Below are 57,671 nucleotides of genomic sequence, written 5' to 3' on the forward strand. Positions count from 1 at the left end.
ATATAGCCTTCAGCCTGCAACACGTCCAATACGCGTGCACGCAGCTTGGAAGCCGGGGTTGTAAGCTTGGTCTTTTTACGACCGATAGCATTACGGATGCGGGTCAGCATATCGCCGATAGGATCTGACATAGTCATATTATAACTCTCCTTACCAGCTCGATTTCACGATGCCTGGCACCTGGCCGAGCGAACCCAGCTGGCGCAACGCAATACGCGACATCTTAAGCTTGCGGTAGAAACCGCGTGGACGTCCGGACACTTCGCAACGGTTGCGAATGCGAACCTTGGAGGAGTTACGTGGCATCTCAGCCAGCTGAATGGTAGCGCGGAAGCGCTCATCCAGAGGCAGGGACTGATCCATAACAATTGCCTTCAAACGTGCACGCTTTTCAGCATGACGCTTAACCAACTTTTCGCGGCGCTTGTTTTTTTCGACTGCGCTAGTCTTGGCCATTTTTGATTACCTCGCTACGCTTGCCGTTACTGGCGGAACGGGAAGTTGAAGGCGCGCAGAAGAGCGCGGGCTTCATCATCCGTTGGTGCAGTCGTGCAAACGATGATGTCCATGCCCCAGATCTGATCAACTTTATCGTAGTTGATTTCTGGAAACACGATGTGTTCCTTGATACCCATGGCGAAGTTGCCACGACCGTCAAAGCTTTTAGGATTCAGACCGCGGAAGTCGCGAACGCGTGGAAGCGCGATCGTGATCAGACGATCCAAAAATTCGTACATACGCTCACCACGCAGGGTGACTTTCGTACCGATCGGCATATCTTCACGGAGTTTGAAGGTAGCGATCGAGTTGCGTGCACGGGTGACAACGGCTTTCTGACCGGCGATCTGAGACAGATCTTCGGCAGCACGCGCAGGCTTTTTGGAGTCTGCAGTGGCTTCGCCAACACCCATATTGATTACAACTTTCGAAACGCGTGGAATCTGCATTTCGTTGCTGTATTTGAACTCTTCAAGCATAGCTTTACGGATTGTATCCTTATAAAGCGTCTTGAAGCGTGGCTCATTCTTTGCTTCAGCCATCGATCGACTCTCCGGAACGTTTTGCTACGCGTACCTTCTTGCCGTCTTTTTCGACGAAACCAACGCGGGTTGGTTTACCGTCTTTAGGATCAGCAATCGCCAGGTTTGACAGATGGATTGCGGCTTCTTTCGAAATAATGCCGGCTTCCTGAGTCTGTGTCTGACGCTGATGGCGCTTAACAATATTGATACCGCTTACGAAAGCCTGATCTTCTTTCGGCAAGACCTTGATCACTTCACCGGTACGGCCCTTGTCCTTACCGGCAAGCACAACAACGCGGTCGCCTTTGCGAATCTTTTGCATCGTCGAACTTCCCTTACAGAACTTCTGGAGCCAGCGAGATGATCTTCATGTGGCTCTTAGCGCGAAGTTCACGCGGAACCGGTCCGAAGATACGTGTGCCGATAGGCTCTTTCTTGTTGTCAATCAAAACAGCAGCATTGTTATCAAAACGGATAACGCTACCATCTGGGCGACGAATGTCTTTGGCTGTGCGAACCACAACCGCTTTCATTACGTCACCTTTTTTAACGCGGCCACGAGGAATCGCTTCCTTGATGGACACCACAATGATGTCACCAACGGAAGCGTATTTCCGTTTCGAGCCGCCCAGCACCTTGATGCACATGACACGACGTGCGCCGGAGTTATCCGCCACGTCGAGGTTTGTTTGCATCTGAATCATGACTGGCCGCCTTCTTATCTCTCAGCTGGTTAAGGGCTCCTGCCCTACCTAAGCTGCGTGTTTAATGTTAGCCCGTTGCTTAGTTCGCGAGAACTACCCAACGTTTGTCTTTCGAAATTGGAGCAGATTCCTGAATGGAAACCTGATCACCAACCTTGAACTGGTTGTTTTCGTCATGCGCTTTGTACTTCTTCGATTGACGAATAATCTTCTGAAGCAGTGGATGCGCGAAACGGCGCTCCACTTTAACAACGACAGTTTTGTCGTTCTTGTCGCTGACGACAACGCCCTGCAGAATGCGTTTAGGCATTATTTAAATTCCTTATGCCTTGCTTTCGGCCGCCTTCTGGCGGGCAATAGTCTTAATACGTGCGATGTCGCGGCGAACCTGCTTCACACGTGCGGTTTTTTCTAACTGACCAGTGGCTTTCTGAAAGCGCAGGTTAAACTGCTCTTTCTTCAATCCACCCAACTGTTCAGTCAGCTGGTCGAGGCTTTTCGCCCGGATGTCTGCGGCTTTCATAGCTGTCTCTCTTATTCAGCGATGCGTTGAATAAAACGCGTCTTGATCGGCAGCTTCGCAGCTCCGAGTCGGAGAGCTTCACGTGCCACATCTTCAGGTACGCCGTCAAGCTCAAACATAACACGACCTGGTGCTACGCGGCATGCCCAGTAATCAACTGAACCCTTACCTTTACCCATACGGACTTCGGTAGGCTTGGAAGTTACTGGCAGATCCGGGAAGATCCGGATCCATACACGACCGGCACGTTTCATGTGACGGGTAATAGCGCGGCGAGCGGCTTCGATCTGACGTGCGGTAACGCGTTCAGGCTCGACTGCCTTCAGACCGAAAGCACCGAAGTTCAGATCCGTACCGCCCTTGGATTCACCGTGAATACGGCCCTTGAACTGCTTACGGAACTTTGTGCGCTTAGGCTGCAACATTGTTCTCTACTCCAATATTCTAACCGAAAACGCTTAAAATTAAGCGTTTTCGCGGCGGCGGTTCGACTGCGGACCCTGAGCGTCGGCTTCAATCGCACGACGTTCGGAAGCCATTGGGTCATGCTCAAGGATTTCGCCTTTGAATACCCAAACTTTCACGCCGCAGATACCGTAAGCGGTCTGTGCTTCAGCTGTACCGTAGTCAATATCAGCGCGCAGAGTGTGAAGAGGAACGCGACCTTCACGGTACCATTCCATACGAGCAATTTCTGCACCGCCAAGACGACCCGAACAATTAATACGGATGCCTTCTGCGCCGAGACGCATTGCGGACTGAACAGCACGCTTCATAGCGCGACGGAATGCCACGCGGCGTTCCAGCTGCTGAGTGATCGACTGAGCAATCAGGGTAGCGTCAACTTCTGGCTTGCGAACTTCAACAATGTTGAGAACCGCATCAGAGTTGGTCATATCGGAGAGCTTCTTACGGAGCTTTTCGATATCTGCACCCTTCTTACCGATAATGATGCCCGGACGAGCCGAGTGAATGGTCACACGGCACTTCTTGTGCGGACGTTCAATCACGATTTTGGAGATCGCAGCCTGCTTGAGTTCTTCAGTCAGGTATTTGCGGATCTTCAGATCTTCATGAAGGAGCTTACCGTATTCGCCGGTATTCGCGTACCAACGCGAATCCCAGGTACGGTTAATGCCCAGACGAAGACCGATCGGATTAATCTTCTGGCCCATTATGCGGCCTCCCCTTTTTCGGCGACTTCGCGGACAACGATGGTCAGGTGAGAGAACGGACGTTCAATCCGGCTCGCCTTACCACGGCCACGCACATGAAAGCGCTTCATGACGATCGACTTGCCAACAGAAGCTTCCGCGACGATCAAAGCATCAACATCGAGGTCGTGATTGTTTTCTGCGTTGGCGATTGCCGATTCAAGCGTCTTCTTAACTGTCTCTGCAATGCGCTTGCGCGAGAATGACAGATCAGCAAGTGCCGCGTTGACTTTCTTGCCGCGGATCAGAGCCGCGACAAGATTAAGTTTCTGCGGGCTAACGCGAATCGTGCGGGCGACGGCTTTCGCCTCGTTATCCTTAAGCTGGCGCGGAGCCTTGGCCTTGCCCATACTTACTTCCTCTTCGCTTTCTTGTCCGCACCGTGACCGTAATAGGTACGGGTTGGAGCGAATTCACCGAACTTGTGTCCGACCATTTCTTCGGAGATGGACACAGGAATGTGTTTATTACCGTTGTATACACCAAAGGTCAGGCCAACAAACTGCGGCAGGATCGTGGAGCGACGGCTCCAGATCTTGATGACCTCATTACGACCGCCGGAGCGTACCTTCTCAGCCTTCTTGAGAAGATAGCCGTCAATAAACGGTCCTTTCCAAACTGAACGAGCCACTTTAGACTACCTCTCTTATTTCTTACGCTGATGACGCGAACGCATGATGAATTTGTCCGTCGCCTTGTTCGAGCGTGTCTTCTTGCCCTTCGTAGGCTTGCCCCACGGAGTAACAGGATGACGACCACCCGAGGTACGACCTTCACCACCACCGTGTGGGTGATCAACCGGGTTCATGGCAACGCCGCGTACGTGTGGACGCTTACCGCGCCATACGGAACGACCGGCTTTACCGTCGTTGGTGTTGCCGTGATCCGGATTGGATACAGCGCCAACAGTTGCGAGACAACCGGAATGTACCAGACGCTGTTCACCGGAGTTCAGGCGAAGGATCGCCATGCCCTGGTCACGGCCAACGAGCTGTGCATAGGTACCGGCCGAGCGAGCGATCTGACCGCCCTTGCCTGGCTTCATTTCCACGTTGTGGATGATGGTACCAACCGGCATCGCACCGAGTGGCATCGCGTTACCTGGCTTAACGTCAACCTGTGCGCCGGAGATAACCTTGTCGCCGACAGCAAGACGCTGTGGTGCCAGGATGTAGCTCAGCTCACCGTCTTCGTAGCGGATCAGCGCGATGAATGCGGTACGGTTTGGATCGTATTCCAGACGCTCAACAGTAGCGGACACATCGTGTTTCGTACGCTTGAAATCAATAAAGCGATACGTACGCTTGTGACCACCGCCCTGATAGCGAACAGTGATACGACCGGTGTTGTTACGACCGCCCTTTTTAGTCAAACCTTCGGTCAATGCTTTGACCGGCTTGCCTTTGAAGAGCTCCGAACGATCCACGATGACCAGCTGACGCTGGCCAGGAGTGATCGGGTTAAAGTGCTTGAGTGCCATTGTCTTTACTCCACGGCCTCTCAGAGACCAGTCGAAACGTCGATGCTCTGGCCTTCAGCCAAAGTTACGATCGCTTTCTTGACATCGCTCTGGCGCCCAACAATACCGCGGAAACGCTTCACTTTGCCTTTACGCACAGTGGTGTTCACAGCTGTAACTTTCACGCCGAAAAGCGCTTCTACTGCAGCTTTGATCTCTGGTTTCGTGGCCTTGCGGGCTACGTTAAAGACGATCTGGTTAAATTCGGAAACCATGGTCGACTTTTCGGTAATGACCGGGCTAACGATCACATCATAGTGACGAAGATCTGTCATTTGAAACGCTCCTCGAGGGCTTCGACAGCTGCCTTGGAAAGGACGAGCTTGCCACGGCGAAGAATGTCGTAAACGTTGATGCCCTGTACCGGCAGCACATCAATATTCGGGATATTGGATGCAGCCAGCTTGAAGTTGGCGTCGATTTCCGAACCACCGATCAGCAGTGCGTTTTCCAGACCGAGATTAGCAAACTGGCTTACCAGCAGCTTGGTCTTGGCTTCTGCAGCTGCCAGATCATCAATGATGATCAGATCAGAGGCTTTAACCTTAGCCGAAAGGGCGTGACGCAGAGCCAGAGCACGAACCTTCTTAGGAAGATCATGTGCATGGCTGCGGGCTACAGGGCCATGAGCCTTACCACCGCCACGGAACTGTGGTGCACGAGCGGAATGGTGACGGGCGCGGCCGGTACCCTTCTGCTTGTACATTTTTGCACCGGTACGTGCAACTTCACCACGGGTCAGAGTCTGGTGGGTACCCTGCTGACGGCGAGCGAGCTGCCAAAGGACAACGCGCTGAAGGATGTCATCGCGCGGCTCAAGACCGAAGATTTCTTCGGACAGCTGCACTTTACCGGCATCCTTGCCTTCAAGTGTTGTAATTGTGAGATCCATTATTCGGCTCCCTCAGTCGCTGCAGGTTCTGCAACCGCAGCAGCTTCACCTTTAGCTTGGCGCAGGCCAGCTGGCTTAGGAGCATTTTCTGGCAGCGATACTTTTACAGCATCACGAACATAGATCCATGCACCCTTGGAACCAGGAACAGCACCGCGAACAAGGATCAGGCCGCGATCGAGGTCGGTAGAAACGACTTCGATATTCTGCGTGGTTACACGGGTCTGACCCATGTGACCGGCCATTTTCTTGCCTTTAAATACTTTACCTGGATCCTGACGCTGACCGGTCGAACCATGGGCACGGTGGGATACCGAGTTACCATGAGTTGCGCGGCCGCCGCCGAAGTTGTGACGCTTCATAACACCGGCAAAACCTTTACCGATTGTTGTACCTGTAACGTCAACTTTCTGACCGGCTACAAAATGCTCAGCAGTGATTTCTGCGCCTACATCCAGAAGATTGTCTTCTGAAACGCGGAATTCAGCTACTTTCGCTTTCGGTTCAACTTCAGCCTTCGCGAAGTGACCGCGCAGAGCCTTGGTCGTGTTCTTCACCTTGGCCAATCCTACGCCAAGCTGTACGGCTGTGTAGCCGTTTTTTTCTACTGTGCGCTGAGCTACAACGTGGCAGTTCTCCATGCGGAGTACTGTCACCGGTACATGCTCGCCAGCGTCTGTATAAACGCGGGTCATGCCCAGCTTTTGTGCAATAACACCTGAACGCATCGGTTCGTTCCTTCCGTCCTCAAGCCTTACAGCTTGATCTCGACATCAACACCAGCCGACAGATCCAGCTTCATCAGCGCATCTACAGTCTGTGGGGTTGGGTCAACGATATCGAGAAGACGCTTATGAGTGCGCATCTCGAACTGCTCGCGGCTCTTCTTATCGATGTGCGGCGACCGGTTAACTGTGAACTTTTCGATCCGTGTTGGCAGAGGGATCGGTCCGCGCACATTGGCACCGGTACGCTTGGCAGTCGACACGATTTCGCGGGTCGAAGCGTCAAGGATCCGATGGTCAAACGCCTTAAGGCGAATGCGGATATTTTGACCGTTCATTTGATTTGTTCCTTATTACGCGGGACGTTTGGCTTTGAAGATGATTTTAAACCACCAAACCAAACGCCCTGCACAAATCTATTATTCGATGATCGAAGCGACGATACCTGCACCAACGGTGCGGCCACCTTCACGGATCGCGAAACGGAGTTTTTCTTCCATAGCGATTGGCACGATCAGCGCAACATCAACAGTTACGTTGTCGCCCGGCATAACCATTTCCACGCCTTCTGGCAAGGTCACAATACCGGTTACGTCAGTTGTACGGAAGTAGAACTGCGGACGGTAGTTTGTGAAGAATGGTGTATGACGGCCACCTTCGTCTTTGGTCAGAATATAAGCTTCTGCCTTGAACTTGGTGTGTGGCTTAACCGAACCTGGCTTGCAGAGAACCTGACCACGTTCAACGTCATCACGACCTACACCGCGAACCAGTGCACCGATGTTGTCGCCGGCCTGGCCCTGATCGAGCAGCTTGCGGAACATTTCAACGCCGGTAACAGTTGTCTTGCCGGTAGCTTTGATACCAACGATTTCAACTTCTTCACCAACTTTAACGATACCGCGTTCTACACGACCGGTAACAACTGTACCACGGCCGGAGATCGAGAATACGTCTTCGATTGGCATCAGGAACGGCTGGTCAACAGGACGTTCCGGAGTTGGGATGTAAGCATCAACAGCGGCCATCAGTTCACGAACTGCATCTTCACCGATTGTCTTGTTGCTGTCTTCCAGAGCTGCCAGAGCCGAACCCTTAACAACTGGAATATCATCGCCTGGGAAGTCGTATTTCGACAGAAGTTCACGAACTTCCATTTCTACGAGTTCGAGCAGCTCAGCATCGTCAACCTGATCAACTTTGTTCAGGAACACAACGATTGCAGGCACACCAACCTGACGAGCGAGCAGGATGTGCTCACGGGTCTGTGGCATCGGGCCGTCAGCAGCGTTAACAACCAGGATCGCGCCATCCATCTGCGCAGCACCGGTGATCATGTTCTTAACATAGTCAGCGTGGCCTGGGCAGTCTACGTGTGCGTAGTGGCGGTTTTCTGTTTCATATTCAACGTGCGAGGTCGAAATGGTGATACCGCGGGCTTTTTCTTCCGGTGCGTTATCGATCTGGTCGTAAGCGCGGAAGTCACCAAAGAATTTGGTGATTGCAGCTGTCAACGAGGTCTTACCATGGTCAACGTGACCGATGGTGCCGATGTTGACGTGTGGTTTAGTACGTTCAAATTTGCTCTTTGCCATCTGAGCTCTCCATAAATTTAGCCTGCTCAGGCATTCTTATTTTAACGAGCGTAAGCCAAAAGGCTTACGCAAACTTCTTCTGGATTTCTGCGGCTACTGCTGCAGGAACCGGCTCATAATGGTCGAACTGCATGGTGTACTGGGCGCGGCCCTGTGACATCGAGCGCAGGTTGTTCACGTAACCAAACATGCTGGCCAGCGGAACATTTGCGTTAACTACAGTAGCAATACCACGGGCTTCAGTACCGGAAATCTGACCACGACGGGAATTCAGATCGCCAATAACGTCACCAACGTAATCCTCAGGAGTCACGACTTCGACCTTCATGATCGGTTCGAGCAACTGAGCGCCGGCTTTCTGTGCACCTTCACGGAATGCTGCACGGGCAGCGATTTCGAAGGCCAGAACAGACGAGTCAACATCGTGGTATGCACCATCGATAAGGGTCGCCTTAACACCGAGCATCGGGAAGCCTGCCAGAGGACCTGCACCCATAACGCTTTCGATACCCTTCTGAACGCCCGGGATGTATTCCTTAGGAACAGCACCACCAACGATCTTGGAATCGAAGATGAAGTCATCGCCTTCATGCGGCTCAAATACGATCTTAACACGAGCGAACTGACCGGAACCACCGGACTGTTTCTTATGTGTATAGTCGATTTCAGCTTTACGGGTGATGCTTTCACGATAGGCAACCTGCGGCTGACCAATGTTAGCTTCAACCTTGAACTCACGACGCATACGGTCAACCAGAATGTCGAGGTGAAGTTCACCCATACCGGCAATAATGGTCTGACCGGATTCTTCGTCCGACTTAACGCGGAATGAAGGATCTTCAGCAGCCAGACGGTTCAGGGCGATACCCATCTTTTCCTGGTCAGCTTTGGTCTTTGGTTCAATCGCGATTTCGATAACCGGATCAGGGAATTCCATACGCTCCAGAATAACAGGCTTCAGCGGATCGCAGAGCGTGTCACCGGTTGTGGTTTCCTTGAGGCCAGCCAGAGCAACGATGTCACCGGCAAATGCTTCTTCGATATCTTCACGGGAGTTCGAGTGCATCTGCAGCATACGGCCGATACGTTCGCGCTTGCCCTTAACAGTGTTTTCGAGAGAAACACCCTTGGTCAGCTTACCCGAGTAAATACGTGCGAAGGTCAGAGAGCCAACGAACGGATCGTTCATGATCTTGAATGCGAGCAGAGAAAGCGGAGCTTCATCTGAAGATTCACGGGTTGTTTCTGTTTCAGTCTTTACGTCGATACCTTTAATCGCAGGTACTTCGTTAGGAGCTGGCAGATAATCAACAACTGCATCCAGAACAGGCTGAATGCCCTTGTTCTTGAATGCGGTGCTGCAAAGTACCGGATGGAACTGAACAGCAATTGTACCCTTACGGATCAGTGCACGCAGCTCATCATTGGTTGGCAGAGTGCCTTCCAGATAAGCTTCCATTGCAGCTTCATCGATTTCAACAGCAGTTTCGATCAGCTTTTCGCGATATTCTTCTGCTTTTGCCTGAAGGTCAGCAGGAATTTCACCAACCTGCGTCGGAGCGCCGATTGAGCCATCCCATGTCAGGGCCTTCATCTCAACGAGATCGATCACACCGCCAAATTCGTTTTCAGCACCGATTGGCAGCTGAATAACGAGAGCAGTTGCACCCAGACGGGTTTTGATCATTTCTACGCAGCGATAGAAATCCGCACCGATCTTGTCCATTTTATTGACAAGAACCATACGTGGTACGTGGTATTTCTCAGCCTGACGCCATACGGTTTCAGTCTGCGGCTCTACACCGGCGTTAGCATCGAGAAGTGCGATCGCACCATCGAGAACGCGCAGGGAACGCTCAACTTCAATCGTGAAGTCAACGTGACCAGGAGTATCGATGATGTTGAAGCGACGCTTCTTGCCATCACGGCCTTCCCAGAATGTGGTGGTCGCAGCAGAAGTAATCGTGATACCACGTTCCTGCTCCTGCTCCATCCAGTCCATTGTGGAGGCGCCGTCGTGCGTTTCACCGATTTTATGGTTCTTACCTGTGTAGAACAGGATACGCTCAGTCGTTGTCGTTTTACCGGCATCGATGTGCGCCATAATACCGAAATTACGGTAGTCTTCGATTTTATATTCGCGGGCCATAATATTTGCTCTTTGAATAGAGTTCGACGATTACCAGCGGTAATGCGAGAATGCGCGGTTAGCTTCAGCCATACGGTGCGTATCTTCACGCTTCTTAACAGCCGAACCACGGTTGTTTGCAGCATCAAGCAATTCGCCGGACAGACGATCAATCATCGTTGTTTCGTTGCGGTTGCGAGCGGCATTGATCAGCCAGCGGATTGCCAGCGCCTGACGACGGTCAGGGCGAACATCAACAGGAACCTGATAAGTCGCACCACCAACACGGCGGGAGCGCACTTCCACATGCGGCGCAACATTGTCGAGCGCCTGATGGAACATCACCAGACCATCCTGCTTAGCTTTCGCCTCAACAGAATCCAGAGCACCGTAAACGATGGACTCTGCAACAGATTTCTTACCATGAAGCATGATTGCGTTCATGAATTTGGTCACAACCAGATCACCAAACTTTGGATCCGGATTGATTTCACGCTTTTCAGCACTGTGACGACGGGACATATTTGTCTCTTTAATTACATCGGGCTCAACTCACCTGAGGATCAGGTGGCCGGTATCCCCGGAAAATTATTATTTAGGACGCTTAGCACCATACAGCGAACGACGCTGCTTACGGTTTTTAACACCCTGGGTATCGAGCACACCACGGATGATGTGGTAACGCACACCCGGCAAATCCTTGACGCGGCCGCCGCGGATCATAACTACCGAGTGTTCCTGAAGGTTGTGACCTTCACCCGGAATATAACCAATAACTTCAAAGCCGTTGGTCAGACGAATCTTTGCTACTTTACGCAGCGCCGAGTTCGGCTTTTTCGGGGTTGTTGTATAAACGCGGGTACATACGCCGCGCTTCTGTGGGTTTGCCTGCAGAGCAGGAACCTTATTACGCTTAACCTGCGCCTGGCGAGGTTTGCGGATCAGCTGGTTTACGGTAGGCATTGAACCTTCCTCTACTAAATAAACTCGTATCTTTTGCCCAAATGGGCCGTTTCACCGTTATGCATATGCACAAAATCGGACATTGTGCCAACGCTAGCGCTGGCATGCCCGAACAAAAGCAGAGGAAGTTACCTTCATGCGAACGGCAATTTGCATTTTAGATCGTAAAACGAACCCTGTTTGAGACAAACTCCAGAGTATGTCACTCCGGAACAGCCAGCCTCACATCGGCTCAGATGGTGTGCTGATACGCTTAAAGGCGCGTTTCGTCAAGACCGGCAGCGGAGTTTTCTGATTTATGACAGACAAATCGGAATTTCAGCCCTCAAAAGCGGGTAATTTTGTCTGAAATTGCATCACTTGTTATGCAAATCACATAAAATACCGGCAGAATCCTTATCCGACTGTCCTTTTGGATGATTATCTTTTATGCAGACAGTCTGATTCAGCCGTTTCAGGCCCTGATACAGGGCAAGTTTAACCGGAAATTAAGGAATGCCCCGTGTCAGACACAAATCCCGATTCGAATGAAGTGTTTCTCATTATTGCAGATGCATGGAAGGACGGCGAGAGCGATCCCGTCAATGTCCACATCCTGTTGAAATCGGAACCGGAAGAAGATGTCATTCAGGCAACTTTGGAAATCCTTGCCAATGAAGGTTTTGCTGAAGCCGAAATTACCGAAATCGGTACATTGACCGAGCAGCCGGAAGAAGAACCATATTTGAGCGGTTACAATACCGCCCTCTCCGGTCAGGTTGCGATGATCGAGTTTGACGGTTCCCATGAAGATGATGAAGACGAAGAATAATCGTCCCTCACCTTAACGATGAAAAAGCGTCGCTTCATGCGGCGCTTTTTTTATGAACAGTTTCTCCTGCTCGCATACAAAAAAGGCCACCCGAAGGTGGCCTTTTCATTTCTTATAAGGTCGGATTATTCCGCTGCATTATTGGTCATGTCGACCAGCATTGCATTTGCAGCATCCGCACCGGAAGTTTTGCGGCGCTCGTCGATAATCAGATCATCGCGGGCTGTCGCAATACGACGGATCTGGCTCATCATACCGCCGGTACCGGCAGGGATCAGACGACCAACAATCACGTTTTCCTTCAGACCCTGCAGCGTATCCATCTTACCGGCAACTGCGGCTTCGGTCAGAACGCGGGTTGTTTCCTGGAAGGAAGCAGCCGAGATGAAGGAAGGTGTCTGCAACGATGCCTTCGTGATACCGAGCAGAACCGGCAGACCTTCAGCAGGCTTCTTGCCGTCTTCAACCAGACGATCATTGATTTCGTCAAGTTCAATACGGTCAACATGATCGCCCGGAATATAGGTGCTGTCACCGGACTCCGTGATCTCAACCTTCTGCAGCATCTGACGAACGATCACTTCGATATGCTTATCGTTGATCGTCACACCCTGCAGACGGTAGACTTCCTGAATTTCGTTCACGAGGTAAGAAGCAAGTGCTTCCACGCCCTTGATCGCCAGAATGTCATGCGGTGCAGGATTACCGTCGAGAATATAGTCACCCTTTTCGATCGCATCGCCATCCTGAAGATGGAAAGGCTTGCCTTTAGGGATCAGATATTCAACCGGCTCCAGATTATGGTCATTCGGTTCAATAATGATGCGGCGCTTGTTCTTGTAGTCGCGGCCGAAACGGATTGTACCATCAACTTCAGCGATGATCGCATGATCCTTCGGACGACGAGCTTCGAACAGTTCAGCCACGCGTGGCAGACCACCGGTAATATCCTTGGTCTTCGCGCTTTCCATAGGCAGACGGGCAATCACGTCACCGACGCGAACCGTTGCACCTGGCTCAACCGAGAGAATGGTCTCAACGGAGAGCTGGAAGCGGGCTTCACCACCCTTCGACAGTTTCGCAACTTTGCCGTTCTTGTCTTTAACAACGAGAGCAGGCTTCAGATCCGAACCGCGTGGGGTCGAACGCCAGTCAATAACAACGCGCTTGGTGATACCGGTGGATTCATCGGTGTTTTCAGCAACCGACAGACCGTCAACCATATCTTCAAACTCAATCACACCTTCAACTTCGGTGATGATCGGACGGGTATACGGATCCCACTCGGCCAGACGCTGACCGCGTTTCACTGCATCACCGTCATCGACGAACAGGCGCGAACCGTAAGTTACACGATGGCTTGCACGTTCCTTGCCGGATGCATCCATGATGAGAACAGCCATGTTACGGCCCATAACCACCAGATGACCGTCGGAATTGCGAACCACATTGCGGTTACGCAGTGCAACAGTACCTTCATAGGAAGCTTCCAGATAGGAGCTATCCACAACCTGCGCTGTACCACCAAGGTGGAACGTACGCATGGTCAGCTGGGTACCAGGCTCACCGATCGACTGCGCAGCGATAACACCGACAGCTTCACCTTTGTTCACCGGAGTACCGCGTGCAAGGTCACGACCATAGCACTTGCCGCACACGCCGGAGCGGGTGAGACAGGTCAGAGCCGAACGGATACGAACGGTCTGGATACCGGCTTTTTCGATCACTTCCACATGACGCTCTTCGATCATGTCGCCGGAAGCAACAATCAGCTCACCCGTAGCCGGATGATTGATGTCGTCCAGAGCAACACGGCCCAGAATACGCATGCCGAGCGAAGCCACGATCTGACCCGCATCAACGATCGGGTTCATTGTCAGACCAACGGTTGCACCGCAATCCGGTTCAGAAATGATCGCATCCTGCGCAACGTCAACGAGACGGCGTGTCAGATAACCGGAGTTAGCGGTTTTCAGAGCCGTATCGGCCAGACCCTTACGCGCACCGTGTGTCGAGTTGAAGTACTCGTTCACGGTCAGACCTTCTTTAAAGTTCGAGATAATCGGTGTTTCGATAATCTCGCCCGAAGGCTTGGCCATCAGACCGCGCATACCGCCGAGCTGACGCATCTGCGAAGGCGAACCACGGGCACCGGAGTGCGACATCATGTAGATGGAGTTCATCTGCTTCTGACGACCGGTTTCCGGATCGAATTCAACAGCCTTAATGCGGGCCATCATTTCGTCGGCGATCTTGTCAGTCGCTTTACCCCAGGCATCAACAACCTTGTTGTACTTTTCGCCCTGAGTGATCAGGCCGTCATTGTACTGCTGTTCATATTCCTTGGCCAATGCTTCGGTGTCAGCAACGATTTTCGCCTTGGCATCAGGAATGACCATGTCATCCTTACCGAAGGAAATACCGGCACGGCAGGCATGGGCAAAGCCGAGCTGCATCACGCGGTCACAGAAAATCACTGTCTCTTTCTGACCGCAATGACGGTAAACCAGATCGATCATCTTGGAGATGTTCTTCTTGGTCATTTCCTGATTGCAGATATCGAAAGGAACATTGGCGTTCTTCGGCAGCAATTCACCGAGGATCAGACGACCCGGTGTTGTGTCAAAGAGTTTCGATACAGGCTTGCCTTCCGCATCAACAGACTTGAAGCGGCCTTTGATCTTGGTGTGCAGCGTAACGGTCTTGGTTTCCAGCGCATGCTGCAATTCGCCCATATCGGCGAAGACCATGCCCTGACCAGGTTCGTTTTCAGCAACGATCGACAGGTAATAGAGGCCGAGAACCATATCCTGCGACGGCACGATGATCGGAAGACCGTTTGCCGGATGCAGAATGTTGTTGGTCGACATCATCAGAACGCGTGCTTCGAGCTGTGCTTCAAGCGACAGCGGCACGTGAACAGCCATCTGGTCACCGTCGAAGTCCGCGTTAAACGCAGTACAAACAAGCGGGTGCAGCTGGATTGCCTTACCTTCGATCAGCGTTGGTTCGAAAGCCTGAATACCAAGACGGTGCAGCGTCGGCGCGCGGTTAAGCAGAACCGGATGCTCGCGGATAACCTCATCAAGGATATCCCAAACTTCCGGACGTTCTTTTTCAACCAGCTTCTTCGCCTGTTTAACAGTCGAGGAGAAACCCTTGGCGTCAAGACGTGCGTAGATGAACGGCTTGAACAGTTCCAGAGCCATTTTCTTCGGCAGACCGCACTGGTGCAGTTTCAGCTCAGGACCGGTCACGATAACCGAACGACCGGAATAGTCGACGCGCTTGCCCAAAAGGTTCTGACGGAAACGACCCTGCTTACCTTTCAGCATATCCGAAAGCGACTTCAGCGGACGCTTATTCGCACCGGTGATGGTACGACCGCGACGGCCGTTATCGAACAGCGCGTCAACAGCTTCCTGCAGCATACGCTTTTCGTTACGGATAATGATGCCAGGCGCACGAAGCTCCATCAGGCGCTTCAGACGGTTGTTACGGTTGATAACGCGACGGTAAAGGTCGTTCAGATCGGAAGTCGCAAAGCGACCGCCGTCCAGCGGTACAAGCGGACGCAGATCCGGCGGGATCACCGGAACGATCTTCATAATCATCCACTCAGGACGGTTACCGGATTCCATGAAGTTCTCAACGATTTTGAGACGCTTCATCAGCTTCTTGGTCTTCAGTTCCGAGGTGGTTTCGGCCAGATCAGTGCGCAGCTGCACAGCAATCTTGTCGAGTTCCATTGTCGCCAGAAGATCATAAATCGCTTCAGCACCGATCAGCGCTGTGAACTGGTCTTCACCAAATTCATCAACAGCGATCATATATTCTTCTTCCGAAAGCAGCTGATGCTCTTTCAGGGAAGTCAGACCTGGTTCTGTTACGATGTAGTTTTCGAAATACAGAACGCGTTCGATATCCTTCAGCGTCATATCAAGCAATGTGCCGATACGCGAAGGAAGCGACTTCAGGAACCAGATATGGGCAACAGGAGCAGCCAGTTCGATATGGCCCATGCGCTCACGGCGCACGCGTGACAGCGTTACTTCAACGCCGCACTTCTCACAGATAATGCCCTTGTATTTCATGCGCTTGTACTTACCGCACAGGCACTCATAGTCCTTGATCGGGCCGAAGATACGGGCACAGAACAGACCATCGCGTTCAGGTTTGAACGTACGGTAGTTGATCGTTTCTGGCTTTTTGATCTCGCCGTATGACCAGGACAGAATCTTCTCAGGGCTGGCAATCGAAATCCGGATGGAATCGAATGTCTGCACCGGAGCCTGAGGATTGAAAAGATTCATGACCTCTTGGTTCATGCCGTTCTCCTTAGGGCATCATGCTTCACAAAAGTTGGCCTACTTCGCGACAGCATCATGCGTTTGAATCTATAAGCAGAGCAGTATCCGGCACAGGCTTTAGCGCCCTGACACTCTCTGACGGGCAATTGCCCTAATCTGCGCAACGGCCAGACACAGCGCCTGAAACCGTCATTCTTTCAAAACATACTGCCGAATAATGGCAATAATGGCGTGGCGCGGAAAACCGCGTCACGCCTTTGTTTTTACTCTGCTGCGTCAGGCAGCTCTGTCGGCGCTACCAGGTCGCGTGTATCGTCGAGTTCGACATTCAGACCAAGCGAACGCATTTCCTTCACGAGAACGTTGAAGCTCTCCGGAATACCCGCTTCGAATGTATCGTCACCACGTACAATCGCTTCATAAACCTTGGTACGGCCTGCCACGTCATCAGACTTGATGGTGAGCATTTCCTGCAGCGTGTAAGCTGCACCATAGGCTTCAAGCGCCCAGACTTCCATTTCACCGAAGCGCTGACCACCGAACTGCGCCTTACCACCCAGCGGCTGCTGTGTGACGAGCGAGTAAGGTCCGATCGAACGGGCGTGGATCTTATCATCAACCAGGTGGTGCAGTTTGAGCATATAAATATAGCCCATTGTCACCTGACGATCAAAAGGTTCGCCTGTACGGCCGTCATAGAGCGTCGACTGACCGGAAGTTGCCAGACCTGCATCTGCAAGCATCGCATTGATGTCTGCTTCAACAGCACCGTCAAAGACTGGTGTTGCAATCGACACGCCGCGCTTCACCTGATCTGCAAGCATGAGGACACTGTCGTCATCATAAGAGCGAACCGGTTCGTTACGGTCATTGTCCGGATAGATATGTTCCAGAGTGTCACGCAGCGGCTGGATATTTGCGGTCTCTTTATAGACCTCGATCAGTTGCCCGATCTTCTTACCCATACCGGCACATGCCCAGCCCAGATGTGTTTCCAGAATCTGGCCCACATTCATACGGGACGGCACACCCAGAGGGTTAAGCACGATGTCCGCATGGGTACCATCTTCAAGGAACGGCATATCTTCTACTGGCAGAATGCGGGAAACCACACCCTTGTTACCGTGACGGCCGGCCATCTTGTCGCCTGGCTGAATCTTGCGCTTAACAGCAACAAAGACCTTAACCATCTTCATGACGCCCGGAGCCATTTCGTCGCCGCGCTGAACCTTTTCGACCTTATCCATGAAGCGTGTTTCAAGCAGCTTCTTGGATGCGTCATACTGGTTGCGCAGAGCTTCGAGTTCGCTCTGGCTCTTTTCGTCTTCAACGGCAAACTGCCACCACTGGGAACGCGGATATTCAGTCAGGATATCACGGTTGACCGCAACCCCCTTCTTGAAGCCCTTAGGACCAGCAGCAGTAATCTTACCTTCCAGCATATCTGCCAGACGACCATAGGTGTTACGGTCAAGGATAGACTGTTCGTCGTCGCGGTCTTTTGCCAGACGTTCGATTTCTTCACGCTCAATTGCCATTGCGCGTTCATCTTTTTCAACGCCGTGGCGATTGAAAACACGAACTTCCACAACAGTACCGTATGTTCCCGGAGGCATACGCATTGAGGTGTCACGGACGTCAGAAGCCTTTTCACCAAAGATAGCGCGCAGAAGCTTTTCTTCCGGCGTCATCGGGCTTTCACCCTTTGGTGTGATCTTACCGACGAGAATATCGCCAGGATGAACTTCCGCACCGATGTAGACAATACCGGCTTCGTCGAGGTTCTTCAGTGCTTCTTCCGAAACGTTCGGAATATCACGTGTGATTTCCTCAGGTCCGAGCTTGGTATCACGGGCAGCAACTTCGAATTCTTCGATATGGATCGAAGTGAACACGTCATCCGAAACAATCTTTTCAGAAAGCAGGATGGAGTCTTCGTAGTTGTAGCCGTTCCAAGGCATGAACGCGACGAGCACGTTACGGCCAAGCGCCAGATCACCCAGATCGGTCGACGGACCATCAGCAATGATGTCGCCCTTCCCTACACGGTCACCAACGCGCACAAGCGGACGCTGGTTAATGCAGGTGCTCTGGTTGGAGCGCTGGAACTTCATCAGACGGTAAATGTCAACGCCGGACTTCGAAGGATCGAGGTCTTCAGTTGCACGGATAACGATACGTGTCGCATCTACCTGATCAACAATACCGCCGCGGCGTGCACCGATAGCTGCACCGGAGTCACGGGCAACAATCGGCTCCATACCGGTACCGACAAACGGCGCTTCCGCACGTACCAGAGGCACGGCCTGACGCTGCATGTTCGAGCCCATCAGAGCGCGGTTGGCGTCGTCGTTTTCCAGAAACGGAATAAGCGCAGCAGCAACAGAAACCAGCTGCTTCGGCGAAACGTCCATCAGATCCACGTTTTCACGCGGCGCCATCAGAACTTCACCGGCATGACGCGAAATTACGAATTCTTCAACGAATTCACCGTTTTCGCCCACTTCAGCATTGGCCTGAGCAACATAGTGCTTGGCCTCTTCCATAGCGGAAAGATAAACGACATCATTGGTGATCTTACCGTCGATAATTTTACGGTAAGGGCTTTCAATGAAACCATATTTGTTGACGCGCGCAAATGTTGCGAGCGAGTTGATCAGACCGATATTCGGACCTTCCGGTGTTTCAATCGGGCAGATACGGCCGTAATGGGTCGGATGAACGTCGCGGACTTCAAAGCCAGCGCGTTCACGGGTCAGACCACCAGGTCCGAGTGCCGACAGACGGCGCTTATGGGTGATTTCAGACAGCGGGTTGGTCTGATCCATAAACTGCGACAGCTGCGAGGAACCGAAGAATTCACGAACAGCGGCAGCAGCCGGCTTCGCATTAATCAGATCCTGCGGCATGACTGTATCGATTTCGATCGAGGACATACGTTCCTTGATCGCACGTTCCATACGCAGCAGACCGACGCGGTACTGATTTTCCATCAGCTCGCCAACGGAACGCACACGACGGTTGCCGAGATTGTCGATATCGTCGATTTCGCCCTTGCCGTCACGCAGCTCAACGAGCGTCTTGATAACAGCCAGAATGTCGTCTTTACGCAGAACACGAACAGTGTCCGCGGCATCGAGGTCAAGACGCATATTCATCTTAACACGACCAACAGCCGACAGATCGTAACGTTCTGAATCAAACAGCAGCGATTCAAACATCGCTTCTGCGGAATCCATTGTCGGAGGCTCACCCGGACGCATCACGCGATAGATGTCGAACAGCGCATCCTGACGGGACTGGTTCTTGTCAGCAGCCAGCGTATTGCGGATGTAAGCACCCACATTCACATGGTCGATATCAAGAATATTGATCTCGTTGCCACCGGTTTCGAGCAGAATCTTCAGAGTCTTTTCGTCAATTTCATCACCGGCTTCGAGATAGATCTCACCGGTAGCATAGTTGACGATATCCTCTGCCAGATAGGAACCGAGCAGATCATCATCCGTCGCACGGATAGCCTTAACGCCCTTCTCCGCGATCTGCTTGGCAGCGCGCGCAGTCAGCTTACGACCGCTTTCAGCAACAACTTCACCGGTATCAGCATCGAGCATATCGCCGATGATTTTCATACCTTTGAAGCGGTCAGCCGAATACGGAATACGCCAGTTTTCGCCGTCACGTGTATAAGGGACAGCGTTATAGAAGGTCGAAAGAATTTCTTCACCGTCCATACCCAGCGCCATCAGCAGCGATGTGGTAGGGATCTTACGGCGACGGTCGATACGTGCGTATACGATATCCTTGGCATCGAATTCAATATCGAGCCAGGAACCGCGATACGGGATCACGCGCGCAGCAAACAAGAGCTTGCCCGAAGAATGGGTCTTACCTTTATCATGGTCAAAGAACACACCAGGCGAACGGTGCATCTGCGAAACGATAACACGCTCCGTACCATTGACAATAAAGGTACCATTGTCGGTCATGAGCGGCATATCGCCCATATAGACATCCTGTTCCTTGATGTCTTTAATGGACTTTGCGCCTGTATCTTCGTCAATATCAAAAACGATAAGACGCAGTGTCACTTTCAGCGGTGCTGAATAGGTCAGATCACGCTGGCGGCACTCATCCACATCGAACTTTGGCGCGTCGAATTCGTATTTGACGAATTCGAGCATAGAGGCCCCGGAAAAATCCGAGATCGGAAACACCGACTTAAAAACAGCCTGCAAACCTTCGTCAGGACGTCCACCCTTAGGTTCATCGACCATAAGGAACTGGTCATAGGATGCCTTCTGAACCTCAATGAGGTTCGGCATCTGGGCGACTTCTGGAATCTTGCCGAAAAATTTGCGTACGCGCTTACGACCGTTAAAAGAGTGGGTCTGAGCCATCGTCGCTCCTCGTTCTGTGCCTTACGGCGTTCTGAGCCCGTGGGAATACCAGGGCCTGTTGCTTGCCGTCTTACGACGGTCCTATGAACGGGTCAAAACCCGTTTCCTGACAGCTGCTCTTCTGTCAGGAAAAGGGTTTGTAACCGTTTGAACTATAAAATCTGCCACGTATCATGAAAGACATATACAGTTCATTATGCTATCCATTTTTGTTTGTCACCTAAAATCAGATGCTTACAAAAAACGTCCGCTCATAAGCGGAAAACGGCGGGCCGTTAAGCCCGCCGGATCACTCAAATTACTTGAGTTCAACCTTAGCGCCAGCTGCTTCGAGCTGAGCTTTGATTTTTTCAGCTTCGTCTTTCGACGCGCCTTCTTTAACAGCCTTAGGAGCACCTTCTACGAGGTCCTTAGCTTCTTTCAGGCCCAGACCGGTGATCGCGCGAACTTCTTTGATCACGTTGATCTTGTTTGCGCCGCCATCAGCGAGGATAACGTCAAATTCGGTCTTTTCTTCAGCGGCTGGTGCAGCAGCACCGGCAGCAGCAGCAACTGCTACAGGAGCAGCAGCAGATACGCCCCACTTTTCTTCAAGAAGCTTGGACAGTTCTGCAGCTTCCAGAACGGTCAGTGCGGACAGGTCTTCAACGATCTTTGCGAGATCAGCCATTTGTATATTCCTTTGATTAAGGTTTGAACTGTTATAACAGCGAGAACGGCCTTACGCCGCCTCGTTCTTCCGGGCATGTGCGCCGATAACGCGAGCAATTTGACCTGCTGGCGCGCTTGTGAGCACAGCGAGACGGGTGGCTGGTGTCTGAACCATACCAACCAGCTTGGCGCGCAGTTCGTCGAGCGACGGCAGGGAAGCAAGAGCTTTCACGCCTTCTGCATCGAGAGTAGTCGCACCCATAGAACCACCAAGAATGACAAGCTTGTCATTGGTCTTAGCGAATTCTACCGCTACTTTCGGAGCTGCAATCGGATCGATTGCATAAGCAATTACAGTCTGTCCGGTGAACAGATTTGCAATGCCTTCGGACTCCGTGCCCTGAAGAGCGATTTTGGCAAGACGGTTCTTCGCGACTTTAACGGCGCCGCCTGCTGCACGGACTTTTTCGCGAAGATCGCTCATCTGTGCAACTGTGAGACCGCTATAGTGGGCCACGACGACCGAACCGGACTCTTTGAAAGTGCCGTTCAGCCAAGTGACAAATTCGCGCTTTTCCGCTTTTTCCACTGTCTCTCTCCAGTTGATAAGAATACACAGGAGTATTCTTACCGGGTTGCCTTTGCCGGATAGCGTGTAAGAAGTGCTATCCAACTTACGAGGTTCCTGTCCCCTTCCCCTTCACCGCCCGAGAGCAGATCCGGTCAAGGCAACTACGGTTCAAACCTTAAAACACAGCAAAGCTGCAAAAAATAAGGTCATTCCACGTCTCATGCAGGCTCATAAAATTAAGGCGAACCACCTGCAATCTCGGACAGGATACCGGAATTTTACTTCCGGTGATCCGGGCCCAGAGGCCCCGGAAACTTGTTTCAATTCGAATGTCGCAATTACTCGGGCAACATTTGAATCAGGCTTTTACAGATTTATTCCGTAAAAGCAAATCAGGCGATTTTAACGCTCGAAGGTTCAACCTTGACGCCAACGCCCATGGTCGAAGAAACCGCAACGCGCTTCAGGTATTCACCTTTTGCACCGGCTGGCTTGGCTTTCAGAACTGCATCTGCGAAAGCGCGGATGTTTTCTTCCAGAGCCTTAACTTCGAAAGAAGCCTTACCAATACCTGCATGGATGATACCGGCTTTTTCAACGCGGAATTCAACTGCGCCGCCCTTGGAAGCCTTAACAGCACCGGCAACATCAACAGTCACAGTACCGACTTTAGGGTTTGGCATCATGCCGCGCGGGCCGAGAACCTTACCCAGACGGCCAACGAGTGGCATCATGTCGGGGGTAGCAATGCAGCGATCGAAATCGATATTGCCGGCATTGATGGTTTCGAACAGGTCTTCCGCACCAACAATATCCGCACCGGCTTTCTTAGCTTCTTCAGCTTTGTCACCACGGGCAAATACAGCAACGCGAACAGTACGGCCTGTACCGTTTGGCAGATTAACAACGCCGCGAACCATCTGGTCAGCATGACGTGGATCTACACCGAGATTCATCGAAACTTCGATAGTTTCGTCGAATTTCGCAACAGCACGTTCCTTTACGAGACCAAGAGCAGTGCTCAGGTCGTAAAGTTTCATAGGCTCTACGCCTTCACGGATTTTAGCGACACGCTTTGAAATTTTCGCCATCGTATCAGCCTTCCACCTTCAGACCCATCGAACGGGCAGAACCTTCAACCATGCGCATTGCAGCTTCAACGTCAGACGCATTCAGGTCTTTCATTTTGGCTTCAGCAATTTCGCGCACTTTATCACGGGAAACCGTGCCGGCAGAAATCTTGCCAGGCTCTTTCGAACCGGACTTCAGATTAGCAGCCTTCTTGAGGAAGTAGGTTACAGGAGGAGTCTTCATCACGAATGTGAAGGACTTATCCTGATAATAGGTAATCACGACCGGAACAGGCGAACCTTTTTCCATTTCCTGCGTGGCAGCGTTAAATGCCTTACAGAATTCCATGATGTTAATACCGCGCTGACCCAGAGCCGGACCGATTGGCGGCGATGGATTTGCGGCGCCAGCAGCTACCTGAAGCTTCAGCTGGCCTGCAACTTTTTTAGCCATTACTATCTGCCTTTTTTCTTGCCCCTCAGGGCAATGTTAAATGCCTTTACGGCACTCTATCACCACTGCATATGCAGCGTTGCAGCGGGTGGTCCGGTTAACAGAGCGGCTAAGCCTGCGCCCCTTCCACCCAATTTGTCACCTTAGTGACAACTCAGCCCTTAGGCTGAAATGATCAGAGCTTTTCAACCTGACCAAAATCGAGATCAACAGGTGTTGCGCGACCAAAGATCGACACTTCAACCTTCAGACGCGAACGATCATCATCAACTTCCTGCACGATACCGTTGAAGGAAGCGAAAGGACCGTCCGAAACACGAACAGATTCACCCACTTCAAACGATACAGAAGCACGTGGACGCTCAACACCCTCTTCCACCTGGGAAAGAATCTGCTGAACTTCACGGTCACTGATCGGAACAGGCTTCGACTCTGTACCGAGGAAGCCGGTTACGCGCGAGGTATTCTTAATCAGATGATAGACATCATCTGTCAGATTGGCACGAACCAGAACATAGCCCGGAAAGAATTTGCGCTCTGCGTCAACCTTACGGCCGCGGCGCACTTCCACGATCTTTTCTGTAGGTACCAGAATTTTTTCAAAAAGATGAAACAGACCTTTTTGCTTCGCCTTTTCTTCGATTGCTTCAGCAACCTTTTTTTCGAAATTCGAATATGCGTGTACGATATACCAACGCGCAGTCATTATGCTTCTCCCGTATAGCTCACACCAGCCAAATGCCAACCAAGCCTATATTAACGACCGAGACTCAGAAGCAATTCAACGCCATAAGCCATCAACTGATCCGCAAAAAAGAAAAACAGCGCCGCCAGAAAAGCCATAATAACAACCATGACGGTTGAAATAACAGTTTCACGCCGGGTTGGCCACGTTACCTTAGCCGTCTCAGCACGAACCTGACGGAAAAACGTAATCGGATTTGTTTTGGACGCCATTTGCCACTCTGCGCTTGAAAAAAATTAATCCCAATCAAAACAAGCCGTTAAGAATGTATTAATCAGAAAGAACTCACAAGATTACGGCACGTCGGACGAAAACTCAATCCCACGCACCGTTTACGTATTGCCCTACATAGAGCCGATTCCATAAAAAAACAAGCCCATATACTAAGATATAATAAATTCCCGCATATCATGCACGGAAAGTGCATGGCGCCCCTACCCTGCGGCGGGTTAATATTATTTATAAAACGACTGTGCTGACACACAAGACCAGCTCGGCACCTATTAAGCACAAAAAAGCGGCACTGTAAATCAATACAGCACCGCTTTTCTGAAATGGCAGGGGCAGCAGGGCTCGAACCCGCGACCTACGGTTTTGGAGACCGTCGCTCTACCAACTGAGCTATACCCCTAAACTCTTCCGCCCTAATCTATCAGACCGGCGGACAAGGCTGGCGTACCAGCCTTGTGAAATCTATTATTCGATGATCGAAGCGACGATACCTGCACCAACGGTGCGGCCACCTTCACGGATCGCGAAACGGAGTTTTTCTTCCATAGCGATTGGCACGATCAGCGCAACATCAACAGTTACGTTGTCGCCCGGCATAACCATTTCCACGCCTTCTGGCAAGGTCACAATACCGGTTACGTCAGTTGTACGGAAGTAGAACTGCGGACGGTAGTTTGTGAAGAATGGTGTATGACGACCACCTTCGTCTTTGGTCAGAATATAAGCTTCTGCCTTGAACTTGGTGTGTGGCTTAACCGAACCTGGCTTGCAGAGAACCTGACCACGTTCAACGTCATCACGACCTACACCGCGAACCAGTGCACCGATGTTGTCGCCAGCCTGGCCCTGATCGAGCAGCTTGCGGAACATTTCAACGCCGGTAACAGTTGTCTTGCCGGTAGCTTTGATACCAACGATTTCAACTTCTTCACCAACTTTAACGATACCGCGTTCTACACGACCGGTAACAACTGTACCACGGCCGGAGATCGAGAATACGTCTTCGATTGGCATCAGGAACGGCTGATCAACAGGACGTTCCGGAGTTGGGATGTAAGCATCAACAGCGGCCATCAGTTCACGAACTGCATCTTCACCGATTGTCTTGTTGCTGTCTTCCAGAGCTGCCAGAGCCGAACCCTTAACAACTGGAATATCATCGCCTGGGAAGTCGTATTTCGACAGAAGTTCGCGAACTTCCATTTCTACGAGCTCGAGCAGCTCAGCATCGTCAACCTGATCAACTTTGTTCAGGAACACAACGATTGCAGGCACACCAACCTGACGAGCGAGCAGGATGTGCTCACGGGTCTGTGGCATCGGGCCGTCAGCAGCGTTAACAACCAGGATCGCGCCGTCCATCTGCGCAGCACCGGTGATCATGTTCTTAACATAGTCAGCGTGGCCTGGGCAGTCTACGTGTGCGTAGTGGCGGTTTTCTGTTTCATATTCAACGTGCGAGGTCGAAATGGTGATACCGCGGGCTTTTTCTTCCGGTGCGTTATCGATCTGGTCGTAAGCGCGGAAGTCACCAAAGAATTTGGTGATTGCAGCTGTCAACGAGGTCTTACCATGGTCAACGTGACCGATTGTGCCGATATTGACGTGCGGTTTGGTACGTTCAAATTTGCTCTTTGCCATCGCTGTCGCTCTCTTTCACCACAACGCTTAATTTAATGCGCTGCAACAATTTTAATTGCCATATAACTTACCCTACGACCTGACAGTCAAGGATATTATATAGTAGAACTAAAGCCCCGCCCCGCTACCGGATCGGAACTCTATCAACTCGCTTCCGGCTTAAGCTTTATTCAAAGCCCGCCAAGTTACTCACGCCAAACCGCCCTGAAATAAATCTGGAGCGGGTAGCGGGAATCGAACCCGCGTATTCAGCTTGGAAGGCTGCTGCTCTACCATTGAGCTATACCCGCGCACTCTAAACTCCTGCTCTGGCAGTGGTGGAGGAGGTTGGTTTCGAACCAACGTAGGCTAAGCCAGCGGATTTACAGTCCGCCCCCTTTAACCACTCGGGCACTCCTCCAGAAACTCACTGCAAGCAGAGTTGAGCGACTAGGCATTCCGTTCACTGTGACCCCGTAGCGCTTGGCTCGTTTGTCGCTGTGAACGAGGCGGGTTATGCCGATAACACCCTGATAAGTCAACAGCTCTTTTTGAAAAAAATGCACAAAATTTTCACAGGCTTATCAATCATCCACAATATAGGGCTTTTCAGGGGTAGTTTTTTCGCATCATGAAACTTTCCTGCCTGTGAATAAGGAAAGATGCTACCTTGAAGACAGGAAAATCGGTATAGAGCGCTCATGAAAGATAAAAAATCGTCACCGGACTCATCCGGCTCCTCCTCCGGCACACCAAAAGATTCGCATTATGCGCGTCTGCGGCGCCAGTTTCGTGATCAAAAATCCGGCGGCAGCGAACAAAATTCGCAAAATAACCGGTTCCCTAAGCGTAAACCTGTAAAAGGCACGCCTGCGGGCGACGGAATCACCCGTCTTTATGGCCTGCATACGGTAAAAGCCGCGCTGGAAAATCCACGTCGCAAAATTTTCCGTATGATGGTCACTAAAAACGCCCTCGCCCGTCTGGAGCTGGATGAAGCAACAATTGCCCGTCTCGCTCCTGAAATGGTTGAGCCGCGCGATATTGATGCGCTGACCGGCTCCGACGCGGTTCATCAGGGTGTTCTTATTGAAACTGCAGCGCTTAAACCACGTAAATTGCAGGATCTGAAAGAAGGCAGCCTGCTTTTGATTCTGGATCAGGTCACCGATCCGCACAATGTCGGCGCTATTTTGCGCTCGGCAGTGGCTTTCGGTGCAGATGCTTTGATTACAACATCCCGTCACAGCCCGCAGGAATCAGGCGTTCTGGCCAAATCAGCATCCGGCGCCCTGGAAATGATCGACCAGATTGAAGTGCGCAATCTTGCTGAAGCGATTCAGGAGCTGCATGAGCTGGGTTACATGACAATCGGCCTTGATTCTGAAGGCCCTCAGGAAATGGAACACACGCTCAAGGGCGACAAGATTGCTCTCGTGCTTGGTGCGGAAGGTAAAGGTCTTCGCCAGAAAACCCGTGAAACAGTTACCGCATTGGCGCGGCTTGATATGCCGGGCGCAATTAAATCGCTCAATGTCTCGAACGCCGCTGCAATTTCACTTTATGCTGCCCAGCGTTTCCTGAGCAAATAACAAGTTTGAACAACAAAGCCCTGTATCGGGGATTCGCTGAGTGCCGCTTTTAACCGTGACATTCTCCTGAATCACTCAATGCAGGGCTTTTTTATAAAATTCGGCACTCAGGCAGTGGCGATATATTGAATCATCTCGGCCGTTTCCTGTTCGGCCTGTTCAATACGACGCTTCACAACGTCACCAATCGAAATAATACCGACAAGATCACCGGCTTCATTCACCACCGGTACATGGCGGAAACGATGTCGTGTCATCATTTCCATGACATAATGAACATTGTCCTGCGGGCTGCAATGCAGCACTTTTGTCGTCATTGCTTTTGAAACCGGCAGCTGCAAGGCCTGTATTCCGTGATTAGCGCAGGCGCGCACAATATCCCGCTCGGAAAGAATCCCTGTATATCGGCCCTTGCCGTCATCAACCAGCAAAGCACCGATCCGGTGTTCTGAAAGTTGTTTTGCTGCTGTTTCCAGATTCGCATCTGACCTGACAGTGAAAACATCACTGCCCTTCTGCTCCAGAATTGCGCGTACAGTCATTATTTCCTCCCGATAATGAAACACATCACATTTTCCTCCTGAAAACAGAGAGGATTATGGCATCAGGCGGCTGACCGGCACACAAAATACTGCATAATGTTACAAGAACGGAAGAGCAGCATGTGTACTGGTGACCGTTGATTCAGTCTAACACAGAATCGCGGAAGGCGATAAAACAAAGCAGTTTCAGGAGCGCCCGCGCAGCAACAAAGCTATACCGAAGAATCCTGCAACAAAACCGCCGATATGTGCCTCCCACGCAATGCCTGACAATTCACCGGCAGGCGTTGCATAAAGTCCTGTAATCACATTGATGAGCAGCCAGAAACCGACAAATGTCAGAACGGTGCGGTTTTGCAAAGTTTCGGCCACCGACAAGAGCGGCCCGCCGAAAGCAGGTACCTGCCGCCCCGTCCCTGTATAATAAGTAACACGGCGGAAACCGAAACGCGCCGCAGCCCCCATCATGCCGGATATAGCACCCGAAGCACCGACGAGCGGAATATTACTGTCCGGATAAAGCGCATAATGGGTGAATGCCGCCAGAATGGATGTGAGTATCCAGAACAACAGAAATTTACGTGTCCCGATACGACCGGCCAATGGCGAGCCAAAAGCGGCAAACCACACGCTGTTCACCGCCAGATGAGCAAATCCGCCATGCATGAAGGAATAGCTGATCGTAGTGAACCATGCTGTAATATCGGTAAAGCCGCCCCACGCACTGAAGCGCTGCGGAATAAATGCAAAATTCAGCAGAAACCAGATATATTGCGGATCACTCAGCAGATAGAACTGCACAATATATACAGCGGCACAGAGACCGATTAATGCCACAACCACCGGCGGCATATTAAAGACCGGCTGAGAACCGCCTTGTCCGCGGTCATCCTCTGTCCGGGTTTCATTAACCGGCTGCTGCATATTATCCTCATCATGATTTACAAATTTATCGGCAGAGTGCTGTCAGAACACAATGCGAGAAGGTCTGTCTGCGGAATTTATCGCTCAAACAGGAACATAGAGCACTTCCGGTAAAAGTGGAAAGCGGTTTTGTCGCGGCATTTTACATCGCACATTTATATACAGGCGTGAGACAAGCCTGAAACATTCCGGTGAAATTCTTGAAACCTTGTCCAGATAAGAAAAAACCGCCTGTTAAACAGGCGGCGAACGGACAATATCGTCCGGACATAAATTCTGGAGTTCAAGCATAAGATGCAATTGGCAGCTTCCCAATAAAACGCCTGCAACTTTTGCGTAAAAGTATCTAAACATACTTAATTGATTAATGCAATCGAAGCAAAGCGTTAACCATAAATTTTATTGTTCGTGGATGTTCGGCGCTCAATCATGGCTTGTTTACGTTCCTGTGCGCATATTATCGCCATCAAACATATTCAAAAACCCGTCAATCTCAGCACCGGCTGGGAATTTTTATCGGGCTTTGAAAATTAAAATATGTTTCGCGAAAGCAGTGTTTCAATCTGAAAGACATGCGCGCTCAACATGTTACACACAGCCGGTATTCCGCTGCAAAAGCAGAAAACATCCGGTCGCAGGAAGATACGAGGACAGCGCCATATCATGAAACATGATTGGACGGCAGATCTGCTCACATATTGGGACAGGTTGCGCGGAACCCGCGCAGCGCCGGATCGTCGTGACATCAGCCCGCGTGCGCTGGGCGGCAAGCTACCGAATATCTTCATTCTGCGCAGTGATACTGAAATCAGCGGCGCGACAGAGCAGCCTGAGACCGCAGATATTCCGCAGGCAAAGCAATGGCAGTTCCGGCTGGCCGGTACCCGCCTCTGCACAATTTATGGCAGAGAATTGCGCAATACCCGCTTTTTATCTCTCTGGCATGATGATGTCCGTTCATGGCTTGCTGAACAGCTGCATCTCTCCGGTCTGGATTACCGCCCGCTGCGGCTGGAACATACCGGCCAGACGCTGAACGAAAAAAACTGCCATTTCGAAACATTATTATTGCCGTTGCATGAGGCAGACGGTTCCCTTGCATGGATCGGCAGCATGGTTGCACTGGATCAGCCGCTCTGGCTCGGCAGTGAACCGCTCATCAGTAACCGCATGGGTCTCTCGGACAATAATACTGCGCTACCTGTTCAGGATGACAATCTGAATGCGGTGAAAGGTATGAAATCTGTTCTTCAGGTCTTGCTCGATCGCCATCACGAACTTCTGCCGAATGCGGAAAATATGCCGATTGCGAAAACCGCATCGGCGGGCACTGCCCTCTTCCTGATGAAAGCATCAGAATTGACGGTATCGGTGTAGCGGACACGGCTTTTGCCAGAGCCTTACTTCCCCAGATCGAAGCCTTGATGCCGGTTGCGCGGGCAACTGAACAAATTGTTCCGCATTCTGCCCGCCCCGCACCGGCAATAACCGGCGCGCCTGCTCCTCTGACGGTCGCTGATCTCATTAAAAGTATTCATACAGCGGCACCGGAAACCGAATCTGCCTATCAGGCACCCAAGGCAGCACATCTCAAGCTGATAACCGGCGGCAAAGACAAATCCTGATTTGTGAGGTCAGTATAACCGGCAGTACTGATGTAAAATTTGTTATCCCCATAGAATGGTGAAGTAAAAACGCTACAAAATTAAGCTTTTAGTAGCGTACTGTTAAATTTTATCGTATCGTATTATCGCCGGTGAAGGGGAAGCACCGGCTTTCATATTTTTAGAATCGCTCAAAGGCACCTTTGAATCATATGTCGGCAGAAACACCTTCATCTTCGCACGCCTCATTCACATCGCCTGCAAAGACTGCGGAGCAACCGGATTCTGCCGTAAGACTGACCCTGAAATCACCTCTGGACGGCCGCTTCATGCGCGCTGACGGCAGTGAATATGCCTGCAAATTATGGCGTATCTCCACCAATAATGCCGACCTCACTCTGAGTGATGATGAAATCATCATCCGTGCGGACGATCATATTATTGCTTATGTAGACAATGTCGGACGGCTTGAAGGCACTGTCATCAGTGTTCAGCGGGATGATTTCACGCTGCAGCTGATCCAGACTGTGCATCAGAAAAATAAACTGGCTGCAAAAATCAACTGGCTCAGCAAAAACACCAGTCAGCAGTCAGAGCAAAGACGTCATGCCCGTCATACACCTGCGCGTACCGAAGCGATCCTGATCCTTGATGACGGTTCGGAACATGCCTGTAAAATTCTTGATCTGTCACTGTCCGGCGCAGCCGTCGCTACCAATCTGCGACCACCATTGCGCAGCATTGTAACGCTTGGCAACAGTCAGGCGAAAGTCATGCGCCATTTTGAAGATGGTATCGGCATTGAGTTTCTGGTTCTGCAAACCGATCTGCCAAAAGACTAAAGCACCTCACATTGAATCCTGCTCCGATTTTATTCACCCGAATATCAGGGTGAACGCATTGACGCGCGCAGATTTCATCAACCGGCTCGTATAACGAGCCGGCATCAAAGCACCCCTTCCCTGCTTGTATCTATGATTCTGAATGATCTTTGCTGCCATGCCTTGAGGGCGCTGCAGCACTATTTTCAGGGCAAGCCTGCGTAAAAAGTCACGCATTCATATTTTATAGTTATCAAACGCTGAAATTCATTTTTACAAATTCGTAAAAGCACAAAACGGCTAGGTAAATATAAGCTTATCGCACACGGCACGTCTTACACCACATATTAACCAGAGGCTGTGGACATCCGGCGGATTTCAACCCGCTGTTAACTGCACAACGCTCTGTTAACCTCAAGCTTTCACACAACCGAAACCTGCGTGAATTTTGCGTATAGTAAGTCCTAATTTTCGTTAAAACACTGATTTTACAGGCAGTTAAGGTTTACGAATTTTCACTTCTGCGTTTACTTTGTCTTATTCATATCCCTTTGGATAGTGTCAATGTCTCGCTGCCATGGTGCTCTCAACAAGGAGCGTCACAATGTATAAAAAGACAGCACATAAAAAGAGTGCCCGCAGCACAACAGCAAAGAATAAGCTGGCTGCCGCAACTCTGCTGCTTACAATGACAGTTTTAGGAACAGTGTTCGGCGGCACGACGACAAGTCAGGCTGCTCAGCCATGGATGCAGACTGAAGGCCGCACAACCCAGCCGGTCGGTCATTATGACTTCTGTAAACAGTATAAAAAAGAATGCAGCCAAACCAGCCGCTCAGAAGCTCCGCTGCAGCTCACACAGGCTCTGTGGAACAAGATCGTTCAGGTCAATGCACAGGTAAACACTGCAATTCTGCCACGCACCGATATGGAAATCTGGGGCAAGGAAGAAGTCTGGTCTTACCCGACACAATATGGCGACTGTGAAGACTATGTGCTGCTCAAGCGCCGCATGCTGATTAATGCCGGTTTTCCGGTGAATACATTGCTGATTACTGTTGTCCGTCAGAGCAATGGCGAAGGCCATGCCGTGCTGACAGTGCGCACAGACCGCGGTGATTTTATTCTGGATAATCTTGAAGACAGCGTCAAAAACTGGAGCCAGACGGATTACACCTATCTCAAACGTCAGTCCGCCCGTCACAGCGGCCAGTGGGTCGATATCCGCCACGCACCGGAAATGCTGATGAGCGGTATTGCAACATCAGCGCTGGGAAATTAGAGCGCCGTGCGCCCTCTTGGGCGCACAAAACTCGCTCTAACACTTTATATTTACAGCATAATTTTACCTTAAACTAATTCAAGCTTAAGAAATTATGCTGTTGAGCAATTAAGGCGCAATTTCCAGACCGCGCTGGTAACGCTTGCCATTGGCAACATAATTTTGTGCGGAATCACGCAGTTTCTCAATTTGCTCTGCCGTCAGTTCCCGCAATACCCGCGCCGGTGAGCCGACAATCAGCGAATTATCCGGAAATTCTTTTCCCTCGGTGACCAGAGCACCGGCGCCGACCAGTGAATTTTTGCCGATTTTTGCACCATTAAGAATAATTGCGCCGATTCCGACCAGACTGTTTTCACCAATTGTGCAGCCATGCAGCATTGCCCGATGGCCGATTGTGCAGCCCTCGCCAATAGTCAGCGGAAAACCGATATCGGTGTGCAAAACACAATGTTCCTGCACATTCGTATCCTTACCGATATGAATCAGCTCATTATCGCCACGGGCGACAACGCCGAACCAGATCCCCGCATTTTCACCGACACGCACTTTGCCGATCAGCGTCGCATCCGGTGCCAGCCAGTTACTGGCACGATGGTCGAATTGTGGATTATGGCCGTCCAACACATAAACCGGCATGGTAGTGTCTCCGTTTTTTTAAGCTCAAATCACCACAACGCATCCGGCTCCGCATGGGTTGTGATCTCTTTCAGACGGCGCATCGTGGCCTCTGTTACGCCGTCAGGCAAGTCACTGAGCGGAAAAAACCCGGCCTCGGCAATTTCCCAATCGGGTGAGCGCGTTCCGGTCTGTTTAAAAGACCGGCATATATACAGTGCCACATGATCGCGGTTGGACGCTTTGGTATTTTTATACAAAGCGAAAAGTTCCGGCGTAGTGGTCAGTTCAATACAGGCCTCTTCACGCAGTTCTTTAATCAAAGCCTGCCCGAATGTTTCGCCGCGTTCCACACCGCCGCCCGGCAAATGCCAGCCTTTGACATAGGTATGGCGCACCAGAAACACACTCTTCCCTTCATCCCCGAGCACGACAGCCCTCACCCCCAAAGTCATAGGACGGCGGAACAAAAAATACGTATGAAAGAACCAGCTTTTAAAATTCATAAATCGGCTTTTCTGCAATGGTCAGAGATACTAAATATAAAGAGTGCGGCTTACGATCCAGTCAATTGGCAAAACTATTAGCCCGCACAGCGTTTTTACACGCCAACCTCTTATATGTATGTTTTTCATTGACTATGCGCAGTTGAAAGCTAAATCTTCGCCAATGTTCAGACTTGCCCATATTTCAGACATTCATCTGTCGCCGCTGCCGCAAGTTCGCTTGCGCGAATTGGCCTCCAAACGCATCACCGGCTATATTAACTGGAAGCGTCACCGTAAAGGCGCCATGCATGACTGGGTGCTGGAAGGGCTGATTAAAGATCTGCAAAGCCACAAGCCGGATCATATTGCCGTCACCGGTGATCTGGTAAATCTCGCGCTTAATCTTGAAATTGATAATGGCTTTGAATGGCTTAAACAACTCGGCTCACAGGAAGACGTTTCTTTCGTGCCGGGCAATCACGATGCCTATGTTCCGGGTGCGCTGGATAAATCCTGCTGCAAATGGGAACCGTGGATGCGCGGCGACGGTATCGACAATCGTGAAAAACGTCCGCAATTTCCCTATTTGCGTGTGCGTGACGGCGTGGCGATCATTGGCGTCAGCTCTGCACGTGCCACCGGTCCGTTCATGGCCAGCGGTGATTTTTTGCCTGCACAGGCCGCGCGGCTGAAAAAAATGCTGATTGAAACCGGCGAGCAAGGTCTGTGCCGCGTTATCCTGATTCATCACCCGCCGATCCGCAATGCAACACCGGCCTATAAGCGGCTGTTCGGCATTGGCCGTTTTCAGAAAGTGATCCGTGAAGCCGGTGCCGAACTGGTGCTGCACGGCCATACGCATCTGGCAACTTATAATGAAATTGCGTCTCCAAATGGCGCAGTGCCGGTGATCTGCGTACCATCGGCCAGTCAGGCGCCCTATCCGATCGGTCATGAAGGACGAAAACCACCGGCGCGCTATAATCTGTTTTCTATTGAAGCACTTGATCAGCCGCAAAGCTGGCAATGCCATTGGCAGCAATATGGTTTTACCGCTGAAAATACAGATGTGCAGCTGATCGGTGAACGCACATTAATGCTTGGCAAAGCTGCGCCGCAAATCAGCGCGGCAACAATTCCGGCAGCATCGGCAGAGTGAAGCCATAATAGTGCAGCGCTAAAATCAGCACCAGACAGCCGAGCAAGGTACCGCCTGCAAACCATAATAGTTTAATCAGCGTTGAATTTTCCGAAATTTCTGCGCTGTTGGTTTGCTCAGCGATATTTTCAGCGACAGCGGTCTGCTGCCCTGCAACAGGGACTTCAGAAGTCCAGTCATCCATCAGCCGCTCGCGCTCAAGAATCCGCGAGGCAATATAGCGCGTCACAGCTTCTGAAATGACCTTGATATCTTTATTATCGGCCAGAATAATCCGCCCCAGACGGGTATCACGGACAAAACGATAGCTGCGCCGGTCGCGGGCAATCATTATAAAGGCGCTGGCATCCAGCCACAAACGCGGTTGCATGCCTTTATTCAGGCAAAAATCCCACTGCTCATCCGTTGCCGGCACCGCATCAAAAACCGGCTGCAAATCCTGCAACAGCAATTCCAGACGGGCAATATCCGTCTCTCTGATATCGGTAATACTGTCGAGACGGTCGGCCTGTGCAGTTTTCGCCTGCCGGATTGCAGCTTTCAGCCGTTCTTCACCGGATAAATGTGCCTCCGGCACAGATGCAGGCGGATATATCGTGAAATCATCTTCGCTTTTATTCATACCGCCGCCTTTTATCTTGCTGCATTTTACAGGCAATCTCATGCATGGCGATTTTATGACTTTAGACCGGCATTATAACAAAAAGGCCAGAAACCGTATAGTTTCAGGCCTTTTATCCGTCACAAGAACAGAGTTTTATTTAATCAGACGGTTTGCAGCGGAAACAATCGCAGCAAGCGATGACGTCACAATATTATGGTTGACCCCGACACCGAACACAGAACCCTGCGGATGCGACAGTTCAACATAGCTGATCGCCGATGCATCCGAACCGCGCTGCAACGAATGTTCCGAATAATCGGCAACGGAAATATCAATGCCGATATGTTTTGACAGCGCATCAATAAAGCCGTCCACAGGGCCGGTGCCGCGTCCTTCAATGGTTTTTGTCACACCATTATCAATGATCTCGGCCTGCATAATACGGACAGCTTTATTATCCGGATCTGCAAAAGTGTGGTGATCAACAAATTCCAAACGCGAGCCAGGCTGGCTCACATAGGCTTTCTTGAACTCTTCATAAATACGCGGGGCTTGCAGTTCTTTACCTTCATCATCCGTAATCTGCTGAATGATTTCGCGGAACTCCACCTGCATCTTGCGCGGAATATTCAGACCGTAATCCTGCTGCAGAATATAAGCGATACCGCCTTTACCTGACTGGGAATTGATACGGATAATCGCTTCATAGGAACGGCCGACATCCTGCGGGTCAATCGGCAGATAAGGCACTTCCCAAACCGGTGTATTCGCGCCTTTCTTGGCTTTCATACCCTTGTTGATCGCATCCTGATGCGAGCCGGAAAACGCCGTATAAACCAGCTCACCGACATATGGATGACGCTCAGGAATAACCAGCTGATTGGAATATTCGTACACTTCTTTCATGCGGTTGATGTCCGAGCAATCCAGTTCAGGATCAATACCTTGCGTGAACATATTCAGCGCCAGTGTCACCACATCAACGTTACCGGTGCGCTCGCCATTGCCGAACAATGTGCCTTCCACGCGGTCGGCACCGGCCATCAGCCCCAGTTCGGTTGCGGCAATACCTGTACCGCGGTCATTATGCGGATGCAGAGAGATAATCAGGTTTTCACGATTATCCAGATTGCGGCACATCCATTCGATCTGATCGGCATAGACATTCGGGGTGTTCATTTCCACCGTGGACGGCAGATTGAGGATCAGTTTGTTTTCAGCAGTCGGTTTAACGATTTCCGTCACCGCATTACAGATTTCCAAAGCCACTTCCAGCTCGGTGCCGGTAAAGCTTTCCGGTGAATACTGGAAACGATAGCCGCCGCCCGCTTTGGCAGCCATATCCATAATCATCTTGGCGGCATCGGTGGCAATCTGCTTGATACCGGCAACATCCTTGCCGAATACAACGCGGCGCTGCAATTCACTGGTAGAATTGTAGAAATGGATAATCGGGGTCTTAGCGCCTTCCAGCGCCTCAAATGTGCGGGTGATCAATTCCGGACGGCACTGCACCAGCACCTGCAAATCCACATCATCCGGCACATTGCCTTCTTCAATCGCCCAGCGACAGAAGTCAAAATCAGTCTGGGAAGCGGACGGAAAGCCGATTTCAATTTCCGGAAAGCCCATATCCATCAGCAACTGGAACATACGAGCTTTACGATCATGCCCCATCGGGTCAATCAGCGCCTGATTACCGTCACGCAGATCAACCGAACACCAGATCGGTGCCTTTTCGATCATTTTTGAAGGCCACTGGCGATCCTGCAAAACTGTCGTTCTGAACGGCGTGTATTTTTCGGCCGCAATCGGCATGCCTTTGCGAGGGGATTTGGAAGCGGAAATAATATTGGTCATTTTAAAGTCTCATCAGCCACAGCAACTGCAATATACAGCCGCCTTAAACACGCCCTGTCTGCTCAATTATAGAATGAAGATGCAGAAAAATCGGGCACAATCGAAACGGATTCTTTGACCGGAGCATGAGTCTGACGGCTCTGTACGACCGCCGGACGCTCCAATCAACGAGCCCGGCGATCGCCGCTAAGGCCGAGTAGAAGTAGAAGCGAGAGTGGACGCGCGCAAGACTCAGCGGCTGCAAAGCCCTGATCTGCTCCGAAGCTCACAAAAGAGCTGGTATGATTATGCGCGTTGTTCATGGGACAAATGCTATACGCCTTGATAACAAGTTGCAAGAGACTTCCCCGCAAACGAAATAAAATTACAGGCATATTCAGAGAAAAATAAAAACGCTGCCCCGCACAATGACAGGACAGCGTTTTTATTATGAAAAATCAATGCATTAAATTTCCATTATGCGAAAGGAACGGCTGCAGTTCCCGGCGGAAGCTTTGCCTCATCCTCAGGCTCAACATGAATCACAACCCGTGAATTATCAATTTTCTCATGCAGCGCATCTTCGATCCGGTCACAGATAATATGCGATTCACCGACCGTCATATCGGCCGCAACAACCAGATGAAATTCGATAAAAGTCACACGTCCGGCAATGCGGGTTTTAAGGTCATGTACCTCAAGTGCCCCTTCGGCATTGGTGGAAATAATATCGCGGATCTGCATTTCCTCAACAGGTTCAACACCCACATCCATCAGTCCCTGCACGGAGGCATTGATAACATGCCAGCCCTGCCAGAGAATATTGAGTGCCACAACAATCGCCAAAATCGGATCAAGAATTGACCAGCCGGTGATAATTGCTGCAACCAGGCCGACCAGCACGCCTGCGGAAGTCACCACATCCGTCATAATATGCTTGCCATCAGCCAGCAAAGCCGGTGATTTGGCAGCGCGTCCCACACGGATCAGCAGCCCTGCCCAGAGCATATTTATTACGCCTGCAATCAGGTTGATGCCCAGTCCAAGCCATGGTTCATCCAGCGTGCGCGGTGTTTCCAGAGCACTCAATGCCTCACGCACAATCAGCAGCGCCGCAACAACAATCAGTACACCTTCAACCACAGCAGAAAGATATTCCGCTTTATGATGCCCGTAAGGGTGATTACCGTCTGCCGGCATAATACTGACTGTAATTGCCCACCATGCACCGACAGCAGCGATGACATTGACAATCGATTCCAGCGCATCGGAATAAAGCGCAACCGAACCGGTAAGCAGATAGGCCAGATATTTAAGCGCCATCACGCCGATGGATACCGGAATTGTCCATGTAGCCAGTCGCCGAATTCTCAGATTAGCATCCATATCCAAACCTTTTATCTCTCCGAACATGACATTGCGCCGTTTTGTTGAAAAACGACGGGACAGCCGGAGATTTACAATTTTGCAGTTTATAAAATTCGGCAGCTTATGCAGAGACTGCTTAACAGTCATCCAAAGCCGCCCTCATCGAAATAAATTCAATTCAGCACTCGCTGAGATGTAATCACCCTTAGCGCAAAATGTGCCAATTCCAAATCTCTAAAGTACCGGACCTGACATTTTTCGCTAATTTCTGCCGTCCAGTTGCAACTGGTTTTCACTCAGCGCTGTATTTTTAATAAATCAGCAAATTCATAGACTTACATATGGTTTAACTGCAAATCATTTGCAAATACAGATGGGGAAAAGCGGGCAATTCGAATCAGATAACCATCCGAAACTGACGTGCCAAACGGTCAAAAAGCGGCATCTCTTTTAATTTTCATAATAATAATATATAGAGTGCCTATGCATAAATGCGCAGCTTAACATCCCGATCCGAAATTACGCACAGCAGTAATAAGACAATATCTGTCCGGATCAGCGCAGAAAAAGTGCTAAAAACAAAAAAGCAGCCAGCTAAACCGTTTTCACGGCATAAATACTTGTGCCCTTCGGTTTCACAGATGGTTGTTCTTTCTACAAAGGCAGACCCTTTAAAATGCAACGTCTCGCACGTTTTGAACAACTGATTTTACGAAGATCAATATTTGTCACAATCTTTATCGGCCTCTTCGGAATAGTCTTCGGCATACTCTCCGGTTCCAGCGCAGTCATTTTTGACGGAATGTTCTCCTCAACCGATGCTGTCATGTCGATACTTGCCCTTTTTGTCGCGCGGCTCCTGACCAGCGAAGGAACACGCCGCTTCCAGCATGGTTTCTGGCATATTGAACCACTGGTTCTCGCTTTTAACGGCATCGTGCTGATATTGTTCTGTCTCTATGCTTTCATCAACGCCGTCAGCACCTTGCTGCAAGGCGGCACAGAGCTGAATTTTGACTGGGCAATTCTCTACGCCGTCATTGTCTGTATCATCTGTTTTGTCATGATGGCCTATCAGCACAAGATCAATAAACGGCTCAAATCGAATTTTATCACGCTTGATACGCAAAGCTGGCTGATGACCGCTTTAATTACGCTGGCTCTTCTGATCGCCTTCAGTCTGGCATGGCTGTTACAGGGCACGGCCTTTGAGCCATGGACGGTCTATACAGACCCCGCCATTTTGCTGTTTCTGTCGGCAGGCCTTATCTTTGCGCCGCTCAAAACAGTTCTGGGTGCATTTCGCGAAATTTTGCTGGTCACACCGGAACGCATGGATCTGCGGGTGCGCAAGATCATGGATAGAATGAAGGCCAAACATGGCTTCAAAAAATATGCCAGCTATGCAGCCAAGATCGGTCGCGCACGTTTCATTGAAATTCACATCGTTCTGCCCGCCAACTTCCCGATAACTTCGATCGCAACGCTGGATGCAATCCGCGAAGAGATCGGCGAGGAAATCGGCGGCGCAGGTCCACAACGCTGGATTACCGTGAGTTTTACCGGCGATGAAGCGTGGATTTAAAAACAGAAAACAAAAAAGCCGCAGATTTTCATCTGCGGCTTTTTTGTTTAAAGCATCATCAATGCTTATTTTTTAACGAGCTTCGACACCACATTCTCAATCATCTGCATACCGGCATTGCCGCCAAGCGTCATGATTGACTCCGGATGGAACTGTACTGCAGCCACCGGCTCTTTTGCATGTTCGAAGCCCATGATAACGCCGTCATCTGTCTCAGCAGTAATAATAAAATCTGCTGGCAATGTTGCCTTATCCGCATAAAGCGAATGATAGCGGCCAACGGTAACTTCCTGTCCGAGACCGTCAAAGACCACACCGTTTTTCAGAATTTTAATCCGTGACGGCTTGCCATGCATCGGAATTTCCAGCTGTTTCAGCGAGCCGCCATAGGCTTCCGTCAAGGCTTGCAAGCCCAGACATACACCAAAAACCGGCAAATCACGGTCACGCGCTTTGCGGATTGTATTCGTGCAGTCGAAATCTTTCGGCGTACCAGGCCCCGGTGACAGTACCAGCAGATCCGGTTTGAAACGGTCAAAGATTTCATCACTCACCGGCGAACGCACGGTTGCCACATTGGCACCGGTCTGGCGGAAATAATTGGCAAGCGTATGCACGAAGGAATCTTCGTGATCGACCAGCAGAACAGAAATTCCGGTTCCTGCCTTCATAGACTGCGCCTTCTCCTGCAATTCCGGCTTAATATGCGCCTCACGGATTGCTGTCAGCATCGCCGATGCTTTCAGCTCGGTTTCGGCTTCTTCTTCCTGCGGGTTTGAATCATAGAGCAAAGTCGCCCCTGCCCGCACCTGCGCCACACCATCTTTAATGCGGATAGTGCGCAGCGTCAGACCGGTATTCATATCGCCGTTGAAATGCATCATGCCAACCGCACCGCCATACCAAGCGCGTGGGCTGCGCTCATTTTCTTCAATGAAGCGCATCGCCCAGAGTTTAGGCGCACCGGTCACGGTTACAGCCCATGCATGGCTAAGGAAACCGTCAAAAGCATCCATACCATCACGCAGGCGACCTTCAATATGGTCAACCGTATGGATCAAGCGGGAATACATCTCGATCTGACGACGACCGATTACACGCACCGATTCCGGCTCGCAAACGCGGCTTTTATCATTGCGATCCACATCGGAACACATGGTCAGTTCGGATTCATCTTTTTTGGAATTGAGCAGTTTCAGAATCTGCTCGGAATCTGAAATCGCATCTTCACCGCGTTTGATCGTGCCGGAGATCGGGCAGGTTTCAATGCGGCGGCCATTCACCCGCACAAACATTTCCGGTGAAGCACCAATCAGATATTCCTGCTCACCCAGATTGATGAAAAAAGAATATGGTGACGGGTTAATGCTTTTCAGCTTGCGGGAAATGGCTGACGGCTGGTTTTCGCACTTTTCATAGAAAATCTGCCCCGGCACCACTTCAAAAAGATCACCGCATTTGAAGCTTTCTTTAGCGCGTTCAACCAGTGCAGCATATTCACCCTTTTGGTGATCGCCTTTTGCCTGCAATTTTTCAGCTGCTTTAAACACGTCAGACGGTGTTTCACGCGGCAAGCCGTCTGTTTTCTTATTGCCGACAGTGAAATCGTAGGAATCCACCCATGCTCTTGCAGAATAATGGTCAACGACAAGAATTTCATCCGGCAAAAACAGGACCAGATCGCGCTGATCTTCAGGGCGTTTCAGCTTGTAAGTAATCGGCTCGAACTGGAAGGCCAGATCATAGCCAAAAGCACCGTAAAGGCCGAGATTGCTGTCTTCCTCGGAATAGAACAGAGAGACGATCTCACGCAGCACGGTGAAGACCGACGGCATACGCGAGCGTTCTTCTTCCATATATTGGCGTGTCGGCTCAGCAATCGTCAGCTGGATTTTTTGCTCTGTTTCATCATTAATCGTCACTTCTTGCAAAGCACCGATCACAGGGCGGATACCGCCAAGCAGAATTTCACCACGGGCATTCAGCGCTTCAATGCGCATAGAGCGGCCTTTGGAAGTAATCACCAGCGGCGGATCAATGATTGCCGTATCCCAGCGTGTGTAACGACCCGGATATTCATAATTGGATGAAAAGACCGCGCCGCGTCTTGTATCCAGCGCATCAATACGCTTGTCGATAGCCGTTTTGTAATCCACCAGATGACGGCGGCGTGCGACAGTAATGCCGCCCTGCGTGATATGATCGTGCTGATCCTGATCGGCAGTTTTTGCCATAATCGCTCTGCTCCTGTTGCTGCGATCCCTATACTGCCAAACGGCCGGTTTCGCACCTGTTTTTCAACAAAGCATCTCTGCTTTGATTTTAAGTAGATACTCAGGCGTTTCAGGATTTCAGGGCAGAAAATAAAAACGGCCGCCCGGTGAACCCCTGAGCGACCTGAATGACACTTATGCAAATGTCTGCGTTGGCCGCTAGAAGCGAGCCCACCACCAAATAAGAGATGCAAAAGTAAAATTAGTCATGCGCTATTTTTAGCTCTGTTTTTCAGACCTTGCAAGCTCTTCTGTTCCAGCACTTTGCGGAAAAGATATTATTGCGCAGAATAAATATATACATCTTAAAATTGCATTTTAAATTTCATTCGAATAAACGCCGATCAAGCCCATTCAACACACAACATGAGCCCGCACAATGAGTCACCGCTGTGCAAATACTCAAACGCTCACACCCTTTTCACCACATCAAACCTCTGAGAACTGCCTCATCCGATGAAGAACACATTTTCATATAACAGTACAATAACAGAAGCTTATATCAAGCCATCAATCAAAAACTTCCAAAAGAAAACCCGGATCAGCAAAAAGATCCGGGTTAAAATGTCCGATATGCGAACTGTCAGGCAGGCGATCATATGGGGAAGATTTGCCCGTCCCGCTTTTCAAAAGCAATTAATTTCAAAAAAATATTATGCTCAGATCTAAAATAACTAAGTGAAGTATGCTTTTCAGTACAAGATCAAAACTACCTCAGGTTGTATTTTTCGTCAACGGAATTCTGTGCAAAACAGCAAATAAAAAATCGCCCGCCACATTTTATGCGGCGGGCGATTCTTTTTCGATAAAACGCAACATATTGCCCTGATTGAGGGCAATCGCGTTGGCTATATTATTCGCCCATCGCGATCAGCGAAGCGTTACCACCGGCTGCTGCGGTGTTAACCGATACGACCTGCTCCAGCGCAAAGCGCAGCAGATAGTTCGGGCCACCAGCCTTAGGGCCGGTGCCGGACAGTCCGGAACCGCCGAATGGCTGCGTACCGACAACCGCACCGATTGTGTTACGGTTGATATAGATATTACCCACATCCAGACGCTCAACCGCACGGGCCACAACCGCTTCAATACGGCTATGGAGACCAAAGGTCAGACCGAAGCCCGAATTGGCAACCTGATCGAGAACATTATCAAGTTCAGATGCTTTCCAGCGCACGACATGGAGAACCGGACCAAACACTTCGCGTGTCAGTTCCGATGCATCTTTCAGTTCAATGATATGCGGTGCAAAGAAATGACCTGCCTGCAATTCACCTTCCGGTGTCACGCCAACCTTGGTCACCTTGGCTTTGCCCTTCATCTGCTCAACATAGTCGTTCAGCATGGCCTGCTGTTCACGATCAATGATCGGGCCGATATCTGTGGTTTCCAGAGCCGGATTGCCGAGATGCATTTCACGGGCTGCACCTTCGATCATCTTCAGCATGCCGTCAGCAACATCTTCCTGAAGATAGACAATACGCAGAGCCGAACAACGCTGGCCGGCAGAACGGAATGCCGACATAACAACATCATCAGCAACCTGCTCAGGCAGAGCAGTCGCATCAACGATCATGGCGTTCAGACCACCGGTTTCAGCGATCAGCGGCACAATCGGGCCCTTCTTGGCCGCCAATGTACGGTTGATTGCCCATGCTGTATCGGTCGAACCGGTGAAGCACACACCGTCAATGCGGGCATGCGATGTCAGAGCAGCACCAACGGAACCGTCACCCGGCAGATAAATCACTGCATCCTGCGGCACACCGGCTTCGTGAAGCAACTTGATTGCTTCATAGGCGATCAGCGGGGTCTGTTCCGCAGGCTTGGCAACAACCGCATTACCGGCAGCAAGCGCAGCGGTCACCTGACCAAGGAAGATTGCCAGCGGGAAGTTCCACGGGCTGATACAAACGAACACACCGCGACCGCGATAACGCAGACGGTTATCTTCACCTGTAGGGCCAGGCATAATGGTTTCATTGGCAAAATGACGACGGGCTTCCGCAGCGTAATAACGGCAAAAATCAACTGCTTCACGAATTTCGGCAATACCGTCATCCATTGTCTTACCGGCTTCACGCGACAGAAGATCGATGAAACGGTCGCGGTTCTTTTCCAGAAGATCACCGGCACGTTCCAGCGCTGTTGCGCGGTCTTCAACGCTCATGCGCGACCAGCCGGCGAAGCCTTTACGTGCAACTTCAACAGCTTTTGCAGCATCTTCAGCAGTTGCTTCGGCAACTGTACCCACCTGAGAACCGTCTACCGGCGACAATACAGGCTGACCGGAGCCTTTTTTAGCAAAACCGGCAAATAATGGCACTGCATCAACATTCGCCCGCGCCTTAACGATCCCGTCCATAAAAGTCCCCAATACTAGTCTGTCACCAAATTCAAGTCCGGCAGAGTTGCGACGCTGCCCGTACATATCTTTAGGATACGGAATATTTGCATTCCGCATGCCTCTGCCATCATTCAAAATTTCAACCGGACGCTTCAGCAGGCTTGCAACCGGTACATTTTCATCGCCCACAACGGAAACAAACGACGAGTTTGCACCATTTTCCAGCAGGCGACGCACCAGATAAGCCAGCAGGTCGCGATAGCCGCCAACAGGCGCATAAACGCGGCAGGCAATCTTTTCACCGGCTTCTGTCACCTGTTTGAACAAGCTTTCACCCATGCCATGCAGGCGCTGGAACTCGAAACCGCTCTTATCATTTCCGGCCATTTCCAGAATCATCGCCACTGTCAGGGCGTTATGTCCGGCAAATTGCGGGAAAATATGTTTACGCTGATCCAGCATATAGCGGGCGCAGGCAATATAAGACGCATCGGTTGCAGCTTTGCGGGTGAAGACCGGATAGTCTTCCAGACCGCGTTCCTGCGTACGCTTCACCTCTGTATCCCAGTAAGCGCCCTTCACCAGACGCACCATCATGCGCTGTCCGGTCTTTTCGCACAGGGAAACAATATGCTGGATCACCGGCAAAGCGCGCTTCTGATAAGCCTGAATCGCCAGACCAAAACCATCCCAGCCAGCCAGTGACGGATCAGCGAAAACGCGGTCGATCAAATCAAGCGACAGTTCCAGACGGTCTGCTTCTTCCGCATCAATGGTGAAGTTCAGATCATAGGATTTGGCTTTCTGAGCCAGCGCCAGCACATCCGGCACCAGTTCACGCATCACCTGCGCATGATGGGTTGCCAGATAACGCGGATGCAGCGCCGAGAGCTTGACCGAAATACCCATGCGATCCGGCAGTTTCCCATTGCCGGCAGCTTTGCCGATTTCATCAATCGCATCGGAATAGGATTTATAATAGCGCTTGGCATCTTCTGCCGTGCGGGCACCTTCACCCAGCATATCGAAAGAATGGCGATAGCCTTTTTTCTCAGCGACTTTGGCGCGCTTCAATGCATCGTGAATATTTTCACCCAGCACGAAATGCGAACCGAGAAAGCGCATTGCCTGTTTGGTGGCTGTGCGAACTGTCGGCAAGCCCATACGCTTAACCAGCGAAGACAGAACGCCTTCCGGTGTTTCGCCCGGACGGATAACTTTTGCCGCCAGACCCAGGCCCCATGCGGAAGCGGATACAAACCATGTATCACCCTGCGCACGATGCTCAGACCAGTTGCCCTGTTTCAGCTTATCTTCTATCAGCTTGTCCTGTGTCGCACTGTCCGGCACGCGCAGAAGCGCTTCGGCCAGCACCATCAGCGCCAGACCTTCACGGGTGGACAGGCCATATTCACGCAGGAAGTCTTCAACACCGCCAATCCCTTTGGACTGCTTGCGGATATTGGTGATGAATTCCGAAGCCCGCGCATCAATGCGGCGGTTGGCGGCATCATCAAATGTTACGCTGGCCAGCAATGCACTGACCAGCTCATGGTCATCCGGCGCATAAGGCGCGGTAAAAGGCGGCAGTGGCAGGGTTGTATTCTGAGCCTTTTCAGAAACAACCTGAGGGGCGTTTGAAAGGGCTGTATTGGGCAGTGTCATAAAAAGGCTCCTGTAGAGTCTTGCGACGGGTTTTTAACTGTATATTTTATCTCATATAGTTTATCTCACTAATTAAAGTGCCTTATTCGGTGGATATCACTGCAAAAATCGGAATTTTAGCTAAAATGAAGCAAATTGACGCTATGGACAAAAAGATCCTCCGTGCATTGCAGGAGGACGGCAAGCTGACCAATGCCGAACTGGCCGAGAAAATCAGCCTGTCACAGACCGCAACGGCCGAGCGGGTCAAGCGTTTAACCCGCGATGGTTATGTGCTGGGCTATACGGCAAAGCTCTCACCGAAAATGCTCAACCGCTCCATGTTGGTATTCGTGGAAATCAAGCTCGACCGCACGACACCGGAAGTTTTTGAAACCTTTGCCGAGGCCACAAAAAACAATCCGGTGGTGATGGAATGCCATATGGTGGCAGGCGGTTTTGACTATCTGGTGAAAGCGCGCGTGGCTGATATGGAACAATATCGCCGCTTTCTGGCAGACTCCCTGCTCTCGCTGCCAGGTGTTCGTGAAACCCATACCTATCCGGTGATGGAGGAGGTTAAAGAAACCTCGGCAATCGGGATTTAAAAGCGTAAGCCTTTGCGTGAATCTATTTCTTCACGCAAAGGCGTAAAATATTGTTTTAAAATAATAAACTATGCAACGCGCTGATCCCAAGACTCGAACGGATCGTAAAGCGACGCCCATTCATCGGGCACAAAATTATCGGCTTCAACCAGACAATTATCCAGCGCAGTTCGTATTGCCCCCTCATCCATCGCGGCAGTACCAATAAAAACCAGTTCCTGCCTCCGGTCACCCCAGAACGGATCAAGATAAGGCTGCATAGACTGACGCCAGCCCTCATCTTCCGGCCAGTATTGCTTCGGGATAGACGCCCACCACAATCCGCGCTTGCCGGTGCGCAATAATGCCCCCGCCTGACTAAGCTCACCCACATAGCGCGGGCGGGTGGCCAGCCAGAAAAACCCCTTCGAGCGGATCAGCCCTGCCCAGCTTTGCTGAATGAAGTCATGGAGTTTAGCCGGATCAAACGGGCGGCGTTCACGATAGACAAAAGAACGGATGCCATATTCCTCAGTCTCCGGCACATGATCTTTAAAACCATAGAGTTCTTTAAACCATAACGGATGTTGCTCGGCCTTTTCAAAACTGAAGCGACCGGTATTCATGATCTTCGCCAAAGGCACTTTGCCGAAGTCAGCGTCGACCACATCGCAGTCCGGATTGAGTGCGCGGATAATTTTATAAATATCCTGTCTTTGCGCAGGCGAAACTTCGCTGATCTTGTTCAGCACCACGACATCGGCAAACTCGATCTGTTCCACCAGCAAATCCACAATACCGCGCTCATCGCCCTCACCGGCTGTCTCGCCACGATCACTCAGAAAATCCTGCGATGCATAATCACGCAACAGATTAGCACTGTCGACAACCGTAACCATCGTGTCCAGCCGCGCAATATCAGACAGGCTGAAACCTTCCTCATCGCGAAACTCAAAAGTCGAAGCCACCGGCAACGGCTCGGAAATACCGGTTGATTCAATCAGCAGATAATCAAACCGCCCCTGTTTTGCGAGCTGCGTCACCTCCTGCAAAAGATCATCGCGCAAAGTGCAGCAGATACAGCCATTGGTCAGCTCAACCAGTTGCTCCTGTGTGCGGGACAGATTGGCGCCACCATCACGCAGCAAAGCCGCATCAATATTCACTTCACTCATATCATTCACGATCAGGGCAACACGTACCTCTTCACGATTGTTCAGAATATGGTTGAGCAAAGTGGTTTTTCCGGCGCCCAAAAAACCGGACAAAACCGTGACAGGTAAACGTTGTTCCATTTCATCTCCTGAATATCGCCATGTTACGGGTCATGCGCGCTTCAGCACACAGTCCGTCATTATCGGAAAGGCGATATTGATATGTTATAATATAACGCATCACAAGAGATTTTACGCTATTGCGACCTGATTACACAGATTGAAGGCTTAAATATAAAAACGGCGGCTGATGCGAATGAATCTCTTCATGCATAAGCCGCCATAAATATTTGTAATTCAAAAGATTTTTAACTTCAGCAAACAGGGTTGCTAAAATTACAGGTCCATTTCCAGAATGGCCATGGAGAAGTTGTAGGACAGTTCGCCCTCATCTTCATCCTTATAGATGATGCCCAGAAACTCATCATCCATATAGACTTCGCAGGAGTCATCCTTACGCGGACGCGCCTTAACAGTCAGGTTCTGATTATCAAAAGTCCGCTTGAAATAGGCGTCCAGTTTCTTGATTTCTTCGGGTTTCAAACGGATTCTCCTGTTTCATTTTACGGGGCTGTCTCATGCGCCCCTGTGCCCGATATGTAAAGGGGCAACATGTCGCTTTATCCTAAAACTATACACGCTTTTTCTTAGCGTACATTTATTCTTACACACGCTTTATCTGATCGGAGCAGGATAAGAAATCAGTCCGGCGAACTGATTTCCCTGCGCAGGCGCTTACACTTTTCGGGGCGTGCTTTTATTCAGCAGCATTAATCAGCTGATCCATCGCGCGCGAAGGCTCAGCACAATCGCAACTGCCAATCACTTTCGCCGGAACACCGGCGACCGTCACATTATCCGGCACGGCTTTAACCACCACAGAACCGGCAGCAATTTTTGAGCATTCACCGATAGTGATATTGCCAAGAATTTTTGCCCCCGCGCCGATCAGCACACCACGGCCGATTTTCGGATGACGATCACCGCCAGCTTTACCGGTCCCACCCAGTGTTACCTCATGCAGGATCGACACATCATCGCCGACCACCGCAGTTTCACCGACAACCACGCCGGTCGCATGATCGAGAAAAATACCGCTGCCGAATTTCGCCGCCGGATGAATATCGGTCTGGAAAATCGATGAAGAGCGGCTCTGCAGATAATAGGCGAAATCCTTGCGTCCTTCTTTCCACAGCCAATGCGCTAAGCGGTGGGTCTGGATGGCATGGAAGCCCTTCATATAAAGCAGAGGATCAAGAAAACGGTTTGCCGCAGGATCACGGTCATAAACCGCCTGCAAATCAATGCGCAAAGTCTGCGACCATTCCGGCGAGGCTTTGCTCATCGTTACAAAAGTCTGGCGCAGCAGATCAGCAGCCACATCGGCATGACCGAGACGCTCGGAAATGCGATGCATAACCACATCTTCCAGACTGCCTTGATTAAGCACTGTGGAATACAAAAACGCCGCCAGCAACGGCTCTTTCACGGCTGCAGCTTCGGCCTCAGCACGCACGGAATACCAGATCGGATCCATATGATCGACGACCTTGCTCACCGGAACAGAACCATGTGCGGCCATTGCATCACTCCTGGCTTTACAGCATTCACTTATTCTTCAATCACCGGAAACCGCCAAATGCTTTGAAATGGCTGGAAAATCTTACCGGAAACCAAATATTTCCGATTATTTTCGCCAGTCCTTCACATTGCTGCTTCCGGCATTTATCTGGGCGAGTTTAAACCGCATTACAAGAGATGAAAATCCCTCTGCTGCTATTGCGGTAAAATTACCTGAGCGGATCGTCACATTTTCATAGAAAACCTGTCCGGCAGCACTCAGCCAATCGGATGCGCCTTCAGAAACTCCAGCACAGCCTGCTTGTAAACTTTATCTCCGACCGCCAGCATATGATCGCGGTCAGGAATATCAACAGCCGTTGCATGCGGCATCAGATCGGCCAGATCCTGCGCATCACCCGCAATATCATCCTTCGTGCCGACAGCAACCAGTGCAGGCTGGCTGATCATCGCCACTGCCTGTGCGGGAATAAGCTCTTTGGAGGTGATAACACAGGCCGCAAGCGCAAAACGGTCGCTCTTTGTCTGATCCGCGAATTTACGGAACATCAGACCGCGCGGATGGGTGATACTGTCCACATCCTCCGACAACAGCGCATCATAAATCGGATCCCAGTCACCGGCACCGGTGACCATACCAATGCCTAAGCCTCCGAATACCAGACTATGCACCCGTGACGGGTGTTCCAGCGCCGCAAAAGCACTGATCCGCGCGCCCATGGAATAACCCATAACATGGGCTTTATCGATATTCAGATGATCCAGCAGGGCAACAGCATCAGCCGCCATTAATGACGGGTAGTAGAGTTCACGGTCATGCGGCTTGTCAGAACGGCCATGGCCGCGATTATCAATTGCAATCGCGCGGTAACCGGCATCGGTCAGTGTTTTAATCCAGCCCGGATTGAGCCAGTTCACCATACCGGAAGATGCGAAACCATGGATCAATAAAACCGGCTCACCTTGTCCTTCATCACGATAAGCCAGCTTTAATCCGTCATGTTCAAAATAACGGACTTCATTCACATTCACGACCATAGTTCACTTCCGAGATTTATCTTCCGCCCTGTTTAGCGCAACAGGACTCAAATTCATTGACATTGCCCGCATATTATCCGGTGCTTGACTGTATCACCAGCCTTGATGCCAAGTTTAGCGGCAATGCCTGCATTCACTTCTATGACAAAAGCCACCGGCTCACCGGAAGCAACAATATCTTTTGAAAAGGGCACCGTATTTTCAGCAACCCGCGCGATTGATCCGTCATTACGGACAAACAACATATCCAGCGGCAGCGGCGTATTGGCCATCCACATCATCACCGGACGCTCTTCACCGAAAACAAAGATCATCGCACGGTCAGCCGGAAAATCCTTACGATACATCAGTCCCGCACTGCGTTTCTGATCCGTATCGGCAATTTCCAGCCCGAAACTTTTCTCTCCCGATGCAGTCTGTATTTTCAAAGCCTGCGCATCCAAAGGAACGCGCATCGGCTCTTCCTGCGCTGCTACCGCAAAACTGCCACCCAAAAGCGCGGCCACAAATACCAAATAAGCAAACCACTGTTTCATCGGGCAAACCATACTTCAAAACATGTTTGAGAGAAAATATACGTGCAGACCATTATAGCAAATATAAAAAAACCGGTCAGAGACCGGCTTTAATGCGGATTAGTAAAAGGCGAACCAATATCCGGATGAATTTCTGCCGCCATCAGCCCTTTATCACCATGACCGAACCGCACCAGAACCACCTGTCCCGGACGCAGTTCCATCATACCGAAGCGACGCAGCGTTTCCATATGAACAAAAATATCTTCCGTTCCCTCACCGCGACTTAAAAAGCCAAAACCTTTGGTACGGTTGAACCATTTGACAATTGCCCGCTCCAGCCCGCTCGACGGCGTAACCACAACATGGGTACGTGCAGGCGGCAGAGTTGAAGGATGCGCAACATCGGAAAGGTCGAGAGACAAAACGCGGAAACATTGCCAGCCGCGTTCACCGCGGCGAATTTCGCAAACAACACGCGCACCTTCCTGCGCGGTCTGAAAACCGTCACGGCGCAATGTCGTCACATGAACAAGAATATCACCGTAGCCGTCCTGATCGGGAACGACAAAACCATAGCCCTTCGCGACGTCGAACCATTTAATGACGCCGGAAATCTCGACAATATCGGTTGCATCCTCAGCGGAGTTGGTACCATCCATAAACTCATGGGACAAAGACTTGTCAGTCATGGCACGCTCCTCCTTTCATCTGCCGGGCAAATCAGGTTGATTCTCATCTTCAAGATAACACTTCCTTAACCGTATCCGGCAAGAGCAAACTTTCAATATTCCTGTTTCGATCACAGACTTTATGAGCAGCCATGCTAAAACAGCGGTGAACTATTTCAAATCTGCCCTGTTTTAAATATGACACCTGCTAAAACAGACAGGATCAAACAGGGTAAAACAGGAGGCAAACATGCGCTATTTGCACACCATGATCCGTATTCGTGACATTGATGAGTCACTGGATTTTTTTGTTGGAAAATTCGGACTGGTGGAAACACGCCGCACGGAAAGTGAACAAGGGCGCTTCACTTTGATCTTCCTCAGCGCGTCGAAAGATCAGGAAAATGCAGAAAATTCCCGCGCACCGGAGCTGGAACTGACCTATAACTGGGATGCGGAAACCTATAGCGGCGGGCGCAATTTCGGCCATCTTGCCTATGAGGTCGATAATATTTATGACTTCTGCCAAAACCTGAAAGACAAAGGCGTTGTCATTAACCGTCCGCCGCGCGACGGCCGCATGGCTTTTGTGAAATCACCGGACGGTATTTCTATTGAAATTCTGCAAAAAGGCGAAAAACTTGCACCGCAGGAGCCATGGGCATCTATGGAGAATACCGGTAGCTGGTGAGCAGAACTCAGCAATTTGGTTAGAGTCTGAATCAAAAAGCGGCTGCCATTTGCAGCCCAATCTACTGAGCTAAATCAGGCGACTTTTGGATCAGACACTATTGGCGCGAGAGATCGACTTTCGCCGCATCCACGATGCGGATCTGCGTTGAAACAGAGCCATTCCAGTGATTGAGTGATAAATGGCCGGCGACATGTACCATGTGTCCGGCCTGATCGAACAGGAAACGCCCAAGATCACTGTCAGCAGCACGGAAGGCAATACCGTCGACACGTTTGCCGTCCAGCCCTTTCAGAGCAACCTTCACATGATCGCGCCCGACAACACGCACATCAGCGATTGTATGGTTTGGCAGTGCCAGCAGCGGCTGCACATGACCGGCACCATAAGGCCCTGCTTTTTCCAAAGCATTATACAGTGCAACAGTGGCGCCGGTGGCTGAAACCGCACCATCAATCGCCAGACTTTGTTCAGCGCGCAATTCATCCACCTGCTCGGCAGCCTGTTCTTCAAAAAATGCCCGCAAAGCACCGAGTTTGGATTTCTCCACAGTGATACCGGCCGCCATAGCGTGTCCGCCACCTTTGACCAACAAGCCCTGTTCAACGGCTTTGCGCACCAGCTTACCCAGATCAAAACCGCTGATCGAACGCCCGGAACCGGTGCCCATGCCATTACCGTTAAAGGCAATGGCAAAAGTCGGGCGTTTAGCCTTATCTTTCAGACGGGAAGCCAGCAGACCAACAATACCCGGATGCCAGTCTTCATTCGCAGTAACCAAGACCGCAGGCCCTGACTTGCCGGAAAGCTCAGCAAAAGCTTCCGCCTCTGCCTGCTGCAACATCACTGCTTCCATCGCCTGACGCTCGGCATTCAATCTGTCCAGCTCTTCGGCGATGGTATTGGCTTCAACAGGGTCATCCAGTGTCAGCAAACGACTGCCCAGAGCAGCATTACCGATACGCCCTCCTGCATTAATGCGGGGACCAATGAGAAAACCAAAATGGAAACTATTGAGCGGTTCACCGATACGCGAAACCCGCGCCAAAGCCGCCAAACCTGCATTGCTCTGATTGCGGGCAGCAAGCAAGCCTTTGACAACAAAGGCACGATTCACACCGATCAGCGGCACCACATCACAAACTGTGGCCAAGCCGACCAGATCGAGATAGCCCAGTAAATCCGGCACACCATTTGCTGCTTTGATACCGCGCTCACGTAATTCCCGTGCCAATTGCACCAAAGTCATAAAGACAACACCGGCGGCGCAGAGATGCCCCTGCCCTGAAATGTCATCCTCACGGTTCGGGTTAACAATCGCGGCGGCATCTTCCGGCAAGGCACCGCCAAGCTGATGGTGGTCGAGAACCACAACATCGGCACCGGCCTCTTTCGCAGCGGTAATCGACACGGCACTATTGGTACCGCAGTCCACAGTCACGATCAGAGACGCACCTTTGGCAACCAGCTCGCGCATGGCATCGGGATTTGGACCATAGCCTTCAAAAATACGATCCGGAATATAAATGACATTCCTGATGTCATAGGCATTGAGAAAGCGGGACAGCAGCGCCGATGAACAGGCACCATCGACGTCATAATCACCAAAGATTGCAACATTCTCACGGCGCTGAATAGCATCGGCAATACGCACGGCAGCCTGTTTCATATCCGTTAAAGTCAGCGGATCAGGCATCAGGGAGCGGATGCTCGGATTGAGAAATTCTTCGGCAGCTTCAAGGCCAACGCCACGACCGGCCATAACGCGGGAAACCAGATCGGGAATGCCGTAATTCTGGGCGATAGCGAGGGCGGTATTGGCTTCCCGCAGACCTAAACGATCAACCCATTTCATGCCCGTTGCAGAAGAACGTATTCCGAGAAACAAACGCTCATTCATATCCACGCGGGCAACTCCTGTTTTTACAAACAACAAAGGCGACATTTTTCAATGTCGCCTTATAGCAGAATTTAATTGTGGTGCCACTCTCGTAGCTGTTCTTGTAGCGCCGAGGCTAAAAATCATCAGGTTGCGGTGAAAATGGTGATTTCGAGAACCGGAGCGGAGCGTACTTATAGTACGTGAGCACCGGAAGCACAGAAATCGCCATTTGCAGACCAAGCTGGCGATTTTTACTTTACGCGAACTTGGAGAGGTCCTGGTGCCGCGCTTTAATCTCACGCACAGTCTGTGACTGAGCACGCATGACGATAGTGTGGGTCTGGATGTAGTCGCGGGCAAATTTAACGCCGGAGAGCATGTTGCCGTCGGTTACACCGGTGGCTGCAAACAGCACGTCGCCTTTAGCCATTTCTTCCATCAAGTAAACTTTGTTCGGGTCTGTTACGCCCATTTTCAGAGCGCGGGCGATCTGGTCATCAGAATTGAACTGCAGACGACCCTGCATCTGGCCGCCGATGCAGCGCAGAGCTGCAGCTGCCAGAACGCCTTCAGGCGCGCCGCCAATGCCGAGATAGATATCAATGCCGGTTTCATCCGGATTGGTGGTGTGCATAACACCGGCAACGTCACCATCACCGATCAGACGGATTGCAGCACCGGTTGCGCGGACTTCTTCGATCAGGCGTGCGTGACGCGGACGATCCATAATGCAGGCAGTGATTTCGTTGACTTTAACGCCTTTGGCTTTTGCCAGTGCGTTCAGGTTTTCAGTGGCGGAGGCGTCAATATCTACAACGCCGCGCGGATAGCCCGGACCAACAGCGATTTTCTGCATGTAAACGTCCGGTGCGTAAAGCAGATTGCCTTTTTCAGCAATCGCTACAACAGCCAGCGAGTTTGGCAGGTTTTTGGCGCAGATGGTGGTACCTTCCAGCGGGTCGAGCGCGATGTCGACTTCAGGGCCGTTGCGGGTGCCAACTTCTTCACCGATATAGAGCATCGGGGCTTCGTCGCGTTCACCTTCACCGATAACAACAGTACCGGAGATCGGCAGGCGGTTCAGCTCTTTACGCATTGCGTCAACAGCAACCTGATCCGCAGCTTTTTCATCACCGCGGCCACGCAGACGGGCAGCAGCCACAGCGGCGCGCTCGGTCACGCGAACCAGCTCGAGTGTCAGAATACGGTCGAGACCCTGCGGGGTCTGATCTGCAGAATTGGCCATTTAAACAGTCCTAAATTCGTTATCGAAAGATATGCCTGCAATCCGGAATAGTATCGCTGCGCAACGGATACAAAACTGCTGTAGCCGATTATGATGACAGGGGATTGTCAGACATGGTCGCCATCTTTTGGCAAAGTCGGGCTCTCCCTGCAAGGGATAAAGCGCGGGGAGAAAAAGTAAATCGATTATACTCGGTTGAAAAACCATCACATTTGAAAACGAGTGATACCGGCAGTGTATTTTCGTAAGAATTACACTGCCGGTATCTTTTATTATATATCAGACTATTCAGCCCGCAAGCTGTCCGGCTTCTTCAAAGAATGCTTCCGGTGACTCCACTTCAACCAGCTTATTCTTCACAATCTGCCAGAAACGATTGCCGGTATTGCGCACGAAACTGCGGTCATGCGACACCAGCAGACAGGCGGCATCGCTGTTCAGCAGTTCCGCTTCCAGCGCCTCCTGCCCCTCAATATCCAGATGGTTGGTCGGTTCATCAAGAATATAGAAATTCGGATGTGTCAGCCGTAGCACCAGCATAGCCAGCCGCGCTTTTTGTCCGCCGGAAAGTCGTGCAACCGCCTTCCCCTGCATATCAATATTCATACCCGCCCCTGCCAGCAGCGAACGCGCTTTCTGATCGCCGATATCAAAACGACGAATGATGGTTTCCAGCGGCGTATGCTTGTCATTCAGTTCTGACAATGCCTGATCGCTATAGCCCAGCACCAGTGACGGCGTGGCTTTAAGTGCCGAACTTTCCGGCTCAACACCCGTAATCACATTCCGTACCATAGTCAGCAACCGCGTTTTACCGGTACCATTGGCACCCAGCAGTACAATACGATCACCCGGATTGATCCATAAACGGCCGGTTTTATAAAGAATGCGATTATCCGGTGTGACCACATCAAGATTATCAATCACCACCAGTGCACGGGCATGACTGCTCTGCCCTGCCAGCCTGATAACACCGGCAGACCGCTCCAGATGCGCAGGCTTGGCAGCATCTTCCAACCTCTCCGCACGGTCCTTCAGCTGTTTGGTTTTTATCACCAGCAGGTCACTGCCCGAATTGATACCAATATTATTGAGTTTGGCCGCCTGTTTGCGCAATTGCTGTGCGGTTTTCATATCTTTCTGATATTGGCGCGCATCCGCAGCATCGGCCTCATCCAATGCGACACGGGCACGGCTATAAGACAGAGCATAGATTTGCGAATTTTCAGGCCGCAAAAACAATGTACGCTTGGTCACAGCATCGAGAAAAGCACGGTCATGGCTGCACATAATCACTGCTGTTGAACGCGGCAGATCATTCAGCCAGCCTTCAAGTAGATGGATTTTTTCCAAATCCAGATGGTTGGTCGGCTCGTCCAGCAGCAACAGATCGGGCTCGGCAATCTGC

General features: G+C 50.9%; 57 protein-coding genes and 3 tRNA genes (2 of these 60 only partly in view). 10 read left to right on the top strand and 50 right to left on the bottom strand.

The genetic code is table 11. The annotated features are described in order from the left end of the window. From rpsH to rpsL, 20 genes are all read right to left on the bottom strand, one after another. Positions 1-137, bottom strand: partial view of a 30S ribosomal protein S8 gene (gene rpsH / locus KHQ09_RS11165; protein WP_022710952.1) — the 5' end (the start) only. 262 nt of this gene lie to the left of the window's left edge; the window shows 137 of its 399 coding nt (coding positions 1-137); the start codon lies at positions 135-137; its stop codon lies beyond the left edge, outside the window. Positions 138-150: 13 nt separating this feature from the next. After that, a complete protein-coding gene (gene rpsN / locus KHQ09_RS11170; RefSeq protein WP_022710951.1) occupies positions 151-456 on the bottom strand; it encodes a 30S ribosomal protein S14 in 306 nt (101 codons plus the stop codon). 26 nt (positions 457-482) lie between these two features. Next, a complete protein-coding gene (gene rplE, locus KHQ09_RS11175; RefSeq protein ID WP_213598281.1) occupies positions 483-1,040 on the bottom strand; it encodes a 50S ribosomal protein L5 in 558 nt (185 codons plus the stop codon). Then, positions 1,033-1,344 carry a 50S ribosomal protein L24 gene (rplX, locus tag KHQ09_RS11180; RefSeq protein ID WP_022710949.1) on the bottom strand — a complete coding sequence of 104 codons (312 nt, stop codon included), beginning with the start codon at positions 1,342-1,344 and terminating at the stop codon, positions 1,033-1,035. The genes rplE and rplX overlap by 8 nt, the downstream gene beginning before the upstream one ends. A 13-nt stretch (positions 1,345-1,357) precedes the next feature. Next, complete coding sequence (rplN, locus tag KHQ09_RS11185) at positions 1,358-1,726, bottom strand: 50S ribosomal protein L14 (protein WP_022710948.1); 369 nt, start codon at positions 1,724-1,726, stop codon at positions 1,358-1,360. 79 nt (positions 1,727-1,805) lie between these two features. Then, entirely contained in the window at positions 1,806-2,036 is a 231-nt protein-coding gene (gene rpsQ, locus KHQ09_RS11190) for a 30S ribosomal protein S17 (protein WP_022710947.1), read from the bottom strand. 12 nt (positions 2,037-2,048) lie between these two features. Beyond that, positions 2,049-2,249, bottom strand: coding sequence for a 50S ribosomal protein L29 (rpmC, locus tag KHQ09_RS11195; RefSeq protein WP_022710946.1), 201 nt, complete (start codon positions 2,247-2,249; stop codon positions 2,049-2,051). 11 nt (positions 2,250-2,260) lie between these two features. Then, the gene (gene rplP, locus KHQ09_RS11200) at positions 2,261-2,674 is read right to left on the bottom strand and encodes a 50S ribosomal protein L16 (RefSeq protein ID WP_022710945.1); all 414 of its coding nucleotides are present in this window, start codon (positions 2,672-2,674) and stop codon (positions 2,261-2,263) included. Between the two features lie 39 nt (positions 2,675-2,713). After that, the gene (gene rpsC / locus KHQ09_RS11205; RefSeq protein ID WP_022710944.1) at positions 2,714-3,424 is read right to left on the bottom strand and encodes a 30S ribosomal protein S3; all 711 of its coding nucleotides are present in this window, start codon (positions 3,422-3,424) and stop codon (positions 2,714-2,716) included. After that, positions 3,424-3,813 carry a 50S ribosomal protein L22 gene (gene rplV, locus KHQ09_RS11210; protein ID WP_022710943.1) on the bottom strand — a complete coding sequence of 130 codons (390 nt, stop codon included), beginning with the start codon at positions 3,811-3,813 and terminating at the stop codon, positions 3,424-3,426. The genes rpsC and rplV overlap by 1 nt, the downstream gene beginning before the upstream one ends. 2 nt (positions 3,814-3,815) lie before the next feature. Further along, a complete protein-coding gene (gene rpsS, locus KHQ09_RS11215) occupies positions 3,816-4,094 on the bottom strand; it encodes a 30S ribosomal protein S19 (RefSeq protein ID WP_022710942.1) in 279 nt (92 codons plus the stop codon). Positions 4,095-4,109: 15 nt separating this feature from the next. After that, complete coding sequence (gene rplB / locus KHQ09_RS11220; protein ID WP_022710941.1) at positions 4,110-4,943, bottom strand: 50S ribosomal protein L2; 834 nt, start codon at positions 4,941-4,943, stop codon at positions 4,110-4,112. A gap of 20 nt (positions 4,944-4,963) precedes the next feature. Continuing rightward, entirely contained in the window at positions 4,964-5,257 is a 294-nt protein-coding gene (locus tag KHQ09_RS11225) for a 50S ribosomal protein L23 (RefSeq protein WP_022710940.1), read from the bottom strand. Beyond that, the gene (gene rplD / locus KHQ09_RS11230; protein ID WP_022710939.1) at positions 5,254-5,874 is read right to left on the bottom strand and encodes a 50S ribosomal protein L4; all 621 of its coding nucleotides are present in this window, start codon (positions 5,872-5,874) and stop codon (positions 5,254-5,256) included. Before rplD ends, KHQ09_RS11225 begins: the two co-directional genes overlap by 4 nt. Continuing rightward, on the bottom strand, positions 5,874-6,602 hold the full coding sequence (gene rplC, locus KHQ09_RS11235) for a 50S ribosomal protein L3 (protein ID WP_022710938.1): 729 nt from the start codon (positions 6,600-6,602) through the stop codon (positions 5,874-5,876). The genes rplD and rplC overlap by 1 nt, the downstream gene beginning before the upstream one ends. 26 nt (positions 6,603-6,628) lie before the next feature. Beyond that, positions 6,629-6,937 (bottom strand): 30S ribosomal protein S10, encoded by a 309-nt coding sequence (gene rpsJ / locus KHQ09_RS11240; RefSeq protein WP_002964363.1) that lies wholly within the window; start codon positions 6,935-6,937, stop codon positions 6,629-6,631. A gap of 81 nt (positions 6,938-7,018) precedes the next feature. Continuing rightward, positions 7,019-8,194 (bottom strand): elongation factor Tu, encoded by a 1,176-nt coding sequence (tuf, locus tag KHQ09_RS11245; RefSeq protein ID WP_022710937.1) that lies wholly within the window; start codon positions 8,192-8,194, stop codon positions 7,019-7,021. 64 nt (positions 8,195-8,258) lie between these two features. Then, the gene (gene fusA, locus KHQ09_RS11250; RefSeq protein ID WP_022709961.1) at positions 8,259-10,343 is read right to left on the bottom strand and encodes an elongation factor G; all 2,085 of its coding nucleotides are present in this window, start codon (positions 10,341-10,343) and stop codon (positions 8,259-8,261) included. Positions 10,344-10,373: 30 nt separating this feature from the next. Continuing rightward, on the bottom strand, positions 10,374-10,844 hold the full coding sequence (gene rpsG / locus KHQ09_RS11255) for a 30S ribosomal protein S7 (protein ID WP_022709962.1): 471 nt from the start codon (positions 10,842-10,844) through the stop codon (positions 10,374-10,376). Between the two features lie 69 nt (positions 10,845-10,913). Then, the gene (rpsL, locus tag KHQ09_RS11260) at positions 10,914-11,285 is read right to left on the bottom strand and encodes a 30S ribosomal protein S12 (RefSeq protein ID WP_022709963.1); all 372 of its coding nucleotides are present in this window, start codon (positions 11,283-11,285) and stop codon (positions 10,914-10,916) included. A gap of 502 nt (positions 11,286-11,787) precedes the next feature. Here rpsL and KHQ09_RS11265 point away from each other — a divergent pair. After that, positions 11,788-12,096 carry a hypothetical protein gene (locus tag KHQ09_RS11265; protein ID WP_022709964.1) on the top strand — a complete coding sequence of 103 codons (309 nt, stop codon included), beginning with the start codon at positions 11,788-11,790 and terminating at the stop codon, positions 12,094-12,096. A 125-nt stretch (positions 12,097-12,221) separates the two neighbouring features. Here the strand turns inward: KHQ09_RS11265 and rpoC are convergent, their stop codons facing one another. The 12 genes from rpoC to KHQ09_RS11325 form a co-directional block, all read right to left on the bottom strand. Next, on the bottom strand, positions 12,222-16,424 hold the full coding sequence (gene rpoC / locus KHQ09_RS11270; protein ID WP_213598283.1) for a DNA-directed RNA polymerase subunit beta': 4,203 nt from the start codon (positions 16,422-16,424) through the stop codon (positions 12,222-12,224). A gap of 245 nt (positions 16,425-16,669) precedes the next feature. Further along, entirely contained in the window at positions 16,670-20,806 is a 4,137-nt protein-coding gene (gene rpoB / locus KHQ09_RS11275) for a DNA-directed RNA polymerase subunit beta (RefSeq protein ID WP_213598285.1), read from the bottom strand. 298 nt (positions 20,807-21,104) lie between these two features. Further along, complete coding sequence (gene rplL / locus KHQ09_RS11280) at positions 21,105-21,476, bottom strand: 50S ribosomal protein L7/L12 (protein WP_075657645.1); 372 nt, start codon at positions 21,474-21,476, stop codon at positions 21,105-21,107. A gap of 51 nt (positions 21,477-21,527) precedes the next feature. Further along, positions 21,528-22,046, bottom strand: coding sequence for a 50S ribosomal protein L10 (gene rplJ / locus KHQ09_RS11285; RefSeq protein ID WP_022709968.1), 519 nt, complete (start codon positions 22,044-22,046; stop codon positions 21,528-21,530). Between the two features lie 374 nt (positions 22,047-22,420). Further along, entirely contained in the window at positions 22,421-23,119 is a 699-nt protein-coding gene (gene rplA, locus KHQ09_RS11290; RefSeq protein WP_075657644.1) for a 50S ribosomal protein L1, read from the bottom strand. Positions 23,120-23,123: 4 nt separating this feature from the next. Then, positions 23,124-23,552, bottom strand: coding sequence for a 50S ribosomal protein L11 (rplK, locus tag KHQ09_RS11295; protein WP_022709970.1), 429 nt, complete (start codon positions 23,550-23,552; stop codon positions 23,124-23,126). Between the two features lie 175 nt (positions 23,553-23,727). Further along, positions 23,728-24,258, bottom strand: coding sequence for a transcription termination/antitermination protein NusG (nusG, locus tag KHQ09_RS11300; RefSeq protein WP_213598287.1), 531 nt, complete (start codon positions 24,256-24,258; stop codon positions 23,728-23,730). A gap of 50 nt (positions 24,259-24,308) precedes the next feature. After that, on the bottom strand, positions 24,309-24,509 hold the full coding sequence (gene secE / locus KHQ09_RS11305; RefSeq protein ID WP_022709972.1) for a preprotein translocase subunit SecE: 201 nt from the start codon (positions 24,507-24,509) through the stop codon (positions 24,309-24,311). 343 nt (positions 24,510-24,852) lie between these two features. Continuing rightward, positions 24,853-24,928, bottom strand: a tRNA-Trp gene (locus KHQ09_RS11310). 65 nt (positions 24,929-24,993) lie between these two features. After that, positions 24,994-26,169 carry an elongation factor Tu gene (tuf, locus tag KHQ09_RS11315; protein WP_022710937.1) on the bottom strand — a complete coding sequence of 392 codons (1,176 nt, stop codon included), beginning with the start codon at positions 26,167-26,169 and terminating at the stop codon, positions 24,994-24,996. Between the two features lie 216 nt (positions 26,170-26,385). Continuing rightward, positions 26,386-26,459 (bottom strand) — tRNA-Gly (locus KHQ09_RS11320). A gap of 25 nt (positions 26,460-26,484) precedes the next feature. Next, positions 26,485-26,569: transfer RNA gene (locus KHQ09_RS11325), tRNA-Tyr, on the bottom strand. Positions 26,570-26,849: 280 nt separating this feature from the next. Here KHQ09_RS11325 and rlmB point away from each other — a divergent pair. Then, a complete protein-coding gene (gene rlmB, locus KHQ09_RS11330; protein WP_075656338.1) occupies positions 26,850-27,740 on the top strand; it encodes a 23S rRNA (guanosine(2251)-2'-O)-methyltransferase RlmB in 891 nt (296 codons plus the stop codon). A gap of 107 nt (positions 27,741-27,847) precedes the next feature. Here rlmB and KHQ09_RS11335 read toward each other — a convergent pair whose 3' ends face one another. Further along, on the bottom strand, positions 27,848-28,282 hold the full coding sequence (locus KHQ09_RS11335; RefSeq protein ID WP_022710935.1) for a CBS domain-containing protein: 435 nt from the start codon (positions 28,280-28,282) through the stop codon (positions 27,848-27,850). 186 nt (positions 28,283-28,468) lie between these two features. Beyond that, entirely contained in the window at positions 28,469-29,206 is a 738-nt protein-coding gene (locus KHQ09_RS11340) for a rhomboid family intramembrane serine protease (protein WP_213598290.1), read from the bottom strand. 663 nt (positions 29,207-29,869) lie between these two features. Between KHQ09_RS11340 and KHQ09_RS11345 the strand changes: the two genes are divergently transcribed. The 4 genes from KHQ09_RS11345 to KHQ09_RS11360 all read left to right on the top strand — a co-directional run bounded on the left by KHQ09_RS11345 (position 29,870) and on the right by KHQ09_RS11360 (position 32,913). Continuing rightward, complete coding sequence (locus KHQ09_RS11345) at positions 29,870-30,583, top strand: PAS domain-containing protein (RefSeq protein WP_213656854.1); 714 nt, start codon at positions 29,870-29,872, stop codon at positions 30,581-30,583. Between the two features lie 44 nt (positions 30,584-30,627). Then, positions 30,628-30,831 carry a hypothetical protein gene (locus tag KHQ09_RS11350; RefSeq protein ID WP_213656855.1) on the top strand — a complete coding sequence of 68 codons (204 nt, stop codon included), beginning with the start codon at positions 30,628-30,630 and terminating at the stop codon, positions 30,829-30,831. Positions 30,832-31,022: 191 nt separating this feature from the next. Continuing rightward, positions 31,023-31,652, top strand: coding sequence for a PilZ domain-containing protein (locus KHQ09_RS11355; RefSeq protein WP_213598301.1), 630 nt, complete (start codon positions 31,023-31,025; stop codon positions 31,650-31,652). Positions 31,653-32,319: 667 nt separating this feature from the next. After that, on the top strand, positions 32,320-32,913 hold the full coding sequence (locus tag KHQ09_RS11360) for a transglutaminase-like cysteine peptidase (protein WP_075656443.1): 594 nt from the start codon (positions 32,320-32,322) through the stop codon (positions 32,911-32,913). A gap of 108 nt (positions 32,914-33,021) precedes the next feature. On the opposite strand, the gene KHQ09_RS11365 is transcribed toward KHQ09_RS11360, so the two are convergent. Together KHQ09_RS11365 and KHQ09_RS11370 are read right to left on the bottom strand one after the other, a co-directional pair. Next, positions 33,022-33,552, bottom strand: coding sequence for a gamma carbonic anhydrase family protein (locus KHQ09_RS11365; protein ID WP_022710930.1), 531 nt, complete (start codon positions 33,550-33,552; stop codon positions 33,022-33,024). Between the two features lie 29 nt (positions 33,553-33,581). Continuing rightward, positions 33,582-34,037, bottom strand: coding sequence for an NUDIX domain-containing protein (locus tag KHQ09_RS11370; RefSeq protein ID WP_213630838.1), 456 nt, complete (start codon positions 34,035-34,037; stop codon positions 33,582-33,584). A gap of 163 nt (positions 34,038-34,200) precedes the next feature. Here KHQ09_RS11370 and KHQ09_RS11375 point away from each other — a divergent pair, with 163 nt between their 5' ends. After that, positions 34,201-35,178, top strand: coding sequence for a metallophosphoesterase family protein (locus tag KHQ09_RS11375; RefSeq protein ID WP_213598305.1), 978 nt, complete (start codon positions 34,201-34,203; stop codon positions 35,176-35,178). On the opposite strand, the gene KHQ09_RS11380 is transcribed toward KHQ09_RS11375, so the two are convergent. From KHQ09_RS11380 to KHQ09_RS11390, 3 genes are all read right to left on the bottom strand, one after another. Then, positions 35,141-35,800 (bottom strand): hypothetical protein, encoded by a 660-nt coding sequence (locus KHQ09_RS11380; protein WP_213598307.1) that lies wholly within the window; start codon positions 35,798-35,800, stop codon positions 35,141-35,143. The two genes, KHQ09_RS11375 and KHQ09_RS11380, sit on opposite strands and share 38 nt — an antisense overlap. Positions 35,801-35,935: 135 nt before the next feature. Then, entirely contained in the window at positions 35,936-37,642 is a 1,707-nt protein-coding gene (gene leuA / locus KHQ09_RS11385; protein WP_075656326.1) for a 2-isopropylmalate synthase, read from the bottom strand. Positions 37,643-38,098: 456 nt separating this feature from the next. Next, entirely contained in the window at positions 38,099-39,007 is a 909-nt protein-coding gene (locus KHQ09_RS11390; RefSeq protein ID WP_213599952.1) for a cation diffusion facilitator family transporter, read from the bottom strand. A 658-nt stretch (positions 39,008-39,665) separates the two neighbouring features. On the opposite strand from KHQ09_RS11390, the gene KHQ09_RS11395 reads away from it, so the two are divergent. Continuing rightward, the gene (locus KHQ09_RS11395) at positions 39,666-40,574 is read left to right on the top strand and encodes a cation diffusion facilitator family transporter (RefSeq protein WP_213598309.1); all 909 of its coding nucleotides are present in this window, start codon (positions 39,666-39,668) and stop codon (positions 40,572-40,574) included. 65 nt (positions 40,575-40,639) lie between these two features. On the opposite strand, the gene KHQ09_RS11400 is transcribed toward KHQ09_RS11395, so the two are convergent. Then, positions 40,640-42,811, bottom strand: a complete 2,172-nt coding sequence (locus KHQ09_RS11400; protein WP_213599954.1) for an anthranilate synthase — start codon at positions 42,809-42,811, stop codon at positions 40,640-40,642. Positions 42,812-43,700: 889 nt separating this feature from the next. Continuing rightward, the gene (gene putA, locus KHQ09_RS11405; RefSeq protein ID WP_213598311.1) at positions 43,701-46,859 is read right to left on the bottom strand and encodes a bifunctional proline dehydrogenase/L-glutamate gamma-semialdehyde dehydrogenase PutA; all 3,159 of its coding nucleotides are present in this window, start codon (positions 46,857-46,859) and stop codon (positions 43,701-43,703) included. 125 nt (positions 46,860-46,984) lie between these two features. On the opposite strand from putA, the gene KHQ09_RS11410 reads away from it, so the two are divergent. After that, positions 46,985-47,446: an Lrp/AsnC ligand binding domain-containing protein gene (locus tag KHQ09_RS11410; RefSeq protein ID WP_075656316.1), complete on the top strand. Its 462-nt coding sequence runs from the start codon at positions 46,985-46,987 to the stop codon at positions 47,444-47,446. Positions 47,447-47,514: 68 nt separating this feature from the next. On the opposite strand, the gene zigA is transcribed toward KHQ09_RS11410, so the two are convergent. The 6 genes from zigA to KHQ09_RS11440 form a co-directional block, all read right to left on the bottom strand. Next, a complete protein-coding gene (gene zigA / locus KHQ09_RS11415; protein ID WP_213598313.1) occupies positions 47,515-48,720 on the bottom strand; it encodes a zinc metallochaperone GTPase ZigA in 1,206 nt (401 codons plus the stop codon). 255 nt (positions 48,721-48,975) lie between these two features. Continuing rightward, positions 48,976-49,182, bottom strand: a complete 207-nt coding sequence (locus tag KHQ09_RS11420; protein ID WP_022710917.1) for a DUF3126 family protein — start codon at positions 49,180-49,182, stop codon at positions 48,976-48,978. 214 nt (positions 49,183-49,396) lie between these two features. Further along, positions 49,397-50,221, bottom strand: a complete 825-nt coding sequence (gene cysE, locus KHQ09_RS11425) for a serine O-acetyltransferase (protein ID WP_213598315.1) — start codon at positions 50,219-50,221, stop codon at positions 49,397-49,399. 257 nt (positions 50,222-50,478) lie between these two features. Continuing rightward, positions 50,479-51,258, bottom strand: a complete 780-nt coding sequence (locus KHQ09_RS11430) for an alpha/beta fold hydrolase (RefSeq protein WP_420801444.1) — start codon at positions 51,256-51,258, stop codon at positions 50,479-50,481. Between the two features lie 53 nt (positions 51,259-51,311). Then, positions 51,312-51,794 carry a DUF192 domain-containing protein gene (locus KHQ09_RS11435; RefSeq protein WP_213598317.1) on the bottom strand — a complete coding sequence of 161 codons (483 nt, stop codon included), beginning with the start codon at positions 51,792-51,794 and terminating at the stop codon, positions 51,312-51,314. Positions 51,795-51,883: 89 nt separating this feature from the next. Next, positions 51,884-52,465: a cold-shock protein gene (locus tag KHQ09_RS11440; protein ID WP_022710913.1), complete on the bottom strand. Its 582-nt coding sequence runs from the start codon at positions 52,463-52,465 to the stop codon at positions 51,884-51,886. Between the two features lie 229 nt (positions 52,466-52,694). Here KHQ09_RS11440 and KHQ09_RS11445 point away from each other — a divergent pair, with 229 nt between their 5' ends. Next, positions 52,695-53,135, top strand: coding sequence for a VOC family protein (locus KHQ09_RS11445; protein WP_213598319.1), 441 nt, complete (start codon positions 52,695-52,697; stop codon positions 53,133-53,135). Positions 53,136-53,232: 97 nt separating this feature from the next. Here the strand turns inward: KHQ09_RS11445 and recJ are convergent, their stop codons facing one another. The 3 genes from recJ to KHQ09_RS11460 all read right to left on the bottom strand — a co-directional run. Beyond that, positions 53,233-55,035, bottom strand: coding sequence for a single-stranded-DNA-specific exonuclease RecJ (gene recJ / locus KHQ09_RS11450; RefSeq protein WP_213599958.1), 1,803 nt, complete (start codon positions 55,033-55,035; stop codon positions 53,233-53,235). A 238-nt stretch (positions 55,036-55,273) separates the two neighbouring features. Beyond that, complete coding sequence (gene glpX / locus KHQ09_RS11455) at positions 55,274-56,263, bottom strand: class II fructose-bisphosphatase (RefSeq protein WP_022710910.1); 990 nt, start codon at positions 56,261-56,263, stop codon at positions 55,274-55,276. 288 nt (positions 56,264-56,551) lie between these two features. Continuing rightward, positions 56,552-57,671: the 3' portion of an ABC-F family ATP-binding cassette domain-containing protein gene (locus tag KHQ09_RS11460; RefSeq protein ID WP_213598321.1), read on the bottom strand. 410 nt of this gene lie beyond the right edge of the window; the window shows 1,120 of its 1,530 coding nt (coding positions 411-1,530); its start codon lies off the right edge, out of view; it ends in the stop codon at positions 56,552-56,554.

It is taken from the genome of Pseudochrobactrum algeriensis (assembly GCF_018436245.1).
Classification (GTDB): domain Bacteria; phylum Pseudomonadota; class Alphaproteobacteria; order Rhizobiales; family Rhizobiaceae; genus Pseudochrobactrum; species Pseudochrobactrum saccharolyticum.

Bases quoted from the DNA above. Each gene is read 5' to 3' on its own strand.
- rpsN (WP_022710951.1), bottom strand. From the start codon at position 456: ATGGCCAAGACTAGCGCAGTCGAAAAAAACAAGCGCCGCGAAAAGTTG.
- rplE (WP_213598281.1), bottom strand. From the start codon at position 1,040: ATGGCTGAAGCAAAGAATGAGCCACGCTTCAAGACGCTTTATAAGGAT.
- rplX (WP_022710949.1), bottom strand. From the start codon at position 1,344: ATGCAAAAGATTCGCAAAGGCGACCGCGTTGTTGTGCTTGCCGGTAAG.
- rplN (WP_022710948.1), bottom strand. From the start codon at position 1,726: ATGATTCAGATGCAAACAAACCTCGACGTGGCGGATAACTCCGGCGCA.
- rpsQ (WP_022710947.1), bottom strand. From the start codon at position 2,036: ATGCCTAAACGCATTCTGCAGGGCGTTGTCGTCAGCGACAAGAACGAC.
- rpmC (WP_022710946.1), bottom strand. From the start codon at position 2,249: ATGAAAGCCGCAGACATCCGGGCGAAAAGCCTCGACCAGCTGACTGAA.
- rplP (WP_022710945.1), bottom strand. From the start codon at position 2,674: ATGTTGCAGCCTAAGCGCACAAAGTTCCGTAAGCAGTTCAAGGGCCGT.
- rpsC (WP_022710944.1), bottom strand. From the start codon at position 3,424: ATGGGCCAGAAGATTAATCCGATCGGTCTTCGTCTGGGCATTAACCGT.
- rplV (WP_022710943.1), bottom strand. From the start codon at position 3,813: ATGGGCAAGGCCAAGGCTCCGCGCCAGCTTAAGGATAACGAGGCGAAA.
- rplB (WP_022710941.1), bottom strand. From the start codon at position 4,943: ATGGCACTCAAGCACTTTAACCCGATCACTCCTGGCCAGCGTCAGCTG.
- KHQ09_RS11225 (WP_022710940.1), bottom strand. From the start codon at position 5,257: ATGACAGATCTTCGTCACTATGATGTGATCGTTAGCCCGGTCATTACC.
- rplD (WP_022710939.1), bottom strand. From the start codon at position 5,874: ATGGATCTCACAATTACAACACTTGAAGGCAAGGATGCCGGTAAAGTG.
- rplC (WP_022710938.1), bottom strand. From the start codon at position 6,602: ATGCGTTCAGGTGTTATTGCACAAAAGCTGGGCATGACCCGCGTTTAT.
- rpsJ (WP_002964363.1), bottom strand. From the start codon at position 6,937: ATGAACGGTCAAAATATCCGCATTCGCCTTAAGGCGTTTGACCATCGG.
- tuf (WP_022710937.1), bottom strand. From the start codon at position 8,194: ATGGCAAAGAGCAAATTTGAACGTACTAAACCACACGTCAACATCGGC.
- fusA (WP_022709961.1), bottom strand. From the start codon at position 10,343: ATGGCCCGCGAATATAAAATCGAAGACTACCGTAATTTCGGTATTATG.
- rpsG (WP_022709962.1), bottom strand. From the start codon at position 10,844: ATGTCCCGTCGTCACAGTGCTGAAAAGCGTGAAATCAATCCGGATCCA.
- rpsL (WP_022709963.1), bottom strand. From the start codon at position 11,285: ATGCCTACCGTAAACCAGCTGATCCGCAAACCTCGCCAGGCGCAGGTT.
- rpoC (WP_213598283.1), bottom strand. From the start codon at position 16,424: ATGAACCAAGAGGTCATGAATCTTTTCAATCCTCAGGCTCCGGTGCAG.
- rpoB (WP_213598285.1), bottom strand. From the start codon at position 20,806: ATGGCTCAGACCCACTCTTTTAACGGTCGTAAGCGCGTACGCAAATTT.
- rplL (WP_075657645.1), bottom strand. From the start codon at position 21,476: ATGGCTGATCTCGCAAAGATCGTTGAAGACCTGTCCGCACTGACCGTT.
- rplA (WP_075657644.1), bottom strand. From the start codon at position 23,119: ATGGCGAAAATTTCAAAGCGTGTCGCTAAAATCCGTGAAGGCGTAGAG.
- rplK (WP_022709970.1), bottom strand. From the start codon at position 23,552: ATGGCTAAAAAAGTTGCAGGCCAGCTGAAGCTTCAGGTAGCTGCTGGC.
- nusG (WP_213598287.1), bottom strand. From the start codon at position 24,258: ATGACTGCGCGTTGGTATATCGTACACGCATATTCGAATTTCGAAAAA.
- secE (WP_022709972.1), bottom strand. From the start codon at position 24,509: ATGGCGTCCAAAACAAATCCGATTACGTTTTTCCGTCAGGTTCGTGCT.
- tuf (WP_022710937.1), bottom strand. From the start codon at position 26,169: ATGGCAAAGAGCAAATTTGAACGTACCAAACCGCACGTCAATATCGGC.
- rlmB (WP_075656338.1), top strand. From the start codon at position 26,850: ATGAAAGATAAAAAATCGTCACCGGACTCATCCGGCTCCTCCTCCGGC.
- KHQ09_RS11335 (WP_022710935.1), bottom strand. From the start codon at position 28,282: ATGACTGTACGCGCAATTCTGGAGCAGAAGGGCAGTGATGTTTTCACT.
- KHQ09_RS11340 (WP_213598290.1), bottom strand. From the start codon at position 29,206: ATGCAGCAGCCGGTTAATGAAACCCGGACAGAGGATGACCGCGGACAA.
- KHQ09_RS11345 (WP_213656854.1), top strand. From the start codon at position 29,870: ATGAAACATGATTGGACGGCAGATCTGCTCACATATTGGGACAGGTTG.
- KHQ09_RS11355 (WP_213598301.1), top strand. From the start codon at position 31,023: ATGTCGGCAGAAACACCTTCATCTTCGCACGCCTCATTCACATCGCCT.
- KHQ09_RS11360 (WP_075656443.1), top strand. From the start codon at position 32,320: ATGACAGTTTTAGGAACAGTGTTCGGCGGCACGACGACAAGTCAGGCT.
- KHQ09_RS11365 (WP_022710930.1), bottom strand. From the start codon at position 33,552: ATGCCGGTTTATGTGTTGGACGGCCATAATCCACAATTCGACCATCGT.
- KHQ09_RS11370 (WP_213630838.1), bottom strand. From the start codon at position 34,037: ATGAATTTTAAAAGCTGGTTCTTTCATACGTATTTTTTGTTCCGCCGT.
- KHQ09_RS11375 (WP_213598305.1), top strand. From the start codon at position 34,201: ATGTTCAGACTTGCCCATATTTCAGACATTCATCTGTCGCCGCTGCCG.
- KHQ09_RS11380 (WP_213598307.1), bottom strand. From the start codon at position 35,800: ATGAATAAAAGCGAAGATGATTTCACGATATATCCGCCTGCATCTGTG.
- leuA (WP_075656326.1), bottom strand. From the start codon at position 37,642: ATGACCAATATTATTTCCGCTTCCAAATCCCCTCGCAAAGGCATGCCG.
- KHQ09_RS11390 (WP_213599952.1), bottom strand. From the start codon at position 39,007: ATGGATGCTAATCTGAGAATTCGGCGACTGGCTACATGGACAATTCCG.
- KHQ09_RS11395 (WP_213598309.1), top strand. From the start codon at position 39,666: ATGCAACGTCTCGCACGTTTTGAACAACTGATTTTACGAAGATCAATA.
- putA (WP_213598311.1), bottom strand. From the start codon at position 46,859: ATGACACTGCCCAATACAGCCCTTTCAAACGCCCCTCAGGTTGTTTCT.
- KHQ09_RS11410 (WP_075656316.1), top strand. From the start codon at position 46,985: ATGAAGCAAATTGACGCTATGGACAAAAAGATCCTCCGTGCATTGCAG.
- zigA (WP_213598313.1), bottom strand. From the start codon at position 48,720: ATGGAACAACGTTTACCTGTCACGGTTTTGTCCGGTTTTTTGGGCGCC.
- cysE (WP_213598315.1), bottom strand. From the start codon at position 50,221: ATGGCCGCACATGGTTCTGTTCCGGTGAGCAAGGTCGTCGATCATATG.
- KHQ09_RS11430 (WP_420801444.1), bottom strand. From the start codon at position 51,258: ATGGTCGTGAATGTGAATGAAGTCCGTTATTTTGAACATGACGGATTA.
- KHQ09_RS11435 (WP_213598317.1), bottom strand. From the start codon at position 51,794: ATGAAACAGTGGTTTGCTTATTTGGTATTTGTGGCCGCGCTTTTGGGT.
- KHQ09_RS11440 (WP_022710913.1), bottom strand. From the start codon at position 52,465: ATGACTGACAAGTCTTTGTCCCATGAGTTTATGGATGGTACCAACTCC.
- KHQ09_RS11445 (WP_213598319.1), top strand. From the start codon at position 52,695: ATGCGCTATTTGCACACCATGATCCGTATTCGTGACATTGATGAGTCA.
- recJ (WP_213599958.1), bottom strand. From the start codon at position 55,035: ATGAATGAGCGTTTGTTTCTCGGAATACGTTCTTCTGCAACGGGCATG.
- glpX (WP_022710910.1), bottom strand. From the start codon at position 56,263: ATGGCCAATTCTGCAGATCAGACCCCGCAGGGTCTCGACCGTATTCTG.